This window comes from Pseudomonas sp. TCU-HL1 (assembly GCF_001708505.1).
Taxonomy (GTDB): domain Bacteria; phylum Pseudomonadota; class Gammaproteobacteria; order Pseudomonadales; family Pseudomonadaceae; genus Metapseudomonas.
Window position 1 is genome coordinate 3,950,803 of sequence record NZ_CP015992.1, and the last position, 56,920, is coordinate 4,007,722.

54 protein-coding genes (2 of these 54 running past the window's edge) are annotated in these 56,920 nt (G+C 58.7%); 25 read left to right on the forward strand and 29 right to left on the reverse strand.

The genetic code is table 11. The features are described from left to right. From THL1_RS18355 to THL1_RS18365, 3 genes are all read left to right on the forward strand, one after another. Positions 1-426, forward strand: partial view of a multidrug/biocide efflux PACE transporter gene (locus THL1_RS18355; RefSeq protein WP_069084558.1) — the 3' portion only. Its footprint begins 48 nt before the window's first position; only the last 426 of its 474 coding nucleotides appear in the window; its start codon lies off the left edge, out of view; it ends in the stop codon at positions 424-426. A gap of 87 nt (positions 427-513) precedes the next feature. Then, positions 514-681: a DUF2897 family protein gene (locus tag THL1_RS18360; protein WP_069084559.1), complete on the forward strand. Its 168-nt coding sequence runs from the start codon at positions 514-516 to the stop codon at positions 679-681. Positions 682-733: 52 nt separating this feature from the next. After that, the gene (locus THL1_RS18365) at positions 734-1,489 is read left to right on the forward strand and encodes a CPBP family intramembrane glutamic endopeptidase (RefSeq protein WP_069084560.1); all 756 of its coding nucleotides are present in this window, start codon (positions 734-736) and stop codon (positions 1,487-1,489) included. On the opposite strand, the gene THL1_RS18370 is transcribed toward THL1_RS18365, so the two are convergent. Then, complete coding sequence (locus THL1_RS18370) at positions 1,440-2,261, reverse strand: substrate-binding periplasmic protein (protein ID WP_069084561.1); 822 nt, start codon at positions 2,259-2,261, stop codon at positions 1,440-1,442. The genes THL1_RS18365 and THL1_RS18370 overlap by 50 nt on opposite strands. Positions 2,262-2,363: 102 nt before the next feature. Next, positions 2,364-2,999: a TetR/AcrR family transcriptional regulator gene (locus THL1_RS18375; protein ID WP_193791641.1), complete on the reverse strand. Its 636-nt coding sequence runs from the start codon at positions 2,997-2,999 to the stop codon at positions 2,364-2,366. Positions 3,000-3,192: 193 nt separating this feature from the next. Between THL1_RS18375 and THL1_RS18380 the strand changes: the two genes are divergently transcribed. The 8 genes from THL1_RS18380 to THL1_RS18415 all read left to right on the forward strand — a co-directional run bounded on the left by THL1_RS18380 (position 3,193) and on the right by THL1_RS18415 (position 14,527). Further along, positions 3,193-4,980: an acyclic terpene utilization AtuA family protein gene (locus THL1_RS18380; protein ID WP_069084562.1), complete on the forward strand. Its 1,788-nt coding sequence runs from the start codon at positions 3,193-3,195 to the stop codon at positions 4,978-4,980. 11 nt (positions 4,981-4,991) lie between these two features. After that, positions 4,992-5,867, forward strand: a complete 876-nt coding sequence (locus THL1_RS18385) for an SDR family oxidoreductase (protein ID WP_069084563.1) — start codon at positions 4,992-4,994, stop codon at positions 5,865-5,867. Continuing rightward, a complete protein-coding gene (gene atuC, locus THL1_RS18390) occupies positions 5,867-7,483 on the forward strand; it encodes a geranyl-CoA carboxylase subunit beta (RefSeq protein WP_069084564.1) in 1,617 nt (538 codons plus the stop codon). The genes THL1_RS18385 and atuC overlap by 1 nt, the downstream gene beginning before the upstream one ends. A gap of 61 nt (positions 7,484-7,544) precedes the next feature. Beyond that, positions 7,545-8,705: a citronellyl-CoA dehydrogenase gene (atuD, locus tag THL1_RS18395; protein ID WP_069084565.1), complete on the forward strand. Its 1,161-nt coding sequence runs from the start codon at positions 7,545-7,547 to the stop codon at positions 8,703-8,705. Positions 8,706-8,709: 4 nt separating this feature from the next. Continuing rightward, positions 8,710-9,504, forward strand: a complete 795-nt coding sequence (atuE, locus tag THL1_RS18400; RefSeq protein ID WP_069084566.1) for an isohexenylglutaconyl-CoA hydratase — start codon at positions 8,710-8,712, stop codon at positions 9,502-9,504. Between the two features lie 127 nt (positions 9,505-9,631). Next, positions 9,632-11,617 (forward strand): geranyl-CoA carboxylase subunit apha, encoded by a 1,986-nt coding sequence (atuF, locus tag THL1_RS18405; RefSeq protein ID WP_069084567.1) that lies wholly within the window; start codon positions 9,632-9,634, stop codon positions 11,615-11,617. Between the two features lie 113 nt (positions 11,618-11,730). Then, positions 11,731-12,555: an SDR family oxidoreductase gene (locus THL1_RS18410; RefSeq protein WP_069084568.1), complete on the forward strand. Its 825-nt coding sequence runs from the start codon at positions 11,731-11,733 to the stop codon at positions 12,553-12,555. A gap of 148 nt (positions 12,556-12,703) precedes the next feature. Beyond that, complete coding sequence (locus THL1_RS18415) at positions 12,704-14,527, forward strand: long-chain-acyl-CoA synthetase (RefSeq protein ID WP_069084569.1); 1,824 nt, start codon at positions 12,704-12,706, stop codon at positions 14,525-14,527. Between the two features lie 86 nt (positions 14,528-14,613). On the opposite strand, the gene THL1_RS30775 is transcribed toward THL1_RS18415, so the two are convergent. The 8 genes from THL1_RS30775 to THL1_RS18455 form a co-directional block, all read right to left on the reverse strand. Continuing rightward, positions 14,614-14,871, reverse strand: a complete 258-nt coding sequence (locus tag THL1_RS30775) for a hypothetical protein (RefSeq protein WP_237234732.1) — start codon at positions 14,869-14,871, stop codon at positions 14,614-14,616. 337 nt (positions 14,872-15,208) lie between these two features. Continuing rightward, the gene (locus THL1_RS18425) at positions 15,209-15,877 is read right to left on the reverse strand and encodes a hypothetical protein (protein WP_069084571.1); all 669 of its coding nucleotides are present in this window, start codon (positions 15,875-15,877) and stop codon (positions 15,209-15,211) included. Continuing rightward, a complete protein-coding gene (locus tag THL1_RS18430) occupies positions 15,874-16,464 on the reverse strand; it encodes an RNA polymerase sigma factor (RefSeq protein WP_069084572.1) in 591 nt (196 codons plus the stop codon). Before THL1_RS18430 ends, THL1_RS18425 begins: the two co-directional genes overlap by 4 nt. A 1-nt stretch (position 16,465) precedes the next feature. Further along, positions 16,466-18,190, reverse strand: a complete 1,725-nt coding sequence (locus THL1_RS18435; RefSeq protein ID WP_069084573.1) for a vWA domain-containing protein — start codon at positions 18,188-18,190, stop codon at positions 16,466-16,468. Between the two features lie 96 nt (positions 18,191-18,286). Continuing rightward, complete coding sequence (locus THL1_RS18440; RefSeq protein ID WP_069084574.1) at positions 18,287-19,720, reverse strand: PLP-dependent aminotransferase family protein; 1,434 nt, start codon at positions 19,718-19,720, stop codon at positions 18,287-18,289. A gap of 152 nt (positions 19,721-19,872) precedes the next feature. Next, positions 19,873-20,685: an OmpA family protein gene (locus THL1_RS18445; protein WP_069084575.1), complete on the reverse strand. Its 813-nt coding sequence runs from the start codon at positions 20,683-20,685 to the stop codon at positions 19,873-19,875. Beyond that, on the reverse strand, positions 20,682-21,038 hold the full coding sequence (locus THL1_RS18450) for a DUF4398 domain-containing protein (protein ID WP_069084576.1): 357 nt from the start codon (positions 21,036-21,038) through the stop codon (positions 20,682-20,684). The genes THL1_RS18445 and THL1_RS18450 overlap by 4 nt, the downstream gene beginning before the upstream one ends. Positions 21,039-21,052: 14 nt before the next feature. Further along, positions 21,053-21,871, reverse strand: coding sequence for a substrate-binding periplasmic protein (locus THL1_RS18455; RefSeq protein WP_069084577.1), 819 nt, complete (start codon positions 21,869-21,871; stop codon positions 21,053-21,055). A 115-nt stretch (positions 21,872-21,986) separates the two neighbouring features. Here THL1_RS18455 and THL1_RS18460 point away from each other — a divergent pair, with 115 nt between their 5' ends. Further along, positions 21,987-22,916, forward strand: coding sequence for an alpha/beta fold hydrolase (locus tag THL1_RS18460; RefSeq protein ID WP_069084578.1), 930 nt, complete (start codon positions 21,987-21,989; stop codon positions 22,914-22,916). Positions 22,917-22,976: 60 nt separating this feature from the next. Here the strand turns inward: THL1_RS18460 and THL1_RS18465 are convergent, their stop codons facing one another. Next, complete coding sequence (locus tag THL1_RS18465) at positions 22,977-23,906, reverse strand: electron transfer flavoprotein subunit alpha/FixB family protein (protein WP_069084579.1); 930 nt, start codon at positions 23,904-23,906, stop codon at positions 22,977-22,979. Continuing rightward, positions 23,906-24,655, reverse strand: coding sequence for an electron transfer flavoprotein subunit beta/FixA family protein (locus THL1_RS18470; protein ID WP_028627853.1), 750 nt, complete (start codon positions 24,653-24,655; stop codon positions 23,906-23,908). Before THL1_RS18470 ends, THL1_RS18465 begins: the two co-directional genes overlap by 1 nt. Positions 24,656-24,974: 319 nt before the next feature. Between THL1_RS18470 and THL1_RS18475 the strand changes: the two genes are divergently transcribed. Further along, positions 24,975-26,630, forward strand: coding sequence for an electron transfer flavoprotein-ubiquinone oxidoreductase (locus THL1_RS18475; RefSeq protein ID WP_069084580.1), 1,656 nt, complete (start codon positions 24,975-24,977; stop codon positions 26,628-26,630). A gap of 52 nt (positions 26,631-26,682) precedes the next feature. Here THL1_RS18475 and THL1_RS18480 read toward each other — a convergent pair whose 3' ends face one another. The 4 genes from THL1_RS18480 to THL1_RS18495 form a co-directional block, all read right to left on the reverse strand. Next, positions 26,683-27,252 (reverse strand): DUF1285 domain-containing protein, encoded by a 570-nt coding sequence (locus tag THL1_RS18480; RefSeq protein ID WP_069084581.1) that lies wholly within the window; start codon positions 27,250-27,252, stop codon positions 26,683-26,685. A gap of 10 nt (positions 27,253-27,262) precedes the next feature. Continuing rightward, positions 27,263-27,865 carry a DUF4823 domain-containing protein gene (locus tag THL1_RS18485; protein ID WP_069084582.1) on the reverse strand — a complete coding sequence of 201 codons (603 nt, stop codon included), beginning with the start codon at positions 27,863-27,865 and terminating at the stop codon, positions 27,263-27,265. A 66-nt stretch (positions 27,866-27,931) separates the two neighbouring features. After that, on the reverse strand, positions 27,932-28,900 hold the full coding sequence (locus THL1_RS18490; protein ID WP_069084583.1) for a GTP 3',8-cyclase MoaA: 969 nt from the start codon (positions 28,898-28,900) through the stop codon (positions 27,932-27,934). An 89-nt stretch (positions 28,901-28,989) separates the two neighbouring features. Beyond that, positions 28,990-29,628 carry a TetR/AcrR family transcriptional regulator gene (locus tag THL1_RS18495; protein ID WP_069084584.1) on the reverse strand — a complete coding sequence of 213 codons (639 nt, stop codon included), beginning with the start codon at positions 29,626-29,628 and terminating at the stop codon, positions 28,990-28,992. Between the two features lie 74 nt (positions 29,629-29,702). Between THL1_RS18495 and THL1_RS18500 the strand changes: the two genes are divergently transcribed. Then, positions 29,703-30,836, forward strand: a complete 1,134-nt coding sequence (locus THL1_RS18500) for an aminotransferase class V-fold PLP-dependent enzyme (RefSeq protein ID WP_069084585.1) — start codon at positions 29,703-29,705, stop codon at positions 30,834-30,836. A 223-nt stretch (positions 30,837-31,059) separates the two neighbouring features. Here THL1_RS18500 and THL1_RS18505 read toward each other — a convergent pair whose 3' ends face one another. The 4 genes from THL1_RS18505 to THL1_RS18520 all read right to left on the reverse strand — a co-directional run bounded on the left by THL1_RS18505 (position 31,060) and on the right by THL1_RS18520 (position 33,667). Beyond that, positions 31,060-31,842, reverse strand: coding sequence for a TatD family hydrolase (locus tag THL1_RS18505; RefSeq protein WP_069084586.1), 783 nt, complete (start codon positions 31,840-31,842; stop codon positions 31,060-31,062). A 67-nt stretch (positions 31,843-31,909) separates the two neighbouring features. After that, positions 31,910-32,266, reverse strand: a complete 357-nt coding sequence (locus THL1_RS18510; RefSeq protein WP_028627861.1) for a PilZ domain-containing protein — start codon at positions 32,264-32,266, stop codon at positions 31,910-31,912. A 35-nt stretch (positions 32,267-32,301) separates the two neighbouring features. Next, positions 32,302-33,288 (reverse strand): DNA polymerase III subunit delta', encoded by a 987-nt coding sequence (locus THL1_RS18515; protein ID WP_069084587.1) that lies wholly within the window; start codon positions 33,286-33,288, stop codon positions 32,302-32,304. Then, positions 33,281-33,667, reverse strand: a complete 387-nt coding sequence (locus THL1_RS18520) for a dTMP kinase (RefSeq protein WP_083245944.1) — start codon at positions 33,665-33,667, stop codon at positions 33,281-33,283. The genes THL1_RS18515 and THL1_RS18520 overlap by 8 nt, the downstream gene beginning before the upstream one ends. Positions 33,668-33,734: 67 nt before the next feature. Here THL1_RS18520 and THL1_RS18525 point away from each other — a divergent pair, with 67 nt between their 5' ends. The 7 genes from THL1_RS18525 (at position 33,735) to THL1_RS29790 (ending at position 42,726) form a co-directional block, all read left to right on the forward strand. Continuing rightward, on the forward strand, positions 33,735-34,547 hold the full coding sequence (locus tag THL1_RS18525; RefSeq protein WP_237234733.1) for a deoxynucleotide monophosphate kinase: 813 nt from the start codon (positions 33,735-33,737) through the stop codon (positions 34,545-34,547). A gap of 255 nt (positions 34,548-34,802) precedes the next feature. Next, entirely contained in the window at positions 34,803-36,746 is a 1,944-nt protein-coding gene (locus THL1_RS18530; protein ID WP_145928336.1) for a hypothetical protein, read from the forward strand. Beyond that, positions 36,721-38,868, forward strand: coding sequence for a tyrosine-type recombinase/integrase (locus THL1_RS18535; protein ID WP_145928337.1), 2,148 nt, complete (start codon positions 36,721-36,723; stop codon positions 38,866-38,868). The genes THL1_RS18530 and THL1_RS18535 overlap by 26 nt, the downstream gene beginning before the upstream one ends. Next, positions 38,861-39,871 (forward strand): hypothetical protein, encoded by a 1,011-nt coding sequence (locus THL1_RS18540; protein ID WP_069084589.1) that lies wholly within the window; start codon positions 38,861-38,863, stop codon positions 39,869-39,871. Before THL1_RS18535 ends, THL1_RS18540 begins: the two co-directional genes overlap by 8 nt. A 317-nt stretch (positions 39,872-40,188) precedes the next feature. Next, on the forward strand, positions 40,189-41,298 hold the full coding sequence (locus tag THL1_RS29135) for a tyrosine-type recombinase/integrase (RefSeq protein ID WP_177343841.1): 1,110 nt from the start codon (positions 40,189-40,191) through the stop codon (positions 41,296-41,298). Between the two features lie 352 nt (positions 41,299-41,650). Continuing rightward, the gene (locus THL1_RS18550; protein ID WP_069084591.1) at positions 41,651-41,977 is read left to right on the forward strand and encodes a hypothetical protein; all 327 of its coding nucleotides are present in this window, start codon (positions 41,651-41,653) and stop codon (positions 41,975-41,977) included. Beyond that, positions 41,974-42,726 carry a hypothetical protein gene (locus THL1_RS29790; RefSeq protein WP_145928339.1) on the forward strand — a complete coding sequence of 251 codons (753 nt, stop codon included), beginning with the start codon at positions 41,974-41,976 and terminating at the stop codon, positions 42,724-42,726. Before THL1_RS18550 ends, THL1_RS29790 begins: the two co-directional genes overlap by 4 nt. A 217-nt stretch (positions 42,727-42,943) precedes the next feature. On the opposite strand, the gene THL1_RS18555 is transcribed toward THL1_RS29790, so the two are convergent. Both THL1_RS18555 and THL1_RS31440 read right to left on the reverse strand, forming a co-directional pair. Continuing rightward, positions 42,944-43,966, reverse strand: coding sequence for a hypothetical protein (locus THL1_RS18555; protein ID WP_145928340.1), 1,023 nt, complete (start codon positions 43,964-43,966; stop codon positions 42,944-42,946). A 79-nt stretch (positions 43,967-44,045) separates the two neighbouring features. Next, entirely contained in the window at positions 44,046-44,504 is a 459-nt protein-coding gene (locus THL1_RS31440) for a helix-turn-helix domain-containing protein (protein WP_069084593.1), read from the reverse strand. Between the two features lie 302 nt (positions 44,505-44,806). Here THL1_RS31440 and THL1_RS18565 point away from each other — a divergent pair, with 302 nt between their 5' ends. The 4 genes from THL1_RS18565 (at position 44,807) to THL1_RS18575 (ending at position 46,464) form a co-directional block, all read left to right on the forward strand. After that, positions 44,807-45,253, forward strand: coding sequence for a hypothetical protein (locus THL1_RS18565; RefSeq protein ID WP_069084594.1), 447 nt, complete (start codon positions 44,807-44,809; stop codon positions 45,251-45,253). Between the two features lie 3 nt (positions 45,254-45,256). Further along, positions 45,257-45,655 carry a DUF6957 family protein gene (locus THL1_RS18570; protein ID WP_069084595.1) on the forward strand — a complete coding sequence of 133 codons (399 nt, stop codon included), beginning with the start codon at positions 45,257-45,259 and terminating at the stop codon, positions 45,653-45,655. After that, positions 45,655-46,011 (forward strand): hypothetical protein, encoded by a 357-nt coding sequence (locus THL1_RS29795; protein ID WP_145928341.1) that lies wholly within the window; start codon positions 45,655-45,657, stop codon positions 46,009-46,011. Before THL1_RS18570 ends, THL1_RS29795 begins: the two co-directional genes overlap by 1 nt. A gap of 147 nt (positions 46,012-46,158) precedes the next feature. Further along, positions 46,159-46,464, forward strand: a complete 306-nt coding sequence (locus THL1_RS18575; protein ID WP_069084596.1) for a hypothetical protein — start codon at positions 46,159-46,161, stop codon at positions 46,462-46,464. Positions 46,465-46,656: 192 nt separating this feature from the next. On the opposite strand, the gene THL1_RS18580 is transcribed toward THL1_RS18575, so the two are convergent. The 7 genes from THL1_RS18580 to THL1_RS30175 all read right to left on the reverse strand — a co-directional run. Then, a complete protein-coding gene (locus THL1_RS18580) occupies positions 46,657-47,373 on the reverse strand; it encodes a M48 family metallopeptidase (RefSeq protein WP_069084597.1) in 717 nt (238 codons plus the stop codon). Next, entirely contained in the window at positions 47,363-50,470 is a 3,108-nt protein-coding gene (locus THL1_RS18585) for a type I restriction endonuclease subunit R (RefSeq protein ID WP_069084598.1), read from the reverse strand. The genes THL1_RS18580 and THL1_RS18585 overlap by 11 nt, the downstream gene beginning before the upstream one ends. A 32-nt stretch (positions 50,471-50,502) precedes the next feature. After that, the gene (locus THL1_RS18590) at positions 50,503-51,294 is read right to left on the reverse strand and encodes a hypothetical protein (protein WP_069084599.1); all 792 of its coding nucleotides are present in this window, start codon (positions 51,292-51,294) and stop codon (positions 50,503-50,505) included. Then, positions 51,291-52,532, reverse strand: coding sequence for a restriction endonuclease subunit S (locus THL1_RS18595; RefSeq protein WP_083245946.1), 1,242 nt, complete (start codon positions 52,530-52,532; stop codon positions 51,291-51,293). The genes THL1_RS18590 and THL1_RS18595 overlap by 4 nt, the downstream gene beginning before the upstream one ends. After that, positions 52,529-54,928, reverse strand: a complete 2,400-nt coding sequence (locus THL1_RS18600) for a type I restriction-modification system subunit M (RefSeq protein WP_069084601.1) — start codon at positions 54,926-54,928, stop codon at positions 52,529-52,531. The genes THL1_RS18595 and THL1_RS18600 overlap by 4 nt, the downstream gene beginning before the upstream one ends. A 108-nt stretch (positions 54,929-55,036) precedes the next feature. Continuing rightward, entirely contained in the window at positions 55,037-55,255 is a 219-nt protein-coding gene (locus tag THL1_RS29140) for a M48 family metallopeptidase (protein ID WP_083245947.1), read from the reverse strand. A 37-nt stretch (positions 55,256-55,292) separates the two neighbouring features. Continuing rightward, positions 55,293-56,920, reverse strand: partial view of an AAA family ATPase gene (locus tag THL1_RS30175; protein ID WP_069084603.1) — the 3' portion only. It continues 1,528 nt past the right edge of the window; 1,628 of the gene's 3,156 nt are visible here — the last part of the coding sequence; the start codon falls outside the window, past its right edge; its stop codon occupies positions 55,293-55,295.

Below are 56,920 nucleotides of genomic sequence, written 5' to 3' on the forward strand. Positions count from 1 at the left end.
GTCTTCCATGCCTTGGCCTTCGAGGGCCTGGCTGTGCTGCTGACCGCACCGGTACTGTCCCTGGTACTGGGCAAGTCGCTGGCGCACATGGGTGCGCTGACCCTGATGTTCTCCACTGTGGCGATGCTCTGGAACATGCTTTTCAACAGCCTCTTCGACCGCGCCCAGCATCGCCTGGGATTCCAGCGCACGCTGCCGGTACGCGTCGCCCACGCGCTGCTGTTCGAGCTCGGGCTTATCCTGGTGCTGGTGCCGCTGGCGGCCTGGTGGCTGTCGATCGGGCTGATCGAGGCCTTCGTGCTGGATATCGGCCTGCTGCTGTTCTTCCTGCCCTACACGCTGGCTTTCAACTGGACGTACGACGCACTTCGCGCTCGCCTGGTGGAAGGCCGGCCGGAGAAGACCGCCGGGTGCAGCGCCCGCTGAGGCCGGCATCGAAATGAACAATTCTCGGGAACGTGGAAAGGCGCGCACAATCGAATAGAGTAATGACCCTTTCCGCAGGAGATCATCATGCCTTGGTATGCCTGGCTGATACTGGTTCTGGCCATCGGTTCCATCGTCGGCAGCCTGATGCTGTTGCGCGACACGGCGAAGAAACTGCCGCTGACCGAAGAGCAACTCAAGCGCGTCCGCGAGCGCAATGCCGAGATGGATGCCAAGGAAGCCAAGGACCGCTGACCTCGTGCAGTTTCCCGATCACCGGACTGCGGCATCGCCACAGGGAGGCGGCATGCCGCTCCATCTGCAACGGCTGTTCCCGCTGATCGTCCTCGCACTTGGCCAGGGGCTGGGCGGCGTGCAGGTGAGCGCCCTGTTGGCGGGCGTCGCCTATGCCGGCTGGGTCTTCTCCGAACGCCAGCTGCCGGTCCATATCTGGCTGCCGGTCGCCCTGCTCGCTTCCGTAGCGCTCGCCGCACATCTGGTGCCAGGTTTCAGCCCCCTGCCCCTGGAAGAACCACGCCGCATCAGTCCGGATGCGCCGCCCTATGTGTTGCGCCTGTCCTGGGACAAGCTCCTGGTGGGTATGACCTTGCTGGCCTGGTGGCTGGGCCGCCCACCACAGCCCGCACCGTCGCCACAGCGGGCCTGGCCCGTGGTGCTGGCAACCTTGCTGGTGGTTCCGTTGCTGGCGCTGGCGTCAGGGCTGGTGGCCTGGCAACCAAAGTGGCCGGACATGCTCTGGCAATGGCTCGCCGTCAACCTGCTGGCCACGGTGCTGGCGGAAGAACTGGTATTTCGCGGGCTGCTGCAACCGGCGCTGACTGCCCGGCTGGGCGCGCGCCATGGCGTGCTGCTCACGGCGATACTGTTCGGCGCCGCGCACATTCCCTTCAGCCCGCTGTTCGCGCTATTGGCAGGCGTTGCGGGGCTGGGCTACGGCCTGGCCTTCCACTACAGCGGTCGGCTTTCAGTGGCTGTGGCCCTGCACCTGGGAGTCAATCTCTGCCATCTGTTACTGCTGAGCTACCCGTTGCGGCTGGCCTGACGACCACGCCGTAGCGCCCGAAAATCCGCTGCAGGCGACCCTCGGCGCGCAGTTTCTCCAGCAGCGCGGAAAATTGCTCGGCACTGATGGGGGCCGCCGGCCGCAACAAGGCATGGTGGTGATAGCGCTGGTCCAGTCGGCTACTGGTGAGGAAGCTACCGGCCTGCTCCGGGTGCTGCTCCAGGTACGCGCTCAAATAGGAACGGGTCATCAGGGCGATGTCCGCCCGCTCCCTCAGCAGCATCCGCAGGTTGCTGTCGTGGGAATAGGAAAGCTTTGCGTCGAACTCGCGCTGCAGGAACTCGGGGTCGGCATTGAATCCGGCAAAACCGTAGTGGTAGCCGTTGTAGAGCGCCAGACGCTTGCCGGCCAGCTTGCTGAAGTAGTGTTCACCACGCCCGGGTCGAGCCTTGGCGACGAAGATTTCCGCGTCTTCCAGTCCCATGTCGATACGAGCGCCAGGAATGCCTTGCCATCCCCAGTCCGGATTCTCGAACACGACCAGATCAACCCGCCCTTCCTGGAAGTCGCGGAAGCGCCGGGGGATGGCGGTGGGGCGCAGCACGAAACGGTAATCCGTCTGCAGCCCGTTGAGCACTTCCAGCAATTCCGCAAGCAAGCCACCCGGCTCGCCCGACTCTGCCTTGAAGACGTAGGGAGGAAACGGCGCGCCGGCAACCTTCACGGTCTGCGACGCCATTGTGGGCGCGGAAATCAGCAGGACCACGGAAAACCACAACATCTTCAGCGAAGCGCGCCTGCAACCATCCATTTCTACAACTGCTCCCTGCAGCTAACGGCCGTGCGCAGCAGCCTACGTGATTAATGCTTCAGCTTTTCAGCCACCCCGGGCGTACTGTGACGGAGTTCACACTCACCCCTGGACGTCCTTGATCACCAGGGACAAGGCTTGTTCGGCCAACTGGTCGAGGCTCATCGGCCCTTCGGGCCGGAACCAGGTCGTTGACCAGCTCAGTGCCCCGGTGAGAAACCGGCGCAGGATGAACGGGTCGGCGGTGAAGTAGCCTTCTGCCCTCGCCTCGCCAAGCACCTCCAACCACAGCTGCTCGTAGCTTTCCCGCAGCTGGAGGATATGGGCCTGGCCCTCCCCCGACAGCGAGCGCCATTCATACACCAGCACCGCCATGGCTTCCCCGGTGCCCCCCATGATGGATTGGAGCTCGCAGCGAATCAGCGCCAGCACACGACCACGCAGGTCATCAGCCTCCGCGAGGGACGCGCGCATCAGCGCGGTGTTGTAGAGGACGGTTTCCTCCATCACCGAACGCAGGATCTCATCCTTGCTCTTGAAGTGGTGGAAGATGCTGCCGGACTGGATACCTACCGCGCTGGCCAGGTCGCGCACCGTGGTGCGCTCGTAGCCTTTGCTACGGAACAGGTGGGCGGCGGTCTGCAGCAGCTTGCCGCGGGCACTTTCAGGGTCGGTGATCTGGCCACTGGCAACCAGTTCCTGCATCACCGCCTGGGCTTTTTCGTCGTCAAGGCTCATTGGTTTCCCCGCTGCGGTCAGCCATTCCAACTTAAGAATGGTTCGCAAGTCTCTGTCTTGATTAATGAAATCTATGCTGGCCAATGCGCCCAAGCAAGCGCTCGGGTAAAAAAGAGCTTGTCGGGCACTTTTCAACCAAGCGCTTGCTTGGTAGTGTTCAATCCATCACCCAACAGTGCTGCGGAATACTCCAATGACAAGAACCGTACGCATCGGCTGCGCCTCCGCCTTCTGGGGCGACACCTCCACCGCCGCCGCCCAACTGGTGCAGGGCGCCAAGCTGGACTACCTCGTCTTCGATTACCTGGCCGAGATCACTATGTCGATCATGGCCGGCGCGCGCCTGAAGGACCCGGACGCTGGCTTCGCCACCGACTTCGTCGAGGTGCTGGCGCCACTGCTTCCTGAAATCGCCGGGAAGAAAATCCGCGTGATCAGCAATGCCGGCGGGGTCAATCCCGTTGCCTGCGCCAGCGCCCTGGCAGCCGCCTGCGAGAAGGCCGGCGTAACGCTGAAGATCGCCGTCCTGCATGGCGACAACCTGCAACCCAGGCTCGGCGAACTGGCCAAGGCCGGCATCCGTGAAATGTTCAGTGACGCCCCGCTCCCGCCCCTGTGCGTGTCGGTCAACGCCTACCTGGGCGCGCCGGGCATCGTGGCCGCGCTGGAACAGGACGCCGACATCGTCATCACCGGCCGGGTAGTGGACAGCGCCGTGGTCAGCGCCGCCCTGGTCCATGAGTTCAACTGGTCCTGGGAGGATCACGACAAGCTCGCCCAAGCCGCCCTCGCCGGCCACCTGATCGAGTGCGGCGCCCAGTGCACCGGCGGCAACTTCACTGATTGGGAGTCGGTGCCGGATTACGAACACATCGGTTTCCCCATCATCGAGGTGGAAGCCGACGGCAGTTTCTGCGTGACCAAGCCAGACGGTTCCGGCGGCCTGGTCACGCCTTTCTCGGTCGGCGAGCAGATGCTCTACGAGATAGGCGACCCGCGCGCCTATCTGCTCCCCGACGTGGTCTGCGACTTCACTCGCGTCACCCTCGAGCAGGCCGGCCCGGACCGTGTGCGCGTGCTGGGCGCCCGTGGGCTGGCTCCGACACCGCAATACAAGGTCAGCGCCACCTACCCCGATGGCTTCCGCTGCACCGCCAGTTGCCTGCTGGCGGGCATCGATGCAGTCAGGAAAGCCGGGCGGGTCAGCCGCGCGATCATTGCCAAGACCGAAGAGATTTTCGCCGGGCGCGGCTGGGGTCCCTACCGCGACGTGAACATCGAACTGCTGGGCAGCGAGGCCACCTACGGCCCCCACGGTCAAAGGACGGACAGCCGCGAAGTCGTGGTCAAGATCGCCGTCAGTCATAGCCGCAAGGATGCCCTGGTCCTGTTTTCCCGCGAGATCGCCCAGGCCGCCACCGGCATGGCGCCGGGCCTGACCGGCATCGTGGGCGGCCGCCCCACTGTCTACCCGGTGATCCGCCTGTTCTCCTTCCTGGTGGACAAGTCCGCTTGCCATCTCGAAGTGGAACTGGATGGCCAGCGCAGCACCTGCGACCTGCCGCAGTTGCACGGTTTCGACGTTGCGGCCCTGGCCGACGCCCTTCCGCCCCCCGCCGCCGAAGGCCAGGCCAGCGCCAGTGTTCCGCTGGTGAAGCTGGCGGTGGCGCGCTCCGGCGATAAAGGCAACCACAGCAATATCGGCGTCATGGCGCGCAAGGCGGAGTACCTGCCCTGGATCGCCGAAGCCCTGACGCCGGAAGCCGTGGTCGACTGGATGGGGCACGTGCTCGATCCGCAACTGGGTCGCGTGGCCCGCTGGTACCTGCCGGGCAGTCATAGCCTCAATTTCCTGCTGGAGAACGCCCTCGGCGGCGGCGGGGTCGCCAGCCTCCGCATCGACCCGCAAGGCAAAGCCTTCGCCCAGCAACTCCTGGAATTCCCGGTGCCGGTGCCCAAGGCCCTGGCCGACAGCCTCTGAGGACGCAATCCATGGCATACGACTCGGTATTCAAGCCCGGCCTGTTCAGCGGCCAGACCATCATGGTCACCGGCGGCGGCAGCGGCATCGGCCGCTGCACTGCCCACGAACTGGCGGCCCTGGGCGCCCACGTGGTGCTGGTCGGCCGCAAGCCGGAGAAGCTGGAAAAGACCGCAGGCGAGATCATCGAAGACGGCGGCGTCGCCAGCTGGCAGGCCTGTGACGTCCGCGACGAAGACGCGGTGAAGGCCATGGTGTCCACGGTCCTGGCCGAGCGTGGCGCCATCCACCACCTGGTCAACAACGCCGGCGGCCAATACCCCGCCCCGCTCGCCTCGATCAACCAGAAAGGTTTCGAGACCGTGATCCGCACCAACCTGGTCGGCGGCTTCCTGGTGGCGCGCGAAGTATTCAATCAGGCCATGAGCAAGACCGGCGGCAGCATCGTCAACATGCTCGCCGACATGTGGGGCGGCATGCCCGGCATGGGCCATTCCGGCGCCGCCCGCGCCGGGATGGAGAACTTCACCAAGACCGCCGCTGTCGAGTGGGGTTACGCAGGCGTGCGGGTCAACGCCGTGGCGCCCGGCTGGATCGCTTCCAGCGGCATGGACACCTACGAAGGCGCCTTCAAGGCCATCATCCCGACCCTGCGCGAACACGTGCCGCTCAAGCGCATCGGCAGCGAGTCGGAAGTGGCTGCCGCCATCGTCTTCCTGCTCTCCCCCGGCGGCGCCTTCATCAGTGGCAACACCATCCGCATCGACGGCGCGGCCAGCCAAGGCAGCCGCGCCTTTCCCCTGGCCAAGGCCAGGCCGGGCCAGAGCAAGGCCTACAACGGCTTCCACCGGGCCTACCTGCCCGACGTGCTGAAGGATCAAGAATAATGGCCGTGATCCAATCCGAACTCGACGCCCAGGGCGAAGACTTCGCGAAGAACCGCGAGGCCATGCTCGCCGCCATCGCCAGCTTCCGCGAGATCGAACAGAAGGTGCTGGACAAGGCTGCCGAGTCCAGGCCGAAGTTCGAGAAACGCGGCCAACTGCTGCCCCGCGAACGCCTGAACCTGCTGCTGGACCCGGGCAGCCCCTTCCTTGAACTCTGCTCCCTGGCCGGCTTCAAGCTGCATGACGACAAGGACGGCACCCAGGCCGGCGGCGGCATCATCGCCGGCATCGGCTACATCTCCGGCATTCGTTGCCTGATCAGTGCCAGCAACAGTGCCATCAAGGGTGGAACCATATCCCCCACCGGGCTGAAGAAGACCCTGCGCCTGCAGCAGATCGCCATGGAGAACAAACTGCCGCTGGTGGCCCTCACCGAAAGCGGTGGCGCCAACCTCAACTACGCGGCGGAAATCTTCGTCGAGGGCGCGCGCGGCTTCGCCAACCAGGCACGGATTTCCGCCATGGGCATCCCCCAGCTGACCGTGGTGCACGGTTCCAGTACTGCTGGCGGCGCCTATCAGCCTGGGCTGTCGGACTACGTGATCGTGGTACGCGGCAAGGCCAAGATGTTCCTCGCCGGCCCGCCCCTGCTGAAGGCCGCCACCGGTGAAGTGGCCACCGACGAACAGCTGGGCGGCGCCGAAATGCACGCCCAGGTGGCCGGTACCGCCGAGTATCTGGCCGAGAACGACGCAGACGGCCTGCGCCTGGCCCGCGACATCCTCGCCATGCTGCCCTGGAATGCCCAACTGCCGGCCCGCGCCAAACCCGAGTGGCGCGAACCGCTGTACAGCGCCGAAGAGTTGCTCGGCGTGGTCCCGGCGGACCCGAAGAAGCCTTACGACGTGCGCGAGATCATCGCCCGCATCGCCGATGGCTCGGAGTTCCTCGACTTCAAGAACGAGTTCGACAACCAGACCGTCTGTGGCCACCTGCGCATCGAAGGCCGGCCCTGCGGCCTGATCGGCAACAACGGCCCCATCACCCCCCAGGGGGCGGCCAAGGCGGCGCAGTTCATCCAGCTCTGCGAGCAGGCCAATGTACCGCTGCTGTTCCTGCACAACACCACCGGTTTCATGGTCGGCACCGAATCCGAACAACTCGGCGTGATCAAGCACGGCTCGAAGATGATCCAGGCCGTGGCCAACGCCCGCGTGCCCAAGCTCACCCTCGTGGTGGGCGGATCCTACGGCGCCGGCAACTACGCCATGTGCGGTCGCGGCCTGGACCCGCGCTTCATCTTCGCCTGGCCCAACAGCCGCACCGCCGTGATGGGAGGCGCCCAGGCCGGCAAGGTGCTGCGCATCGTCACCGAGGAAAAGCACGCCAAGGAGGGCAAGGAGCCCGACCCGAAGATGCTCGACATGCTCGAACAGGTGACCGCGCAGAAGCTCGACAGCCAGTCCACCGCCCTCTACGGCACCGCCAGCCTCTGGGATGACGGTCTCATCGACCCCCGTGACAGCCGCAGGCTGCTGGGCTATCTGCTGGATATCTGCGCGGAGGCCGACGCCCGCCCGCTCAAGGCCAACAGCTTCGGCGTGGCCCGGTTCTGACCGCGACGCACCCTTCCGGATCTCGGTGCGCACGGCGCACCCTACAAGGAGAACAAGAAAGATGATCTTCACCCAGGAACACGAAGAACTTCTCCGCACGGTGCGCAATTTCGTCGACAGGGAGATCAATCCCCATGTCGACCAGTGGGAAAAGGAAGGCCGTTTCCCGATCCACGACATCTTCAAGAAGGCCGGCGAGCTGGGGCTGCTGGGCATCTCCAAGCCGGAGAAGTTCGGCGGCATGGGCCTGGACTACAGCTACTCGATCGTCGCCACCGAAGAGTTCGGCACCATCCACTGCGGCGGCATCCCGATGGCCATCGGCGTGCAGACCGACATGTGTACCCCGGCCCTGGCGCGCTTCGGCTCCGATGAGCTGCGCGACGAATTCCTGCGCCCGGCCATCACCGGCGAAATGGTCGGCTGCATCGGCGTTTCGGAAGTGGGCGCCGGCTCGGACGTCGCCGGGATGAAGACCACCGCCCGCAAGGATGGCAGTGACTACGTGATCAACGGCAGCAAGATGTGGATCACCAACTCCCCCAGCGCCGACTTCATCTGCCTGCTGGCCAACACCTCGGACGACAAGCCCCACGTCAACAAGTCACTGATCATGGTGCCGATGAACACCCCCGGCATCACCCTCAGCGCCCACCTCGACAAGCTCGGCATGCGTAGCTCGGAAACCGCCCAGGTGTTCTTCGACAACGTCCGCGTGCCGCAGCGCTACCGCATCGGCCACGAGGGCGCGGGCTTCATGATGCAGATGCTGCAGTTCCAGGAAGAACGCATGTTCGGCGCTGCCAACATGATCAAGGGCCTGGAGCACTGCGTGGACGTCACCATTGACTACTGCAAGGAGCGCAAGACCTTCGGCAATCCGCTGATCGACAACCAGGTGATCCACTTCCGCCTGGCCGAGCTGATGACCGAGATCGAAGCCTTGCGCGCCCTGGTCTACCAGGCCGTGGAGCTCTACGTCAGCGGCAAGGATGTCACCCGCCTCGCCTCCATGGCCAAGCTCAAGGCCGGCCGCCTCGGCCGCGAAGTCACCGACGCCTGCCTGCAGTACTGGGGCGGCATGGGCTTCATGTGGGACAACCACGTCTCCCGCGCCTACCGCGACACCCGCCTGGTGTCCATCGGCGGCGGTGCCGACGAAATCATGCTGGGCATCATCTGCAAGCTGATGGGCATCCTGCCGGGCAAGAAGAAGGGCTGATGCCATGACCCTGCCGAACTGCAAAACCCTGCTGCTGGAACAGGCTGGTGGCGTACTCCACATCACCCTGAACCGGCCGGACAGCCGCAACGCCATGAGTCTGGCCATGGTGGAAGAACTGCGTGCGGTGCTGGCCGCCGTACGTGGTGACGCCGGCGTGCGCGCCCTGGTGCTGCGCGGTACCGGTGGGCACTTCTGCGCCGGTGGCGACATCAAGGACATGGCCAGCGCCCGCGCCGCTGGCAGCGATGCCTACCGCAACCTGAACCGTGCCTTCGGCAGCCTGCTGGAGGAAGCCCAGACGCAGCCGCAGGCACTGGTCGCTGTGCTGGAAGGCGCGGTACTGGGCGGCGGCTTCGGCCTGGCCTGCGTTTCGGACATCGCCATCGCCCTTGCCGACGCCCAGTTCGGTCTGCCGGAAACCAGCCTCGGCATCCTGCCGGCGCAAATCGCGCCTTTCGTGGTCAAGCGCATCGGCCTCACCCAGGCACGCCGCCTGGCCCTGACCGCCGCGCGCTTCGACGGCAGCGAAGCCCTGCGCCTGGGGCTGATCCACTTCGCCGAAGCCGACACCGCGGCCGTGGAGCAGCGCCTGGCCGAGAGCCTGGAGCAGGTCCGCCGCTGCGCTCCAGGCGCCAACGCCCGAACCAAGGCATTGCTGCTGGCCACGGAAAACGAACCCCTCGGCGCCCTGCTGGACAGCGCCGCCGAGCAGTTCGCCGCTGCCGTGACGGGCGCGGAAGGCACCGAGGGCACCCTGGCGTTCGTACAGAAACGCAAGCCCACCTGGGCGCAGTGAGCCTTTACTCCCTCTCCCTCCGGGAGAGGGTCGGGGTGAGGGGAATCCCGCCGCGCGCAGGTGGTTCCCTCACCCTTGGCCCCTCTCCCACGGGGAGAGGGGAATAGCATCCGAGGAGCCAGATAATATGCCCAGTTTCAACAAGATCCTGATCGCCAACCGGGGCGAGATCGCCTGCCGGGTGATGCGCACCGCCCAGGCCCTCGGCTATCGCACCGTCGCCGTCTACAGCGAGGCCGATGCCGACGCCCGCCACGTTAATCTCGCCGACGAAGCGGTGTGCATCGGTCCGGCGCCGGTGGGCCAGTCCTACCTGTCGATCCTGGCGATCATCGGCGCCGCGCAAAAAACCGGTGCCGACGCCGTTCACCCCGGCTACGGCTTCCTGTCCGAGAACGCCGACTTCGCGCGCGCCTGCGAGGCGGCCGGCATCACCTTCATCGGCCCGACCGTGGACGCCATCCACCTGATGGGCAGCAAGCGCCTGTCCAAGCTGGCCATGCTGGAAGCCGGCGTGCCCTGCATCCCCGGCTACGAAGGCGCCGAACAGGACGATGCCACCCTGAGCCGCGAAGCCGGACGCATCGGCTATCCGCTGATGATCAAGGCCAGTGCTGGCGGTGGCGGCCGAGGCATGCGCCTGGTCAACGGGCCGGACGAGCTGGCGGCGCAATTGCGCACTGCCCGCTCGGAAGCGCTGAACGCCTTCGGCAGCGCCGAACTGATTCTGGAAAAAGCCGTGCTGCAGCCACGTCACGTGGAAATCCAGGTGTTCGGCGACCAGCACGGCAACCTCGTCTACCTGGGTGAACGCGATTGCTCAGTGCAGCGCCGCCACCAGAAAGTCATCGAGGAAGCACCCTGCCCGGTCATGACCGCCGAGCTGCGCCAGGCCATGGGTGAGGCGGCGATACAGGCCGCACGCACGGTGAACTACGTCGGCGCCGGCACGGTGGAGTTCCTGCTGGAGGCCAGCGGCGCCTTCTACTTCCTGGAGATGAATACGCGCTTGCAGGTGGAACACCCGGTGACCGAACTGATCACCGGCCAGGACCTGGTGGCCTGGCAGATTCGCGTCGCAGAAGGTCAGCCTCTACCGCTCGCACAGGACGAAATCCAGCTCACCGGCCACGCCATGGAAGTGCGCCTGTACGCCGAAGACCCGACGGCCGGCTTCCTGCCCCAGACCGGCCATGTGCTGCGCTGGGAACCGGCGGAGCTGGAGGATATCCGCATCGACCACGGTCTAGTGGAAGGCCAGGCCGTGCCCCCGTTCTACGACCCCATGCTAGCCAAGGTGATCGCCTGGGGCGCGACCCGCGATGAAGCTCGGCGCAAGCTGGCCCGCGCCGTAGAGGACTGCGTGCTGCTGGGGGTCAAGGGCAACCAGCGCTTCCTTGCCAACCTGCTCCGCCATCCGCATTTCGCCGCAGGCGCCGCCACGACCGCCTTCATCGGCGAACAGTTCGGCGCCGACTCCAGTTTGAGCCCACAAGCAATCTCGCCGGCCGAGCTGGCCATCGCCGCCACCCTGCTCTACCAGGCCTCAGCCAATGCCCGCGCCCATCAGGTCGGACTGGCCGGCTGGCGCAGTGCGGGCAGCGCACCCTGGCGCCTGGTGCTGCGCCAGGGCGAACAGAAGCATGCGGTGGAACTGGCGGTGCAGGATGCCGGGCAGAAACCGCGCCTGCTGGCCAAGGTGGCTGAGGTAGAGATCGCCATTCGCCTGCTGAGCGCCGACGGCCGCTGGGCAGTGGTGGAGCTGGACGGTATCCGTCGCCGGGTCGCCTACCACCAACAGGACGCGCAACTCTGGCTGTTCGGCCAGAACGGCAACCTGGAACTGCAGGACGCCACCCACGAACCCGCGGGCGGCCAGAATGGCGCTGCATCCGGCACGGTGAAGGCACCCATGGACGGCGCCATAGTCGAGGTGCTGGTGGCCGAAGGCGACCGAGTCGACAAAGGCCAACTGCTGGTGGTGCTGGAAGCCATGAAGATGGAGCACCCGCTGAAGGCTGGTGTGGACGGCGTGATCCGCCGCGTCCAGGTCAGCCGAGGCGACCAGGTGAAGAGCCGCCAGTTGCTGGTAGAGGTAGAGGAAAGCCTCTGACGAGGTACGTTTCGTAGGAGCGAGCTCTGCTCGCGAATCGTGCCGCAATCTTTCGCGAGCAGAGCTCGCTCCTACACCCCTGACGAAAACCGAATCGCAACAGGAGCAACGCAATGTCCCTTTCCGGCAAAACCCTGTTCATCACCGGCGCCAGTCGTGGCATTGGCCGCGAGATCGCCCTGCGTGCCGCCGCCGATGGCGCCAATATCGTCATCGCCGCCAAGAGCGCCGAACCCCATCCGAAGCTTCCGGGGACCATTTTCAGCGTGGCCGAGGAAGTGGAGGCCGCTGGCGGAAAGGCCCTGCCCCTGCAACTGGACGTGCGCGACGAGAATGCCGTGCGTGAGGCCATGGCCAAGGCTGCCGAACACTTCGGCGGCATCGATGCCCTGGTCAACAATGCCGGCGCCATCAAGCTGGTGGGCGTGGAGCGTCTGGAAGCAAAGCGCTTCGACTTGATGTATCAGATCAACACCCGCGCGGTGATGGTCTGCAGCCAGGCTGCCCTGCCCTACCTGAAACAGAGCGGCAACGGCCACATCCTCAACCTCTCGCCACCGCTCAACCTCGCTCCGAAATGGTTCGCCCAGCATGGCCCCTACACCGTCACCAAGTACGGCATGAGCATGCTCACCCTGGGCATGAGCGAGGAGTTCAAGAAGTACGACATCAGCGTCAACTCGCTGTGGCCGCAAACCATGATCGCCACGGCCGCCATCGAGTTCGAGCTGGGCAGCCGCGACGCCTTCAAGCGCGCCCGTACCCCGGCCATCATGGCCGACGCCGCCCACGCCATCCTGGTAAGCCAAGGCCGCAGCATCACCGGCCGCCTGCTGATCGACGAAGGAATCCTGCGCGAACAGGGCCAGACCGAGTTCGAGCGCTACCGCTACGACCCGGACGGTGGCGCCCTGGTGCCGGATCTGTTCCTGGATTAAGGCCAGCTGCATCCCACAAAAAAGCTACAGCGCCCCTGTATTTGCCCATCTGCCTTCATCCCGCCGCGCCAGGGTCATGGTGGGGTTCGGCCGCCCGTTCTAGAGTCAGGAAAACAACTGCGTACAACAACGACAACACGCGAACATCATGAGCCAAGCCGAACTGATCTCCCCGCTGCGCTTCATTGGCCGCCTGCCCGCCAACCTGCCACGCCTGCCGCGCATGCTGCTGGGCCTCTACTACACCGGCATCCGCAACCGAGAGAAAGCGCTGTCCCTGGGATGGGCCCTGGAGCGCGCCGCGCGCCTGTATCCCGAACGCCCGGCGGTCATCGACGAGCATCGCCACCTCGACTACGCCGGATTCAACGCCTGGAGTAACCGCCTGGCCCGTGCCCTGAAAGCCGAAGGAGTGCTCCACGGCAGCGTGGTGGCCGTGATGCTGGAGAACCGCATCGAAGTGCTGGCGGCTCTGGGCGCGCTGGCCAAGCTGGGCGCCATTGCTGCCCTGGTGAACACCACGCAACGTGGCAAGGTGCTGAGCCACAGCCTGAACCTGGTCAAGGCCCGTCACTTTGTGGTGGGGGAAGAACTGCGCGGAGCCTTCGAGGAAGTCCGCAACGAGCTGGAAGACGGTCGCCGCTGCTATTGGATAGCCGACGGCGACAGCCTGGCCGAACCCGGCGACGCCCCGGCTGGCTGGCAGAACCTGATGCGCCTGGCGCTGGGCCAGTCCGGCGAGAACCCGGCGGACACCGGACAGGTACGCCTCAAGGATGCCTGTTTCTACATCTACACCTCGGGCACCACCGGCCTGCCCAAGGCCTCCATCCTCAGTCACGGCAAGTGGATCAAGGCCTTCGGCGGTTTCGGGCACTCGGGGCTGGGCCTGACCGATCGCGACGTTTTCTACCTGACCCTGCCCTGCTACCACAACAATGCGGTCACCGTGAGCTGGGCATCGGTGCTGGCCGGGGGCGCGGCCATCGCCCTGCGTCGCAAGTTCTCCGCCAGCAACTTCTGGAAAGACGTGGCGCGTTACCAGGCCACCTGCTTCGGCTACATCGGCGAACTCTGCCGCTACCTGCTAAACCAGCCACCCAGCCCGGAAGAACAGGGCAACAGCCTGACCTGCATGATCGGCAACGGCCTGCGCCCGTCGATCTGGGCCGAGTTCAAGGCGCGCTTCGGCATCGAGCGGGTCATGGAATTCTACGCCTCCAGCGAAGGCAACATCGGCTTCACCAACGTGTTCAATTTCGACAATACGGTGGGTTTCTCTCCGGCCACCTTCGCCATCGTCCGCTATGACCTGGAAAACGACCGGCCCCTGCGCGATCACCGGGGCTTCCTGCAGGAAGTGGCCAAGGGCGAATCGGGCCTGCTGATCAGCGAGATCAGCCCTAAATGGCCCTTCGACGGTTACACCGACCCGGCCAAGAGCGAAGCGGTGATCCTGCGCGACGCGTTCAAGCAAGGTGATGCGTGGTTCAACACCGGCGACCTGATGCGCAGCATCGGCTGCAAGCACGCGCAGTTCGTCGACCGCCTCGGTGACACCTTCCGCTGGAAAGGGGAAAACGTCTCCACCACCGAAGTCGAGAACGCCCTGGGCGCGTTTCCCGGCGTGGAGGATGCCGTGGTCTACGGCGTGGAAATCCCGGGCACCAACGGCCGCTGCGGCATGGCCGCCCTGCGCCTGAGCACGGGCGCGCAACTGGACCAGCAGGCCCTGGCCGACCACCTGGACCGCGAGCTGCCGGCCTACGCCTCGCCGTTGTTCGTGCGGCTATTGGAAGAGGTCGAGACGACGGGCACCTTCAAGTACAAGAAAAACGACCTGAAGAAGCAGGCATACGACCCGCAGTCAGTGAACGAGCCGCTCTTCGCCCGCCTCCCCGGTGACACCGGCTTCCGTCCGCTGGACGGCAGCCTGTACCGGGCGATCCAGCGCGGGGAATACCGCTTCTGAGGCTTGCTTCTTGAAATTGTGGGAGCGAATTCATTCGCGAATGAATTCGCTCCCACAGGATGGCGCCGACCTAGGATGGCGCCGGATCAGCGCTTGAACTCGAACTGCAACTCGGCGCCTTCCACCGAGCGCCAGTAGTCATCTTCACGCTCGTTGGTGATCAGCTTGCCATTGAGCTGGAACGGACTTTCCGGTACTGGCTTCTCCACGAACATCTTCGGCAGCATTGGCTGGTCAGGCATATCGGCCATTGCATCTCCCGATTCCAATTGATTGACCAGATCCTTGGGCAGGGTCAGGTCCAGCTTGGCCTTGGGCAGCGGCGCCTTGGTGCTGACCTCCACTGGCGGCTCCTTGGGCTTGACCGGCGCCGGTGGCGGCGTATCTGGTTTGGGCGTAGGTGCGGGCGGCGGGGCAACCGGTTCAGGCCTGGAAGCTGATGGCGGCAACTCAGGCGCAACGGGGGCAGGCTCCACCGATGGCGGACTGGACGAAATGGGAGGTGGCGCGGGCGGTGCCTTGGGCTTCGGTGGCACGTCCTTGTCGCAGGCAGCCAGTAGAACAAGGGTTGCCAGGCAGGCGCCAATCAGTCGAATCAAACGCATGGATGCTCGGAAATAATCAGTGATGGCGCCATGCTCCACCTTCCCCCGTACCCTGGCAAGCCTGGCGCGACCGGTTTCAGCGGTCACGCTCCAGCTCACGCAATTCGGCGGCGATATCCCGTTGCGGATAGCGGGCCTGCAGCTCATCCAGCAGCTTGTGCGCCTCCTCACGCTTGCCTGCCGCCTCAAGCTCCAGCACACGGCGCAGGCTGGCTTCCGGTTCGGCAAGCGGTGCGGCTGTCGCTAGTTCTTCTTTGGGTGCGGCTTCTTCCAGGCGCAAAGGTCCTGTCTGGCGCGCCTCAACCTCGGCGCTGCTGTCAGCCATGACAGAGGCTTTCTTCTCCACCTGGACCGGTGGGCTGGCCAGGGTGGCTGGTGCCGCCCGGGACATCGGCGCTGCCGCCGGAGCCGGTGCGGAATACGGCTCAGCACCGGCAGGGGGGGCATCGAAGCGTTGCTCGGCCTCCTGCTGGGTACGCAGCGTCAAGCTCAGGCCAATGCCTAGCATGGCGAAGCCGGCCACGGCCACGGCCCAGCGCTGCCGGCCACCGGCACCGAACAACCAGGCATGCAGGCGCTCACCGAAGGACAGTCGGGATTCTGCCCGGTGCTGCGCGGCCTGGGCCGCTGCAGCCGCCAGGATGCGCTGGTCGAGGGCCGAGGACGGTTCGTCGTGGCTGTGGCACCTAAAGTGTTCGAGCAGTTCGCGTTCCATCTCGTCCGGCTTGTGCGGGTCTCGGTTCATGCGGATACCTCCTCGGCCGCGGCCGGGTCGGCCAGGAGCCGACGCAACTTCTGCAACGCATAGCGCAGCCGGCTCTTGACCGTCTCCGCAGGTGTGCGGGTGAGTTCAGCGATCTCGTTGAGCTCCAGGTCGCCGTGGGCGCGTAGCAGGAACACCTCGCGCTGCTCACCCGGCAGCTCATCCAGGGCGGCACGCAGGCGCTGCTGATCCCGGCTGAGGGACAGTTCGCGCTCGGGGTCGGGACTGCTGCCGGGCAGCGCGTCGCCGTGCAGGGTTTCATCGAAGGCTTCTTCGCAGCCCTGCAGGCGGCCGTGCTTGCGCCAGTGGTCGATCAGGCGGTTGCGGGCAATCTGGTAGAGCCAGGTCTTGAAGCTGGCCTGGCCACGCTGCTCGGAGTCGCTGCGAATCAGGTTCAGCCAGGTTTCCTGGAAGATTTCCTCGGCCAGGGCGGCGTCGCTGCACAGGCCGCAGAGGAAACGGTATAGGCCAAGGCGATGACGCGCATAAAGCACGCCAAATGCCTCGGCATCACCGCTGCGATAACGCCGCAACAAGGCGGCGTCGTCGTCCGTGAGAGTCGCGTTCACGTCATTCCTTCCGCGCTTGGTATAGAGCGGGAGTTTGCAGGCTTTGCGCCAGTTCCACCAGTTGCACAAACTCGCCGCGCAGGCCGAAGCGGTCGTCACCGCGGGCGGCACGGGCCAGGCTGGCGCTGTCGGCCAGGCCGAACTCGCCGGTGTACTGGCCGCCCTTGAGCTGCTGGGCGAAGGCCGCTACCGCTGCGGCGAAACGCAGGTCCTCGCTGGCCTCACTCAGAGTAGCCACCTTGCCGGCGGCGATGGGACGCTCCAGCAACCTGCTCTGCTCCGCGGCCGGCGCCTTGTAGCGCACCCGCAGCCAGGCCAGTTCACCCGCCCTGCCCTCGCCTTTGGCCGCCGCCTGGTAGCGCAGTGGTTCCAGCCATCCCCTGGCGCCGGTGGGGACGATCTCGTACAGCGCCGTGATGGTGTGGCCGGCGCCGATCTCACCGGCATCCACCTTGTCGTTGCTGAAGTCTTCACGCTTGAGGGCACGATTTTCATAGCCCAGCAGGCGGTACTCGCTGACCTCGGCCGGGTTGAACTCCAGTTGCAGCTTCACATCACGGGCGACCACGGAGAGGGTCGAGCCCAACTGATCCACCAGCACCTTGCGTGCTTCGCGCAGGTTGTCGATGTAGGCGTAGTTGCCATCGCCGGCATCGGCCAGTTGCTCCATCAGCCGCTCGTTGTAGTTGTCGACGCCAAAGCCCAGGGTGGTGAGCGACACGCCGCTTTTGCGCTTCTGCGCGGCCATTTGCTTAAGGCTTTCGAAATCACTGATGCCGACGTTGAAGTCGCCGTCGGTGGCCAACAGGATGCGGTTGATGCCATTCGGGATCAGCCCCTTCTGCGCTTCGGCATAGGCCAGCTGGATGCCCGATTCGCCCGCCGTTGAACCGCCTGCGCTGAGTTGTTCGATGGCGGCGTGGATCTTCACCTTTTCGCTACCCGGCGTGGAGCCCAGTACGACCCGTGCTTCGCCAGCGTAGGTGACCAGCGATACGCGATCCTGCGGACGCAACTGGTCCACCAGCAATTTGAGGGTGCCCTGCACCATAGGCAGACCTTCGCGCCGGTCCATGGAGCCGGAAACGTCGACCAGGAACACCAGGTTGGCCGGCGGCAGTTGCTCGACGCTGCTGTCGGACGCCTTGATCGCCACCCGCAGCAGGCGGGTTTGCGAGTTCCAGGGCGTCTGCGCCAACTCGACGCCGATGCCGAAAGGCACATCGCCTTCAGGCAGCGGATAGCTGTAGGGGAAGTAGTTGACCATCTCTTCCAGCCGCACCGCATCAGCCGGCGGCAGCTGGCCGCCGGTGAGGAAGCGCCGCACGTTGGCGTAGCTGCCGGTGTCGACGTCGATGCTGAATGTAGAGACCGGCGCACTGGCGACGGCATGGATCGGGTTGTCGATCAGATGCTGGTACTGCTCGCGGGGCACATCGCGATAGCCGGGCTGCATGGCATCTGCCACGGGCGCCGGCATGCTCATGGGCATCTGCCGCACCTCGGCGGCGTAGTCGGCGCGCTTGGCCAGGGCAGCGGGCGCACTGGCCCTGGCCTCCTCACGCAGCTCCGGTTCGGGCTGACTCAGGACAGGCGGCGACACCTCGGTCTTGCCAGAAGGTGGCGCCGAAGCATCCTGGGCGCTACAAGCGGCCAGGGCCAGCAGCAAGCCGGCAGTGAAGCCGGCGGCCAGGGGTTGGTGCTGAAGGAAGTGATGGCTGGACATGGACGCCTCCTGGGAACGAATGAGCCATTCGTACCAGTAGACGGAGGCGTCTCGCGGGAGGGGTTAAGCCTGCGGAAAAAAAATTCGGGAGGCCGGTTACAGACCGGCCTCCTGGCAGAGCTGCTTGGCCAGCATGCCGAGGGTCATGATGGCGCGCTCGGCCTCCCGGTTCCACGGAATGCCGCAGTTCAGGCGCACGCAGTGGTTGAACTGCTCGGTGTTACTGAAGATCAGCCCCGGCGCGATGCTGATGCCCTGCTGCAGCGCGCGCACGTGCAGGTCCTTGGTGTTCACCTTGGCCGGCAGGCTGATCCAGAGGATGAAGCCGCCATTGGGACGGGTGATCTGGGTGCCTTCGGGGAAGTACTGCTGCACGCCGAGCTGGAAGGCCGTGAGGTTCTTCCGGTACTCCTGGCGAATGTAGCGCAGGTGCCGGTCGTAGCCGCCGTTCTCCAGGTACGCCGCCACGCCCATCTGGGTGACGCTGCACGCCGAGTGGGTGCTGAAGGTTTGCAGACGCTGGATTTCCGCCTGGTACTTGCCGGCGACCATCCAGCCAATGCGCACACCGGGCGACAGAGTCTTGGAGAAGCTGGAGCAGTAGATCACCCGGTCGTCAAGGTCATAGGCCTTGAGCGCCTTGGACGGCCCCTGGTCGAACATCAGCTCGCCGTAGATGTCGTCTTCGATGATCTGGATGTCGAAGTCCGACGACAGGCGCAGCAACTGCTTCTGCCGCTCCTCGGGAATGGTGCCACCCAGCGGGTTACTCAACCGGGCGGTCAGCACCAGCGCCTTGATCGGCCACTGGTTGGCGGCCAGTTGCAGGGCTTCCAGACTGATGCCGGTGGTGGGGTCGCTGGGAATCTCGATCACTTTCAGGCCGAGCAGATCAGCCAGTTGCAGCAGCCCGTAGTAGGTGGGCGACTCGGTGGCGATCAGGTCACCCGGTCGCGTCAGCACTCGCAGGCTCATCTGCAACGCATCCACGCAGCCGTGGGTGATCACCACTTCGCTGGGGTCCACCACCACGCCAGCGTCACGCATGCGAATCGCCACCTGGCGACGCAGCGGCTCGAAGCCTGGGCTGAACATGTAGCTGAAGGCGCGCGGGCTCTGGAACCGCGTGACCTTGGCCAATTGCTGATGCAGGGTGCGCACCGGCAGGTAATCGACATGGGGCACCGCGGCGCCCAGGGGGAAAACGCCTTCGCGACGGGACTCGGCCAGTACCTGCTGAATGATGCTGGCACGGGTGACCAGGCCGGGACGCTCGACACGGGCGATGTCCGGGGTGGATGCGGTCAGCGCGGGCGTCTGGTGAACGTAGAAGCCGGACTGTGGGCGAGCGCGAATCAGTCCCTGGTCCTCCAGGCTGGCATAGGCCTGCAACACCGTGGCGTGGCTGACGCTGAGCTGGGAGCTGAGCTTGCGAACCGATGGCACACGCTCGCCCGGCTGGTAGACACCACGGCGAATATCATCGGCCAATTGCTGGGCGATGCGTTGGTAGAGCAACAGATTGGTCATGACGGCGGTACCTGTATCACTGGACCGAAACACTATCCGAAGCATGCACAACTGCACCGGTACAGATCAGAAAAGTGTGGGCGATACAGTGGAATTGTCCAGACACTAAAAAGCCCCGGCGCTGAATGGCAGCCAGGGCTTTTGCGTCACCCTCAACGTGCCGGGCCGAGTTCACCCTTGTCGTTGGAGAACACGATCTCAACTCGACGGTTCTGCGCCCGCCCCCGGTTGGAAGCATTCTCCGCCACCGGGAAGGCCTCGCCGTAGCCCTGAACCTGGATGCGCTTGGCATCGATTCCGAGGTCGACCAGGGCATCCGCTACCGCCTGGGCTCGCTCGGTGGACAGCTTCAGATTATCCGGCTTGCTCCCGCTGCTATCGGTATATCCCTCGATCCGCACTATGCGTCGCGGGTTGAGCTGGAGGAACTGCACCAGCTTGAGCACGGTGCGGTTGGCCGAGGCCTTGAGGTCAGCATGACCGGTGTCGAACAGCACATCGCCCAGGGTCATGACCAGGCCACGGTCCGTTTCGGTCGCAGCCAGCGCAATCATCTGTTCTTCAAGCCATTTGCCCTGCTGCTGAACACTCAGCAACTTGGCCTCGCGCAGCGCCAGTTGCAGGCGCTCACGCTCCAGTTGCAGCTTCGCCGCGCGGCTCTGGTTCAGGCTCTGTTCGCTATGCTGGCTGGCGATTTCGCTGTAGCGCTGGCTCAGGTAGGCATAGTGGGTAACGTCGGCATCGTTGCCCCAGTAGCTGGACAGCCGCTCGGCACGTGCCAGCGACTCCCCGGCGCGGATCACGTCCTTGGGGGCGCTGCTGAGGACGCTCTGGTCCTCCTTGACCTTCTGGAACATCTGCCGGGCCTGTTCCAGGCTCTGCTCGGTCTGCTGCTGGCTGGCGCATCCACCCAGCACGCCAAGGCTGAGGAGCAGGCCGACGCTCAATGCATGACTGCGCTTCACTGCACATCTCCCAACTGCTTGCGCAGGCGATTGATCCGCGCGGTGAGCTCTGCCAACTGGTCCTGGCTCTTCTTCGTCAGGACCTTGGCTTCGGCCAGGCGCGCATCCAGCTCGGCCTCCTCGGCCAGGATGCGAGCACGCTTGTAGTCCTCTTCGCCCATGTTCTTCTCGGCCAAGGCGAGCTTGTCCTGCGCCAGCTTCATCTCTTCGATCTGTTCGGTGGCGCCAACAGCCTTGGCTTGCTCCACGGCCTTCTGGGTCAGGCGGATCTGCTCGATGGGCGCAGGGGCGTTGGCGCAACCGGCCAGGGCCAGCACGGCCAGGCCGGCAGCAAACAGGGGTGTCTTGCTCACTAGAGGGTTCCTAATCATTCAGGCGTGGCGGCGGGCTGCATCTGCAACGCCTTCCACCGTTCCAGGTTGCGCTGCAGCAGGGTTTCCGGCACCCCGGCGGCGACCAATTCTGTCATCTTTTTCGCGAGCTGTCCGCGCAGCCAGGGGTCGTTGCACGCCGAGTTGTGGGACAGGGTCAGGTACAGACCTTCGCTGGAAATAGGAGGTTCCAGGGCGACCAGATCGTCGGCCATTCCCAGGGTGTCGGCCAGCACCAGGCCGGGGTAGCGCTCGTAGAGCACGTAGTCCGTACGCTCCAGCAGCAGCTTCTGGTAGGCCTGGGTCAGGCTGGGGAGCTCCTCGAGCTTGAGGTTCTCCCTGGCGAAACGGTCGAAGGCTTCGCCGAAACTGTTCTGCACCAGGGTCCCGCCGGTGTGGCTGCGCAGGTCATCCCAGCCACTGTAAGGAAACGCCTTGTCGCGCTTCACCCAGGCGACGCCCTGGGTTTCGAGGAAGGCCGGGTGGACGTAGTCCATGGACTCCAGGCGCGGCAAGGTGAGGAAGGCCCCCGCGATCAGGTCGACCCGACCGGTACGGACTTCGTCCTGAGCCCGGGACCAGGGGCCGGTGTACAGGATTTCAATCTTCAGCCCCAACTCCTTGGCGATCTGCTTGAGCAGGTCGGCGTTGGCACCTATCAACTGCTTGGGATTCTCCGGATCGCGCCAGAGATAAGGGGGGTACTCGGGATTGCCAGTGGCCACCAGGCGCTCGCACTTCCCGGCCGCCTGCCCGAGTCCGGGCAACAGGCAGAGCGCAAAAAGCACGGAAGAAAGGTGGAATCGACTTGGCATCTGAGGTTTCCCGAGCTGGACATTCGATTGGCCGCGACGTGGGCGGCATCGCCGGGCGCAAGCTTCATGCTAGCGTACAAGCGGCTACAAGAACTAATCGCGATAAGGACAGGCCATGAAGAAGTTTCTCATCGCAGCCGTCATACTCCTGGCGGCTGCTGCGGCAACCCTCTACTTTTCCCCCGCTGCGCTGACGGCAAGCGTACGCCTGGTGGAGAGGCAGCTCGCCGGCCTGTCGGAGCGGCAGGTTGCGCTGGGCGATCTTAGCATCCATTACTACGAGGGCGGCCCGGCCAAGGGCGAAACCATCGTGATGGTTCACGGTTTCGCTGCCAACAAGGACAACTGGCTGCGCTTCGCTCGCCACTTCACCCAGCGCTACCACGTCATCGCCCTGGACCTGCCCGGCTTCGGCGATAGCGACAGGCCTGCCGGCAGCTACGACGTAGGTACTCAGGCTGAACGGCTGGAGTCCTTCATCAAGACCCTGGAACTGGGCAAGGTGCACCTGGTGGGCAACTCCATGGGCGGACATATCGCCGGTATCTTCGCCGCTCGCTACCCGCAACAGGTTCGCAGCCTGGCGCTGATCGACAATGGTGGTATCACGGCTCCGAACAAAAGCGAGCTGTTCCGCTTGATCGAAAGCGGCCAGCCCAACCCGCTGGTGGTTCGCAGCGCCGAGGACTTCCAACGCATGCTGGAGTTCGTGTTCGTCGAGCCACCACCCCTCCCCCACTCGGTAAAGGCTTACCTCGCCGAACAGTCCATCGCCAACGAGGCGCACTACGACGAAGTCTTCCGCCAGCTCCGGGAGCGCTATATCCCACTGGAGCCTGAGCTGCCGCGAATCGAGGCCCCTACCCTGCTGCTCTGGGGAGATCGCGACCGGGTGCTGGACGTATCCAGCATCGAGGTAATGAAGCCTCTGTTGAAGAAGCCCAGCGTGGTGATCATGCAGAACTGTGGCCACGCCCCCATGCTCGAACGCCCCGAGGAAACGGCCCGGCACTACCAGGCATTCCTCGACGCGAGCCATGACTGAGGCGCATAAAAAACCCGCTCCGAGGAGCGGGTTTTCTGTATGGCAGGCCGGGAAGTGCTGTTACAGCAGCTTTTCCAGCTCCGGTACGGCTTCGAACAGGTCAGCCACCAGGCCGTAGTCAGCCACCTGGAAAATCGGGGCTTCTTCGTCCTTGTTGATCGCGACGATGACTTTGGAGTCCTTCATGCCCGCCAGGTGCTGGATGGCACCGGAGATGCCGACAGCGATATACAGCTGCGGGGCAACGATCTTGCCGGTCTGGCCGACCTGCATGTCGTTCGGTACGAAACCGGCGTCGACGGCGGCACGGGAAGCACCGACAGCGGCGCCCAGCTTGTCGGCCAGGGCGTACAGGTGCTTGAAGTTGTCGCCGTTCTGCATGCCACGGCCGCCGGAAACGACGATCTTGGCAGCGGTCAGTTCCGGACGATCGGACTTGGCCAGTTCTTCACCGACGAAGGCGGACTTGCCGGCGTCGGTAGCAGTGCCCAGCGCCTCAACGGCAGCGGAACCACCTTCGGCGGCAGCGGCGTCGAAACCGGTGGTGCGCACGGTGATCACCTTCACGGCAGCCGAAGACTGCACGGTGGCGATGGCGTTACCGGCGTAGATCGGACGCTTGAAGGTATCGGCGCTTTCGACGGCGATGATCTCGGAGATCTGGTCGACGTCCAGCAGAGCCGCCACGCGCGGCAGGAAGTTCTTGCCGTTGGTGGTGGCCGGCGCCAGCACGTGGCTGTAGCCCTTGCCCAGCTCAGCAATCAGCGGCGCGACGTTTTCCGGCAGTTGGTGGGCGTAGGCGGCATTGTCGGCTACCAGCACCTTAGACACGCCAGCGACCTTGGCGGCGGCTTCGGCGGCAGCGCCTACACCAGCGCCTGCGACCAGAACGTGGATGTCGCCACCGATCTTCTGAGCGGCAGTCACAGTGTTGAGGGTGGCGGCTGCCAGCGCGGCGTTCGTGTGTTCAGCAACAACCAGGATAGCCATCAGATTACCTTCGCCTCGTTCTTCAGTTTGTCTACCAGTTCAGCCACGGACTTGACCTTGATACCAGCCTGGCGGGCGGCCGGTGCTTCAACTTTCAGGGTCTTCACGGTGGAGGCGGTGGAAACACCCAGGGCGTCCGGGGTAACCACGTCCAACGGCTTCTTCTTGGCTTTCATGATGTTCGGCAGCGACGCGTAGCGCGGCTCGTTCAGGCGCAGGTCGGTGGTAACGATCGCCGGCAGGTTCAGCGCAACGGTCTGCAGACCGCCGTCGATTTCACGGGTGACGTTGACCTTGTCGCCAGCCACCTCAACCTTGGAGGCGAAGGTGCCTTGGGCGTAGCCGGTCAGGGCGCCCAGCATCTGGCCGGTCTGGTTGTTGTCGCTGTCGATGGCTTGTTTGCCGAGGATGACCAGCTGCGGCTGCTCCTTGTCGACCACAGCCTTCAGCAGCTTGGCCACGGCCAGGGAGTTCAGCTCGTCGGCGGACTCGACCAGGATGGCGCGATCGGCGCCCAGGGCCAGGGCAGTACGCAGCTGCTCTTGAGCGGTGTTCGGGCCGATGGTGACGACGACGATTTCACTCGCTACGCCTTTTTCTTTCAGACGGACGGCTTCTTCCACGGCGATTTCGCAGAAGGGGTTCATCGACATCTTCACGTTGGCAAGGTCGACGCCGGAGTTGTCCGCCTTGACGCGGACCTTGACGTTGTAGTCGACCACTCGTTTGACAGCTACAAGAACCTTCATGGATTCCTCGTTACTCTCCGGTTAATAAGAATGTCGCCAAGACGAGCCTGGCCAGTGATGCAGGTCGGCCGGAACCGACTCTCAGCCCAGACAGCGAGCGCAAAACCGCCCGTATCTTGACCGGATCGCCCATTCGGGTCAATACAGCAAAATGCCCCGCCATAAGCCGCAGAGCCTTATCCTATCAGGGTTTCACAAAATTCAAACAAACGTTTGTATTGGACCAGCCAAAGGGTCTGGATATAATGCGCCGGCTCAGGTCAGGGATCGAGCCTAGCCCTCCAACATAAAATATCGAAGAGCCTTGAGGAGATTGACTGTGGAACGCGAATACATGGAATTCGACGTCGTCATCGTCGGCGCCGGCCCCGCTGGCCTGTCTGCCGCGTGCCGACTGAAGCAGAAGGCCGCGGAAGCTGGTCAAGAGATCAGCGTGTGCGTGGTCGAGAAGGGTTCCGAAGTCGGCGCCCACATCCTCTCCGGCGCCGTATTCGAAACGCGAGCCCTGAACGAGCTCTTCCCTGACTGGAAAGACCTGGGCGCCCCGCTGAACACCCCGGTGACCGGCGACGACATCTATATGCTCAAGGATGCCGATTCCGCCATCAAGGTGCCCGGCCTCTTCGTGCCCAAGACCATGCACAACGAGGGCAACTATATCATTTCCCTGGGCAATCTCTGCCGCTGGCTGGCCCAGCAGGCCGAAGGCCTGGGCGTTGAGATCTACCCGGGCTTCGCCGCCCAGGAAGCGCTGATCGACGAGAACGGCGTCGTTCGCGGCATCATCACCGGTGATCTCGGCGTAGACCGCGAAGGCCACCCGAAAGAAGGCTACTACACCCCCGGCATGGAACTGCGTGCCAAGTACACCCTGTTCGCCGAAGGCTGCCGTGGTCACATCGGCAAGCAGCTGATCAAGAAGTACAACCTGGACTCCGAAGCCGACGCCCAGCACTACGGCATCGGCATCAAGGAAATCTGGGACATCGATCCGGCCAAGCATCAGCCAGGCCTGGTGGTCCACACCGCCGGCTGGCCGCTGAACGACGAGAATCCGGGTGGCTCCTTCCTCTATCACCTGGAGAACAACCAGGTGGTCGTCGGCCTGATCATCGACCTGTCCTACAGCAACCCCTTCCTGTCGCCCTTCGACGAGTTCCAGCGCTACAAGCACCACCCGGTGGTCAAGCAGTACCTCGAAGGTGGCAAACGCGTAGCCTACGGCGCCCGCGCCATCTGCAAGGGCGGCCTGAACTCGCTGCCGAAGATGGTCTTCCCGGGCGGCGCCCTGATCGGCTGTGACCTCGGCACCCTGAACTTCGCCAAGATCAAGGGCAGCCACACCGCCATGAAGTCCGGCATGCTAGCTGCCGAAGCCGTGGCCGCCGCGCTGGCCGCGGGCAAGGAAGGTGGCGACGAGCTCAACGGTTATGTCGACGCCTTCAAGTCCAGCTGGCTGTACGACGAGCTGTTCCGCAGCCGTAACTTCGGCGCCGCCATCCACAAGTTCGGCGCCTTGGTAGGCGGTGCGTTCAACTACATCGACCAGAACTGGTTCGGCGGCAAGATCCCAGTCACCCTGCACGACAACAAGCCGGACTACGCCTGCCTGAAGCCAGCTGCCGAGTCCAAGCGCATCGAGTACCCAAAGCCGGACGGCAAGCTCAGCTTCGACAAACTCAGCTCGGTATTCCTCTCCAACACCAATCATGAAGAGGAACAGCCCTGCCACCTGAAGCTGGCTGACGCAAACATCCCGATCGCCAAGAACCTGCCACTGTACGATGAACCGGCGCAGCGCTACTGCCCAGCCGGCGTGTACGAGGTGGTGACCCAGGAAGACGGCGTCAAGCGCTTCCAGATCAACGCCCAGAACTGCGTCCACTGCAAGACCTGCGACATCAAGGACCCGGCCCAGAACATTACCTGGGTGGCCCCGGAAGGCACCGGCGGCCCGAACTACCCCAACATGTAAGCAGGTACGAAAAAGGCTCCCTCGGGAGCCTTTTTTGTTACCCCTGTCCCGGTCACTCCGGCAGCGGACCGATGGGGAAAAACGCCCCGCCACTCCAGACACCCAACCAGACGACGCCATCGATCTCGCGCGGCTCGGCCAGTTCGACCAACTGGTAAAACACATTGCGGTGGATCAGCGCTTCCAGGTTGGTACGCACCAGCACGTAAGGCGACGGTTCCTGCGTCTCCGGGTCCAGCTCGACTCGAAGCGGATGCACCGCGCCGGCAACCACCTCGTCCTCGACATTGGTAATGAAGCGCAGCTGCTGCGACTCCCCCGCCCCCTCGACGCGCAGCTCCACGGCAACGAAAGGCGCATCTTCAACCCGGATGCCCACTTTCTCTACGGGGGTAACCAGGAAATAGTCCTCGCCATCCTTGCGGATCACACTGGAGAACAGTTTGACCATAGGCTTGCGGCCGATTGGCGTCCCCAGATAGAACCAGGTGCCATCCCGCGCGATGCGCATGTCGATATCGCCGCAAAACTGTGGGTTCCACAAATGGACAGGCGCGCCCCCCGGCTTATCGCCCTTGGGTATCTGCGCCAGCAAGTCACCGGCTTTGCCGGGATCGCTCATTTCAATCTCCTCAACGACTCAAGCCGATCAGGCTGCGAGCATACTCCTCCAGCGGAGGACCGATCAGGTCTTCAGGCTTGGTATCGTAAAACGTCAGAAAACCGCCGCGATTGCGAACACGGGCCGTATCCACCAGATAGCGGGTATTGGTTTCGATCAGCATCAACTGAATAACGCCGCGGTCACGCCCGAGGCGATCCAGGGCTTCCTGATCCTCCCATTCCTCCGCCGTGCCGATGCGGTCGTCAGCACTGGCGAATCGCGCGTACAGCAGGTAATGCGCACCCACCGCGCGAGCCTGGCCCATGGCCTCTTCCAGGCCAGCAGGGCTCTGGGCGCGACGCACCATGGGGAAGTATTCGACGAAACCGTTGAAAGCCTCTTCAGCCACCACATTGGGACGTGGATAAGCCGAACCGGGCGGCACGAAATAGCCTTGGGCGATGTAGATGAACGAGTCCGCTTGCAGGCGCCACGGGCTGGCACGACGGGTTTCGCTGTGGTCCAGGAATCCGGCATCGCTCAGCTGTTCGCGAGTGCCTTCCGCCATGTCACTGACGTTCATGCAGCCCCCCAGGCCAAGCATCGCCAGCAACAGAATCATACTACGCATTGTGTGTCCTCCAGACGCCGGCGACGAAAAACCGGCGGATAGAAGACCAATGCAGCTTCCGCGCCATCAACCGCCGATGATCTTCATGACCGTGACACCGCCGGAAAACGCAACATCCTGCTTGTCGGCCAGCGCCTTTACCAGCAACCGCTGCAGCGCCGGGAGTGCTTCATGCCGGGGCTTTTCGAGCAGGTCGCCGACGTAGTGGCGATTGCTCGAGGAGAGGCAGCCATGCAACCAGCCAGTGGAGGAAAGCCGCAGCCGCGAGCAGGTACGGCAGAAGGGTACGCTCTCGTTGGCGATCACCCCGAAGTGCCCCTCGCCCGGGACCTGGTATCGCAAGGCGGTGGCATCCAGTGGCGCATCGGCCTGGACGAATTCATGGACAGTACCGATCAGCGCCAATAGCTCTTCCAGCCCAACGAATTGCTGATGGAACGCATTGGGATCTCGGGCCAGATGCCCCATCCGCATCAATTCGATGAAGCGCAACTCGAAGCCACGCTCCAGGCAGTAATCCAGCAGAGGCAGCACCTGGTCGAGGTTCTTGCCACGTAGCGGAACCATGTTGATCTTGATCTTCAGGCCCGCCGCCCTCGCCTCTTCCACGCCGTTGAGCACGGTCGCCAGATCGCCACCCCTAGCGATGTTGCGAAACTCAGCGGCATCGAGGGTATCGAGGGAGATGTTGAGGCGGCGAATACCGCACTCCAGCAACAACGGCAATTTTCGGGACAGCAACTGGCCGTTGGTGGTCAAGCTGATGTCGTCCAGCCCGAGCTTGCTGACTTCGCGGAGAAAGGGATCTAGCCTCGAGCTCACGAGTGGCTCGCCGCCGGTGATACGCAAGCGCTCGATACCGGCTGCTTCGATGAGGTAGGCCACGCCACGCACCATGGCTTCAGCCGAGAGTTCGTCCTGGGCCGCCACCAGACGTTTGCCGTCAGGCACACAGTAAGTGCATGCGTAGTTGCAGGCGGCGGTCAGGCTGATGCGCAGGTTGCGAAAACGCCTGCCTTGGCGGTCGACGATCATGGAACGCTCCGGCATGTGATAAGCCGGAGTATATCCCCGCGGCCGGCACCACACATGCCTCGGACCGAGATATAGGCGTACTGAATACGTCAGCCGGCGGGCGACTCGCTTTCGCGCTTGCGCTTGTTGCCCATGCGCACGCCGATGTCCATGAGGAACTGGAAGAAGCCTTCCTGATCCTCCAGAACGTTGCTCCAGAACGGCGAGTGATAGAGCGCCACGGCGCCATGCACCAGAGCCCATGCAGCGCAGTAGTGGAAGTAAGGCGGCACATCTTCCAGCTTGCCTTCCGCAATCCGGCCCTTGATCAGCTGGGTCAGGCGCTCGAAGTTGGAAGCCCGGATCTTGTGCAGCTGTTCGACCATCTCCGGCACCTGGCTGTTCTTCACCACCTTCTCTTCCAGGCGGTCGAACAGGCGGTAGCGCTGCGGATCGCGCATGCGGAACTCGAAGTAGGCCCGCGACAGCGCCTCCTTGTCACGATCCACATCCGCGGAATGGAACAGCGCGTTCAGGTCGCGCTCATAATCGAGCATCAGGCGCAGGTAGATCTCCGCCTTCGACTTGAAATGCTTGTAGATGGTGCCTTTGCCGATACCCACTGCGTCAGCGATCATCTCGACGGTAACGCTGTCTTCGCCCTCTTCTAGAAAGAGCTTGAGGGCGGTGTCGAGAATTTCCTGCTCGCGGCGGCGGAACTCACGGACTTTACGGGGTTCTTTCTGCATAAAAGGACTGTGGGGTCAAAAATCAAGCCGAGTATTATGCCTATCTGGCGCAAAAATGCACGGATCATCCGACTATGAGCTTATTGCAAGATGAGTTTGCCCAGGCCGATGGGCTCCGCTATCTCAACCATGCGGCGGTGGCGCCCTGGCCGAAACGCGCGACCCGCGCGGTCCAGAGCTTCGCCGAAGAGAACCTGCGCCTTGGCGCGAGGGACTATCCGGACTGGTTGATAGTAGAACGTCGTCTCCGAGAACACCTGACCAAACTCCTGAACGCACCGACCACCGCCGACCTGGCATTGGTCAAGAATACATCGGAAGCCCTGTCGTTCGTTGCCTTTGGTCTGGACTGGACGGCAGGTGATCAGGTGGTCATCAGCGACCAGGAGTTCCCCTCCAACCGGGTGGTCTGGGAAGCCTTGAAGCGCTTTGGCGTGGAGACTTTCCAAGTGTCGCTGGGCGGCCCCGACCCAGAAGCTGCGTTGCTGGCGGCTTGCGGGCCACGAACCCGGCTGATGTCCATCAGCGCCGTGCAATACGCAAGCGGGTTGCGCCTGGACCTGCAGCGCCTGGGTCATGGCTGCCGCCAGAGGGGTGTGTTGTTCTGCGTCGACGCGATCCAGCAGTTGGGGGCCCTGCCCTTCGACGTCCAGTCGATCGACTGCGCCTTCGCCATGGCCGACGGCCACAAGTGGATGCTGGGCCCGGAAGGCCTGGGCGTCTTCTACTGCCGCAGCGACCTGCGCCAGCAATTGAAGCTCCACGAGTACGGCTGGCACATGCTGGAGCACCCTGGCGACTATGAGCGCGCCGACTGGGAGCCTTCGCCCACCGCACGCCGGTTCGAGTGCGGAAGCCCGAACATGCTCGGCGCCATAGCGCTGGAAGCGAGCCTCTCGCTGCTAAGTGAAGTGGGCATGGAGCAGGTCGCGCGGGACCTGGGGGAGCGGGTGCAATGGCTGCAGGACGGACTGGCGCGGATTCCTGGCACGCAACTGCTTAGCCCGCAAGACCCGGCCCGCCGCGCAGGCATCCTCAGTTTCCGCTTGGACGGTTGGGACAATCAGACCCTGTTCGAGCGGCTGCGGGCCGAGCAAGTGGTCTGCGCCCAGCGCGGTGGCGGCATCCGCTTCTCACCGCATTTCTACACCGAGCCGCGAGTAATCGAAGAGACCCTGGCGCTGCTACGCCAGATGGCAGACGGATGAGGACTCAGCCGCCTCCTGTGTATTCCAAATACGTTTAAGAAACGCCACAAAGCGATGTGGACGCATGGGGATATTGGCTAATACTTCTTCTTACTGGCGCGCGGCATCTCCCCCCAAGTGCCCAGCCAGTCGAGGAACCGTGGATCGCGTTCCTTTGTTTTACTCCTAATGGTCTTGACCCGGATTCATCCCCCAGAACCCGGGTTTTTTTTGCGCGCGTTTTTTATCCGCGCCGTGCCAGAGGGAACAGGCGCAGGTAGTTCTCACTGGTTTGCCGCGCGAATTCCTCGTAAGCCACACCACGGAGCTCCGCGAGAAACTCGGCGACTTCGCGCACGTACTGCGGCAGGTTCGACTTGCCACGGTAGGGAACGGGGGCAAGATAGGGCGAGTCGGTCTCCACCAGCAGACGATCGGCCGGCACTTGGCGCGCCACCTCACGCAGTGCGTCGGCATTGCGGAACGTGACGATGCCGGACAGGGAGATATAGAAGCCAAGGTCCAGCGCCGCGCGAGCCATGTCCCAATCCTCGGTGAAGCAGTGCAGCACGCCAGCCTGGGGTAGCGCCGCGTCGCGCAGCAGCGCCAGCGTGTCCTCGCGCGCTTCTCGGGTATGCACGATCACCGGCTTGCCAGTCACCCTGGCGGCGTCCAGGTGCAGGCGGAACGCTTGTTGCTGGAGCTCCGCGGCCTCCGGCTCGTAGTGATAATCCAGTCCGGTTTCACCGATGGCGACCACACGGGGATGTTCCAGCTCCCCCAGCAACCAGTCCAGCGCCAAGGCTTCGCCCGGCTGCAGATCCAGCGGGTGAACGCCGACAGAGCAATGAACGTCTTCGTATCGCTCGGCCAGGGACTTCACCGCAGCGGCGTTATCGGCACTCACGCCGATGCAAAGGAACTGACTGACGCCGCGGGCTCGGGCAGCCTCCAGGGCAGCGTCAAGGGAACCACCGTGGGCGGCCAGGTCGAGGCGGTCCAGGTGGCAATGGGAGTCGATCAACATGCTTCAGGCTCCAGGCGCCGGCATCAAGCTTCGAGCCTGCCGCTTGCAGCCCGCGCCTGACGGCCGGTTACATCGTATGGGTGGGACGGTCGGACTTCAGGGCGCCGGCGAGGTAAGTCTCGATCTTGTTGCGGGCGCCGCTGTCGCCGTCGTTGAACTGGACGCCGATGCCCGCAGCGCGGTTGCCCTGGGCGCCCTTGGGGGTAATCCAGACGACCTTGCCGGCGACCGGGATCTTCTCCTGCTCGTCCATCAGGTTGAGCAGCATGAACACTTCATCACCCAGCTTGTAGGTCTTGTTGGTCGGAATGAACAGGCCGCCGTTCTTGATGAACGGCATGTAGGCGGCATACAGCACGGACTTGTCCTTGATGGTCAAAGACAGGATTCCGTTACGCGGGCCCAGGTTTGGCGGCAAGCTCATGCGTTTTTCCTGACAAGCGGGTTCAGCCAACGATTCTAGCCCGGCCCGGGCAGGCTTGCCCACTGCACCAACAGCGCTTCGAGAAGCAAGACACGGTTGAGGTTGGCCTTGTTAAGGACTTTCTGCCGCTGTTGCAGCAACCAATCCTGAATAGCCATGACCTTGCGCTGCGACGATTTGTCGGCCAGGTATTGGACGACCTTGCGCATGTCGGCAAGCCCCAGCCCCGACTCGTCACGAGTGAGCTGGAAGCGGAGCATCAGTTGCGCCCAATCGCAGAACCAGTCGAACAGCAACGGCAGCGGGACAGCGTTCCAGCCCTCGGCCAGCTGGCTCGCCCCGACCTGCTGCTTGAGCAGCTTCTTGACGCCTTCGACCACCTCGGCGCGCTGGGCACGCACACCCTGCCCCTCCAGCCTTAGCGCCGAAAGCGGCGAGCCACCGGCGAGGACGAGCAACTCGTGCAGTTCATCCGTTGAAGCCGAGGGCAGCGCCGCCGCGAGCCACGCCAGGCTCTGGGCCTCGCTGGGCAGCGGACAGGCCTGTTGAACACACCGGCTCTTGATGGTGGGCAACAGCCGGCTGGGCTGGTGGCTGATCAGCAGCAACACCGTATCGCCAGAGGGCTCTTCCAGGCTTTTCAGCAAGGCGTTGGAAGCGTTGAGGTTCATGGCCTCGGCCGGCTCCAGCAGCACCACTTTGCGCCCACCGAGCTGCGCGGTCTGGACCACGAACCCCACCAGCTCACGTACCTGGTCGACGCGAATGGCCTTGTCAGCCTCCTCGGGCTCCAGCACGAAAGCATCGGGGTGAGTGTTGGCAGCCAGCAACAGGCAGGCCTTGCACTGACCACAGGCATCCAAACCTGCGGGGTTCTGGCACAGCAGTCGCGCCATCAGGCGCTCGGCCAGGGCTCGCTTGCCGATGCCGGACGGACCGTGGAGCAGATACGCGTGGGCATGGCGCGGGCGTCCGGCCAACTGCTGCCAGAGCCCGTCCTGCCAGGGATAGGCATCAGCCATGGCAACGCTCCAGCAGGACGGGAAGAAGCTGATCCAGACTCTGCTGGACCTCAGCCAGGGTGACCGAGGCGTCGATCACCGTGTAACGCTCCGGTGCCGCTTGGGCGCGCTCGAGGTAAGTCCGGCGCACCGCCTCGAAGAAGCTGCGATGCTCCTGCTCAAATCGATCAAGCCGACCACGCGCGGCCGCGCGACTCAGGCCGATCTCCACCGGCAAGTCAAATACCAGCGTCAGGTCGGGACGCAGTTCGCCCTGGACGAAATTCTCCAACACGGCGATACGCGCCTCGGAGAGGCCGCGACCGCCACCTTGATACGCGTAGGTAGCATCTTGTTTCCTGTTTGTTGCCAACGTAAACATAGAAGAATTAGAATCCATTTTGTAAAATGTAAACGCAACAGAGCCCAGGAACCATAAGGGCTTGAGCGAAAATCAGGAGCCCTACGTGAGAGCGATCATCGGCCTTGCCGCCCTAGCAAGATCTGGAAAAGACACCGTAGCGTCAATGCTTTTGACCTACCCCGGTGTAGCCGCCTATGCGTTGGCAGATCCACTCAAGGTGGGTTGTCAGGCGCTTTTCGGCTTAACCGATGAAGAGGCCTGGCATGACGACATCAAAGAAAAAACTATCCAGCTCTGGGGTTACTCACCGCGAGAATTCTTTCAGACCGTTGGGACTGAATGGATGCGCCATCATAACGCAGACCATTGGTTGATGAGAGCGGACAGGGAGATCAACCCCCCCGCGCTCCCCCCAAGCCCCACCTTCCCGATCAACCTCGACCTGCCCGAAGCCCCCTTCGCACTCGCATCCCAGGCGATCTTCGGCTTCACTGATGACCAAGCCTGGAATCCTGACAGCGTCCACATAAAGGATGGGTACTGGGGATTGAGCCCCGCCGAGGCTCAGGATCTCCTGCGTGGCTTTGCTCAAGCGATGTTCCCCGACTATGCCGCCCGAAGATCGGCTCGCCCAGTCGACATCGCCAAGCGCCGTGAGCAAATACCTCAAGACGCCACCACGATCATCATCAAAGACGTTCGCTTCGAAAATGAGGCAGCGTTCCTGCGTACTCACCACGGAAAAATCTGGCACATCGTCCGTCCGGATGTCCTCAAGGTCAAAGCACACTCATCAGAATTCGGGATCAACAAGTCTCCAGAGGACATAGTCATTGTTAACGATGGATCGCTGAGTGACTTGAAGATGCTTGTGGATAAGGCGTGGGTTGCGCATAACAAAAATAATAATAAGTAACATAAAGCGAGCACCTGCATGACAGCCAACGCTCACACGATCACAAGCATCACCACGTCAAATGATGTGAGAGTAAAGTGCTGCTACTTAGATAACTCTAACTTTACGGCATCTTCCAATATTTGCCAGATGCTACATTGGCTATTTGTGCTTTACTGCCCCAACAGAACCCACGGTCATGCTTACTTATTGAGACAGGCAATAGAACACTTCTTGGACTACAGGGCACTACATAACCAAAGAAACCCTCAGTCCTTGCAAATCTCCAAGTACACCGACATAAACTCAGAAGTTTTTTTGGGATATGTCGACTATCTACGTGGAAAGGATGTTCCTCTTACATGCGCACAAGGACTCAGGCAAGCAATTGCGTCAGCAGCAAAGGAAAATGAGAGCTTCCCCCCCATTACTCTACCTCAGGTGGAGGTCGCCAGAAACCGAGGCACCCCCCCTTTGGAGCCTGACGGTTTCGAAACCCTGCAAAACGCACTAATCACACATACTGGCTTAATGCGACAGAAGCTTACATTTCGGCTTCAGGTAGATTCGGCAAGACCATATACCGCCGAAGAGGTGATGGATGCAGTTCGTCCTAAAGCAACAAAGGAGAATCTGATCAAATGGGCTTCATACTGTATTGCATCGAAAAGCAGGCCAAGAGACTCTGTTTACTACAATCGCTTCTTGATTAGCACCGATCCTGAAATCAAGGCACTCCCTCGAAACAAAAATGGCATAAATCAATTTCATGGAATTTATGATCGTGACGCGCACCTATTCCCGTGCAGCAGCGTTGAAAACCCCTTTGACACTGGCGGCTTCGCAAACTGGCCCATTGACTACGCTCGGGCAGTAAAAACATTCATCGCCCACGGATTTCCTTTTAGTTTTGACCTCAACAAGTTAAATAAAGCTTACACCAGTACATCGCTTACGGTAATACCAGACGATTGCGACGACATTGTAAAAATCCTACTTCACCGCATCACAACGGCTAATCGCGGCATCAGCAAAAATAAAGTTCTGAGGATCGACGAGCTTCTCTCGCTTTACTACCCAAACATTGTGGACATGACATCCACAGTCCTGTTTCTGATGCTTCAGTCAAACTGGAACAAAGAAACAGTGCTTGCGCTCGACAAGGACAATTTCGAGCACGCACTGACTAGCACGCTAGAATCCAATGTAAGAGTAATTTTCTCGGAAAAAAATAAGTCACAAGAGCCTGGCATTCCCTTTGACGTACCCAAGCGAATGATCAGTGCATCCAGAGACGATGAACCCTATAGCACGTTCAACCTGATCGTTCTTGCCCAAGATCTTTCCACTGCGCTTGAAAATTACCCGTTCGACTATCTCCCCGCACTTATCAAAGCAGAGCGGCTAAATCCATTGTTCTTGTGCATAAGGCCATGGGCGGAGTGGGGGAAAGCAGGACGCCATACCTCGATAGCCCACCCTAAAACCTTTCGAGTAGGGGTGCAGCAGTTCCTTAAGCAGTATGAAGTCATTGATGGAGGTAAGCGACTAACAACGGCGAAAGAATTGACCCGTCGGTTACGCCCAACTTGGCTTCAGTACAAGAAGAAGTACAACCCAATTGCGCTTTTGTCATCGTCGCTCGGACATGCTGACCGAGAGACCACAGACATCTTCTATGACAACTCGGCGGCAGCAAAATACGAGCGCCTTAGGCGGCTGCGCTCCGAACTGGAAAACATTGTAGCCCTCCTAAGGAGTCGCCAGTTCAAGGGGCTTATCGGAAAGAGGGCGCAAGCTGATGCCTCTGCCAATATTAAAGTCTTCCATATCCCTGGAAAAGAACGTGCCCTGTGGGGCTGCGCAGATCAGAAGAATCCAGACTGGCCAGGATCGGAACACTACATCGGCAAAGGACGTAAATGCTCCGCAATCAAAGAATGCATATTTTGCAGCCAGGTACGGATCTTCGAAGATTCGTTGCCCTACTTGATGGAGCGCCTTTCACACATAGAAGAGTTTCTCGGGGAGCAATCGGATGTTGGCTTCCTCTCTCGTCTCGAAAATGAACTTGAAACAATCAAATACATTCTAGACGAATGGGGCGATGAAGATGAAATCGCAATGGCTGCTCGGTATCGTCGCCACAACTCACCTCTTCTTCCTCGCGACCTAGCGGCCCTAGAAATCATTTTTGAAAGCGAAGACCACGATGTCTAATAAAAAATCAGAAGACATATCAAATCTTAGTTTACAGCACGAGCTAGAACTCCCTGCAAGCCAAGAATCCCCTGAATCCGCACAACCGGAACTGGAGAACGACGACGCCGATTCTCTTGGGCTCGAAGATGACGACGCTATGCTCAACGAGATAGACGAAGACAATGACGAGTCCGTCCTAGAGGAGTTGGAAGCGCTCGCTGAGGAGCTCGATATGAGCTTTTCCACCCCATCGCTATCACTTGCTGCAAAGCTCAAGGAAACAGGGGGAGACTTCCATGTGAGCGAATCATCTATGTATCGGGACAGGATGTGGAAGCTCAGCCATGGAACGCACGCGTTCCCGAACAACATTCGCTTCGACCGAGAGCTACCTGGCTCAAACGATCTGAAGCGCGCTTTGATTTACTACGTTATCCCTCAGTTCTCCCCATTTAGCTACATACGCGCGTGCAGCACTACAAAAGCCTATGGCACTAATTACAAGCTGCTAGAGCAGTACATATTTTGGCCAAATAAGCTCTCAGCCGAACCGAAGTGCATCAAGATGATCTCGGTTCCTATGTTAGCTAACGCCTTTGAGGACGCCCGTAGCAAGGGCGCCAAGAGTGATGCCTTCAACCTTTTCAAACTAGTAAAGCACTGGATCAATCTTTCTACGCACAAATTAATTCCAGAGGAGCTTCGACTGGAAGTAGACCTTCGGAAGATCGATACCCCCGAAAGGCGGAAAGAAATCGTCGCATCTCGCTTCAAAGGAACGCTGGATGGGTGGACTTCGTATTCAGAAGAAGACCTAGAGGTATTGATCAATTACGCGCTTTTCTGGGTCGAAGGTGTAATGCCTAAACTGGAAGAGCTGAGAAACTTCCTGATCAGCGAAGACCTTATCTCTCTTTCTGACCAAACGGTAACCAGAAAAAAACCGTTTGTAGAACTTGAACGGGCCATGACGATCACCATAGAGGGTGAAAGCGTTATGACACCAGCTAAAAATTTACGCTACCACGGGGATACCCCGTACTTTACTTATTCGTGGATTACAGCATACGCAGAAGCTCTAGATCGGGTTCGTAATGCGGTTTTCATCTTGATGGCCCTTGTGACTGGAGCCAGAAAGGCTGAGCTTGCAGTTATGCACTTCGACGACCTAATCATAGAAGGTGGCGAGTACTGGCTCCGAATAACACGGTGGAAGACTGCAAAAGACCCCATCAAGGGCGAAACTGACAAGTTGCCTCTTCCGAAATTCATCGGCGAAATGCTACTGAAGTACAAAAAACTGCGGAGCTTTGCTCCATTCACCAAGCAAGGCTGGCTCTTCCAGACTCAAAAATCTAACAAGACAGTTAACAAAGCCACTCCGGCACTGATTAATTACGTAATCATTCAACTCAAATCAGAATTGCCAATTGATCGTCTGCACTGCCACCGCTTCCGCAAAACAATTGCCGAGATTCTCATTAATCGGGATGAACGAAATGTAGACATCATCAGGGCTTTGTTTGGCCACAAGAGCTATGCAATGACCCTTCGCTACATTGCGCGCAACCCTCTCATGGTTCGAAGCGTTGCCATTGCGATTGAGCAAAACTACACCGAAGACTTTCACGAGATCGTTGCAGGGATCCGCCTTGGCATCTATTCCGGTGATGCGGCGGATCGAATTTTCCAGAAGATTAGCCTTCGTCCGGATGAGTTCAGCGGCAAGAATATCAGACTGTCTTTACTTAGCTTCATTACTCACCTGCTCGAAGCTGGCGAACCGCTGTTCATTCGTCGCACAGCGGTAGGGACATACTGCCTAACAGGCGAGCGTTTCAGCGAGGACAACCTTCCTCCCTGCTTAGTTGGAAAGCATGTCGCTGGGGAACTGATATTGCCTGCCCCGGAAAACTGCCAACCTGAATGCAAGAAAGTTGTGATCCTTGGATCGGCCAAGCAGGCGCTATCCGATAACATCAAGTTCTACTCAAGCATACTCGACGCGGCAAATGGAAAGCTCTCGATAAAAGCCGAGCACGATCTGCAACGCCGCATTGCGGCAACGAGAGTTCATTTAGATAACCTGGAATCGACTGGCCACTCAGCAAGCCCACTTATAGAGGCCAAGCATGTCTAACTCATCCGAAAGCAATGCATACCCTAATCAGAGCCCGGATGGAGAGGCGATCTCTGAAAGACGCGCGATCCTTATAAAAATTATCACCGACTACTATCTATCAGGAAGCACCGCAAAGCTTAAGCTTGTAGATGTTGCAGAGCGCGCCGGCATTAGCAGACAAGCATTAGATCGCTATTACAAGGATCTCAAGCCTTTTATAGCTGGCAAGAGAGATATCGCTGAGCTGGTTAATGGCAATGAGACCAAGTCCCTGATACGCACTCAGTCAGCAGTTAATGAGACTGAGAGAAAGTGGAAACAACGAATTCGCGAAATCGAAGTTCGACACGAGCGTCAGTTAGAGGCTGCATTGAACAGCCATATAACCTCACTCATGAATACGGACATTTCTTTGTTTGAGAGCACTACGCTTCGCAGCACGCTCGAAAAGCATGCTCTTCACAATGCAGAACTGAAAAAGCAGATTCAAGATTTAGAGTTGCGGGCGGGACTCGCGATATCTCAAAGATCCGCAGCCACTGCACCTAACAAAAAACTTGCACTAAATGTCGACATTGAAAGATTTTGCGCTTCATATCAACTCGACAAGGATCTGTCGAGCTTTGAGGATAGAAAGCTAGACGCCATCGTAAAGATCCGAGAGAAGATAAAAACTTTTAAGGGCTCACCCGAAGTTCACGTGGTGATTTTTGCCGAGCGCTATATATCCGATTTTCAATCCTTTACTGATGAATTTCTCGGAGCCCCTGGGGAGTTTACCATACTAGTACGGCTCCCCCTGTTCTCACGAAGCGAAGTGACAGGCTTTCTCAAGCATGTACCAAGCGAATTCAAAAGAAGCATTCACATCCCATTTCAAAGTTCTGATGCCACAAAAAAGGCCCATCGATCATTCTTCTACAAGAATCCATTACCCGACATGGAAATAAAGAGTGCAGACACAGCAGATAACCCTGTGATGTCTTGGGGCTTTGATAGCATACTGTCGTTCAAAGTTTAACTACTTTTCACATTCCAAGCCCAATAATTAAAATGCTTAAAATTTCCATCAAACAGATTCAATACAAAAGCATCGAAACATCCCTGGATGTTAAGCATTGCATTCTTGTTGCGCACCATAACAACAAAAACATCCTAATCTCTCACCCCAATGTATTTCTTTACAGCGCGACACGCTCCTCAATCAAAACTTCAATTAGATATGCTAGTATAATTTCAATGTTCTACCGTTTTCTATCCACTCAAAAGAAGATGAAAGGCAGAGACCTAAGCGACTACCATGTGCTAGCCGATAATCGTGACATAAGAAGATGGCAAGTGAGTCGTCAGATCGAGCGCGTACGAAAGCAATCTTTGCGCCCTAGCTCTCTCACCATTTTTGAAGATGCGAAGATACTATTAACGTTTTTCAGATGGCTGAACGAAAATAACCATCCAACCAACGTTAAGGTGACGCTAAAAACCTGGCATGCAAGATTCCACAAAACAAGCATGCTCAACTATGTCCGCAGCCAAGCCAAGACCGTAATAGACTCGGATAACATCTGGGTACTTGACAAAAAGAACCGTCAAAGAACCTCAAATTTCTTAATAACAGACCACGAGATTAAGCTGTTATTGCAGAGCTACTCAGACCCGGTTTATCAAAGCCTGTTCGCCCTCGCCCTCGGAACAGCAATGCGACCGATGGATCTGGTTAAGTTTCCATTTATTGGAAATGGCCCTAACAAACACATCCTTCCATACTCAGAGATGGATCATAGAAATTCTACTGTTCTCTACACCGTCGAGATGAGTAAAGGAAATAAAGATCGAACCATCGTTATCAACATGGATGATCTTCGAGCGCTGGAAGCCAACTACATCACTCCCTATTACAGCGAAAGAAAGAAATTATACAAACAGAAGTATGGCAAGGCTTGCCCACCAGGGATCCTGTTCCTGAACAAAAAAGGAGATCCCGTTACGGAAAAAATGATTGCAGCGCGGACATTTGACGCCAAACTGGCCGCCACCAAAGCCGACCCTACCTTCAGGCAGCACCTCAGTTTCTACCAATCACGGCACTGGTGGCCCACGCAGTACATCATTCGAACGTTTGGCGATAGGCTACTGAGCGAAAACATTGAGGTACTTTACCTGGCGACTGCACAGGTGCTCATCAATCAGATGGGCCATGAGAATCTTGAGACAACCTTCAAGTATTACGTTGATATGGCTCGCATCGTGTTGCAGCTGCACAAGGGCAAGTCATTAGACCTGATCTCTGGCCCGCACAGTAGCGTAACCGCCTTCATTCGAGACCTTGAGCTGCCTTCCGATGTGCTTTCCCACGAAGCCGCACAATCAGAGCAAAGTGAACCCAATGACATGGGGAGCGATGACGAGGGCGCTGCCCACCGCACCCCTGCATGTCCTCCAAGCTGATCGCTACATCGTGCTCGGATACGACCTAGTCTACAAAGCCTCTGAAAGCGACTTCCCCTTCCTCTCTGAGGCAGATGGGAGCTCGCTGATCGTTACTCCATGCTTTGCCCAGCCTCACGCTGGGCGTTTTTGCGCTGATCGTTGGCTAGCCCCTTTTTGACAGGTCGCTGTCGGCAGGAGCAATCGGTCGGCGAAGTCGGCATTTGATCCAACCCTGCCTCTGGTAATCGGTGAGCTCCGGACGCAGGCATCGGGCACTCCTGCCATCGTTGCGCGCAGCCCCTTATTACATTTAGAGTCCGAGGCAACAGCGACCAGATCAACAAGATTTAGCCACTACCTTGAGGTATGAATGGAAATTACAGTTTCTCTCAAAAAAGATGAAGAGCCCATTAAAAAAAGTCCCCTATTAAAAAACAGTGAATACTCAGGGTACTTTAAGACCAAAGAGCACGAACTTGCTTTTTATTTCAAAATCAACAACTCGGCCTTCGATAAATTCCTAGGGATTAAGCGAATACATATGGTCGACGTAAAGAAGGCTAAGGAGCTGAAAAATTCCTACCTGAGTCTATTCCATCCTGACCGAAAGAAAAACACCAACACCGGCTTGGATTACAATGAAATTTGCGCGGACATCAATACAACATTCCATCGCGTTTCAGGTGGAAAACTATGAGAGGGAACTTTCCGTCAACTAGTTTTTTTACCTTATCCGATCTTGATATCAACTTGCAGCAGCAAGCAATTGAATATAATGCAGCTCTACTCAGCCGCTTACACAGAAGAACTTTAACAGCGATAGAGAACGCATTTAGCCGGGCTATCCTGGTTCGGATTAACGGACTATGCTTCGTCAAGACTTCCGAGCTAAATAACCTACTAAGAACGGGCAGTTCTGGCGCGGCAAATTATCACTGGCAGCAAGGAATTAACGGTTATTCCTCACCTGCGACTCCCCACACGCTTGATGGTGAATTATACATATCAGGCCCCGACTTCTGCGGGCTGCTCGACGCCAGAATTCAATCTACAATTGGCAAGAACAATCTTTATCTTAAGTATGTAAGGGCCATTTACATGGCGCTTACTTCTCATTCAATATTAAATGATCTTAGAACATCCTTCGCAAGCGATATCAATGAGCAGCGTAATCAACTGAAGAGGCAACGCATCCGTCGATACGGAATCACTCGATGCGAGTTTACTGACGTCGCATTCTCTGACACCTCCGAAGTACAGTTTGCGCACGTGGATAGTGTTGCTACAGCACCTCTACATGCATTAGACATTAACAATGGAGTCATAATTTTAAAGGAAATTCATGCCGAACTGACAAGACGTGGCATCCACGACTTTGCAGGCATGTATGACTTCTGCATTGAAAGAGGTCACTCCACGATTTGGGCGGAGAATTTCGATCTTTAGCGAGGAAAGTGCGACGATTCATGAGCGGTTAGTAGGCCTAAAAGCCCACTACCGCCCGGCCATCGTCACTACAACCCGGCTCTCAGCACCCGCCTGAATGCTTTCGGCTGAGCTATAGGGTTCAGAATGAACCCACGGCTCCATCCAGCAGTTCGCGCACCTCAGCATTGCCCGTCGCGCGCGCTAGCATCTGCACTGATCCGCTCCGGGTGAGTTCTTATGCACCAGGCTTCGCAACGAAGTGAGGCAACGATGCTGGATACCTTGCAAGCTTCCATCCTGCGCGACAGAGTTGCTCCATTTCAGTACTGAGTTGGGACAACTCAATCAGAGGATCAGGGTCTTGATTGGCCAGTGGCCTTCTGCTCAACGGCTCCGCCAGCCTAATCACTGTGATCGCCCCCATACTCGTGGCAAGCTCTTGAAGTGTCAGTCCGGAGACGCGCGTGTTGGCGCCCATTGGAAGGGTATGCAGCATTTCGTTGCGCATTACGCCAAGCCTACGAAGCCAACCTGGATTCTCCTTGGAGCCTGAGGCCGTGAGCATAAGAGCCACGATGGGCCGGCTCGCGTGGCTACAATTGATCTCTTTACTGAGCCAGTCCTCTAAGCGCGCTAGGCTGTCAATCCTATCTGGAGCCCCGGCGTGGATCGCAGCCAATCTAGCAAAGTGATCGCGAGCCGAAGAAAGCTCGGAGGCTAGCGAATGACAATCTGCATAGAGTTCTAGTAGCGCTGCATTTGAGAACCAAGCACCAGGCCTCTTTCGAGCACGAAGCGCCCACCTCAACTGATCGTGATACTTTCTCGAAATGTCCCGCAGTCGCAGGCCTGCGAGCTTCAGGCTAACGCTCAGAGATTTCGCGTAAGTAGCGTATTTGCTATCGCCTGCTTTTTCCGCTTGGTGCCCGACAGCGCTCCAAGAGTCCGCTGCGTTCAGATTGTTGCTTGGATCTCTTCCGCCAGACTCCCAGACATCCATTGTGGGCGCATCGGCATCAAGCTCATAGCGTACGCATGTGCCGATGAACCGCATGCCGCATTCTTGGGTTGCAAAGTGCAGGTGCGCTTGCGGGCTCTCAAACACTAGTGCGTCGAAATTCGGATCGTCCGAGATTGGATAAAGCGCCCATCCACGATTCGTGGGGAACCCACGTAGTCCGCCACTAAAATAGACCTCTTCAGTGACATAGGACGTACCAACTTCTAGGTCAGTGACTTCAGTGACTTCAGTGGTCAATTGATGCTCCTGCATATCGCTTGAGGTGGCGGCGGAAGTTGACCACTACAAGCGCATCGTTGCGGTCAAGTTACCTGCGCTACTCAGCTTTAGACCAATACCGCTGAACAGTGCGAAGCCCCAGATCCAAATTCCTAGCCACCTCTTCCTTGCTCAGCCCTTCGGTCTGTAACCGCGAGACGGCTGCACGTGTGCTATCCGCTTTCTGCCCTCGGATCCCACGAGCAGCATCATCTTGGCTAACAGGCTCAAACCGCCCTGCTTCAAACAACGCCCTGAGCCTTTTGTTGCTCCTATGTATCTGATCTTCGACGGCAAGACCAGATTGGCGCGCTTCGACAATCAAAAGCAAATCCGCAAGAGCTACACCCATCAGCTCACAGAGTGCAGCAAGCGTATCGAGACGGGGGAGAGTCTGACCGTTCTCAATTTTGCTTAGGTTTGCTTTGTGGATTCGCTCTGCACACTCAGTGCGCGAGAGTCCTGCTTGGAGCCTGATGTCTCTGAGCACCTGTCCCAGTACTTTTTCGAACCTCATATTCTTTGCGCTCAAAGACAAGGATCAAACCAGCTTTGACGCGCCGCATCGTTAGCTATTATGCTAACCATGTGGCGAGCATCATAGCAGCAAGCCTGTCAATACATGCCAATTGAAATTTTTGGCGCCAGGCAATCAGGCAGCCAGCCAGCCAGCCAGCCAGCCAGCGGAACGCCTACGGCGAGGCCAAGCCAACCGAGTCCGAAAAAGCAATGCCCAACTTGTGCTCCTAGCACCAAAGGTTACGACTTGCCCGTGGGACGACGTAGCAACTGAACAAATATTTGAAGCGGAGAAACACGATGGCTGCCCAAGCAGGACATATAGACTTTGAGTTCAGGTCGGAAAGCGCAGGCCTCTGGTGCCTCAACAAAATAGGCAGCGAGCGATGGATGAGCATCACGCTTGCGAGCATGGAAACTAATGGCGTTGTAAACACCATCGCTACAAATGATCCAGAGATCATCAAACGAACCCTTAATGCCCCTGGCGAAGGGCTTTACATCCGCAGTTTCCAGACGGTCGTTAGCTGCAACTTTCCCGACAACAAAGGAATTGCCGTCGCGGATGTCCTGAAATTCATCGAAGAGCGAACTAAACGTGGCGAGTTACTTCACCTCGTCCACACCAAGTTTGGTTGCTATCAATTCGGCGGCCCTTCCAAGGTCATGTCCAGTCAAGTTCAGATGGGGTCTGATGTAGTGCTCTACACCGCCGAGTCTCCGGCGCGCCGCTATTACGGGGGCTGAGCGATGAAAGAATTGCATGAGATAACCGATCTGCTCTACGGCGATGGAAAACCAATGTCTGGATCCAAGGTCGGTCAGGATGAGGCTGTGCGGATTGTCCGTGAGCGCCACCCCTATGCAGAATACTGCCTAGTTTCCAATTGGAGATGGCTCGATTTAGATGTAACTCAAGAGCAACGAGACGAACTAGTTAGAACCAACCGGCAGCCAGTCGTCATCTACGCACACACCGTGATTTACGACAGTCAGCGTAAGTGGGATGTTGGCGACTTTGTACGCACAAGTTATCTCCATAAATTCGAAGACGACTTCATCTTCCAGACACTAAATACGATTTACATCCTGATCGGCGATGGCATCAGAACAAAAACTTCCCTTGAGAACCTTGGGCGTATTTTTTGATGCCAATGGACGAACTGTCGAGACGCACCAAGCTAAGCCTTATCAAAGCACAAAACGCCAATTTTTCTTGGCGCGTCACAGGATATTTGACTGATGTCCATATTTTCGCAAGATCTGGCGTGGGTCGGGTTTTCAGCCATCGCAGCTCACGGAAAGTATTCAAAGAAGGGACAACAATTCGCACGTCTGATGTAATTCACCTTCATCAAGATAACGGTTTTTGGGTACTACATACCACGAGCGGCAGCTTCTATGTCATCGCGACTTTTGAACGCAAAATCGGCTGGTATTCGCTGATGCAGTTCAGGGCTTCTGGGGAAGCTAAGTTGCGCTTGCCTTGGCTCCTATTGAATTAACTTCTGCTGCTTGTGAAAAGCAGATTTACCTGCCAAGACCTTGGTAAAGCCTGACTGATATCAGATTATGTTCATTCATGCTTATGTACGCACCGCAAAGAGTCGTCTAAGATTCCTCTGTGTGTTCACTACCAGGGCGATGCATCAATGCCGACGATAGCCGAACAGTATCAGATCCTCGCGAAGATGATTGAGAACTTATGCGAACTCAAGAAGGAGTACTATTACCTTTGGCATTACACATGTGGGAAGTCAGTACCGGATGATTATCGAAAAGCAGTGGATGGCTTGATGGAAAAGGCCAAAAGCGAGTGCGAACGTTGGGCTCACCCTGCTCCGGAAGTTTTATATTGGGAGGTTTGGCAGGCCTTCTATCGTGTTGATACGCCATTGGATACGGAAGCGATAAGACGTGTTTTACGCAAGAAATTAGAGATCGAGCTTGAAGTGTGAAATCTTGTATCTACATGGGGTGGATTCTTCCCGCTTGCTATTTTGCTGGCACTTGGATAATACGCAGCTGGCCACGTCCTTCTCGCTAATTAATCTGGTCAACAACTGCCATCAACCGCTTAGCGCCATGCCTTGCTTTGGGCACCAAAAGATCTGGCGTCCACTCACCACACTGGGTTGTTGTGTCAGGCCTTAAAACTCTGTAAGCACTGAACCATTCAGCTCCTCACGCAACGGTCGCCATTGCGGCAAATGCAGATCGAGGAGGGCTGTGAAACGGTCGTTGTGATGCCGCTCATGCAGGTGAGCCAGTTCATGCACCAGGATGTACTCCAGGCATTGCACGGGCTTCTTGGCCAGTTCAAGGTTGAGCCAGATGCGGCGCGCTTCGATGTTGCAGGTGCCCCACTTGGTCTTCATCCGCTTGATGCCCCAGGCGCGCGCTTCAACCCCTAACTTAGGCTGCCATTTTTCCAGCAGCTCCGGCACCAGGCGCTTCAACTCGGCCCGGTAGAAGTCGTGCAGCACCTGTTCGCGGCGTTCGACTGTTGTGTCAGGGCGCACAAACAGATCCATAGTGGCTGTTCCACGCAGGGCGATGCGTAATGCCCCCGTGGTTTCGTGAACGCGCAGGCGGTAGCGTCGGCCTAGAAAGTAATGGCTTTCACCACTGACCATGCGCCGCTGTGATTGTCGGGGCTGGGCCTGGAACTTCGCGCGTTGGCGTTTGATCCAGCCGAGCTTGCCCACGACAGCCAAGCGCACCGCTTCATCGTCGACTGCCAGTGGAGCTGCCACACGCACACGGCCCTGCGGCGGATAAACGCCAAGGTGCAGGTTTTTGATCGGCTTGCGCACGACCTCCACGGTCAAACCGCTGACCGTGATGTTGCGGGACTCAATACTCATGCTGATGCTTGACCAGTTCCAGCAAGGTTTCCAGCCGCTCGTTGTCCGAGCCGGCTTGGTAGTCGCCCTGGATTTCGGCAACATCCTTGCCCCATTGATCCAATACCTGCTTGATCGCCAGGCGCACGCGTTTGATCTTCATGGCATTGGCGCGCCAGTCGTCCTGCCGGCTATCCAGCACGGCGGCATCTACAGCCAATGCCAGGCCAGCGTTCTGGCCAAGGTTGTCATACAGCGCCTTGCGAGCGTTGCTGTTGATCGAGCCAGGGTAGCTGTTGGCGCTGGTGGGGTTCTTCGCCTGTTTGGTCAGTTCCACCACCTCGGCCAGATATTCCTGGTAGCTGATGGCGTCCTCTTTGCGTTTGGCGATCAGGGCATCGAGCAGCGAGGACATAGTTTCGTAGTACTTCGGGTTGATCGGAGACTCGTCGATAATCAACTTGCGCACGTTGTTCTCGATGGTTTCGGCGACCGCTTCCTGGCTTTCGCGGATGCCCTTGGGCAGTGCGTCGATGGCACCCACGCCGCGCTCGACGATCAGCTCAATCAGCGACATATCGTCGAAGGCGGAGATCTTCTCGCTATCTTCGGCGCGGATGTAGGTGTCGATCAAAAAGCGCATGTCCGGCTCGTAAGCCTTGAGGTCGATGTAGTCGCCGCTGGCGAGCTTCACCTCATCACGCACTTTGGAGAAGTGATCGACCTCGGCCTGGATCTCGGCGATTTCTTTAGGGCTGTAACCCGCCTCTTCAAGCTCGTTGGCGATATTGCCGAAGCAACGGATCAGCGCCGAGGTCATTTTGTATAGGTTCAGGCGCTTGGGCTCATTAGCCTTGAGCTGCTCGGCGTTGCCAGAGTCGGTGCCGCAGAAGAAGCGCAGATAAGCCGGCGTATCCTTCGGTTGCTCTACCGGCTCGCAAAGCGCCTTTATCGCCTCGCGAGCATCTTCCAGGTCGTCTTGAGCCTTGCTCAGCCGGTCTCCCAAAAGACCAGCCACATCGGCCTCGTCGTAACCGTCCAGCGCGCCGCTGGTGTAGTCGCCAATGGCACCTTCCAGCTGCTTGAACAGGTCTTTGTAGTCGATGATGTAGCCGTACTGCTTGTCCTCACCATCCAGGCGGTTGACCCGGCAGATGGCCTGGAACAGGCCGTGGTCGCGCATCTGTTTGTCGATATACAGGTAGGTCGCTGAAGGCGCGTCGAAGCCGGTCAGCAGCTTGTCCACCACGATAAGCAGGCGCATCTGCCCCGGCTCTTTGATGAAGCGCTGTTTCACTTCCTTCTCGAAGGTCTCCGGGTCTTTGTCGCCCAGCATCTGGTTGTAGATGGCGTACTGACGCAGCTTCTCGGTCAGCCCTTCACCGGTGGCCTCGCCCTTGATGTCAGCAGGCGATGGCTTGTAGCTAGTGACGATGGCGCACTTGTCACCCATGCCCGCTTTGCTGAATAGCTCGTAGCACTTACAGGCTTCGAAGATGCTGCTGGTTACCAACATGGCATTGCCTCGGCCATCGGCCAGGCGCTGCTTTGTGGCTATATCCAGCAGGATGTCGGCGACGATCTTCTCCAGTCGCGACTGGCTCGACAGTACCTTCTGCAAGGTGCCCCAGCGCTGCTTAAGCTGCGCCTTGGCCAGGTCATTTAGACCCTTGGTTTTGGCCTCAAACCACTGATCGATCTTCTTCTGCGACGTGATGTTCTGATCAATATCTCGGGCTTCGTAACGCAGGTCGAGCACCACGCCATCGGCCACGGCCTCATTAAATTTGTAGGTGTGGATGTAGCGGCCAAACACCTCAATGCTCTTCTGCTTATCGGCCTTGAGCAGCGGCGTGCCGGTAAAGCCGATAAACACCGCATTGGGCAGGATGAGCTTCATGGCTTTGTGCAGCTCGCCGGACTGGGTGCGGTGGCACTCATCGACGAACACATAGAGATCGCCCTTGGCGCGAAAGTCCGGCGGCAGGCTCTTGCGTAGCTCTTCTACAAAACCTTCCACGTCGGCATCTTCGCGGGCACCGAACTTATGGATCAGCGAGCACAGCAACCAGGGCGAAGGCTGGTTGAGCTTGTCGATCAGATCAGCACCGCTGGTGGTACGCACGATCTGTTCATTGACGCCGGTAAACACCTTCTCAATCTGCTCATCCAGCTCGGTGCGGTCGGTGATAATCAGCACCCGCGAGTCTTGAATGTTTTCCCGAATCCACTTGGTCAGCCAGACCATGGTCAAGGATTTACCCGAGCCCTGGGTGTGCCAGATGATCCCGCCCTCGCGCCGACGTAGGTAGCGCTGCGCCTCGCGGATGCCGAAGTACTGGTTATGCCGGCAGAGCTTTTTCACCCCGCTGTCGAACACGATGTAGTCGTGGATCAGCTCCAGAAAGCGCGTCTTGTTGCACAGCTGAAGCAGATGCCGATCCAGCAGATTGTCGGCAGCGGCGCTGTCCGCGTGTTCCTCTTTCCAGGTCAGGTAGTACTTCTCGCCGGTCTGGATGGTTCCATAACGCAGGCCCTGGGTATCGTTGCCGGCCATCACGTACTGCATGGTGGAGAAGAACGGCTGGATAAATTCGGCTTTCTGGTTATCCAGGTTCTGCCGGATGCCCTCGTTCACCGCGACCTTGGAGCGCTTCAGCTCCAACACACCTAGGGCAATGCCATTCACATAAAGCACGATATCAGGGCGCTTGGTATTGGCCTTGGCATCAGCACCTTTGATGGTGACTTCTTCGGCAATCGCGAAGTGGTTGTGATCAGGCTGCTTCCAGTCGATCAGCCACACCGTCTGGGTGTTCTCACCCACCTCCGGCTTGATCTTCACCCCATAGCGCAGCAGCTCGTACACCGCTTTGTTGCGGTCATACAGGCCCTTGCTGGAGTCATTGGCGGCCTTGTTCAGCTCGAAGATGGCCCGGCTAGCCAGATTCGCCTCGACGCTCCGCTCTGCCAGCCAGCCGCGCAAAAGGTCTGGCTCAATATTGGCGTTGTTTGGGCGTTCGACCCAATCGCCGAGGTGTTCATAGCCAAGCGCCTGCTGAAACAGCTTGGCGACGCGTTGCTGGGTCTTTTTTTCGATCTGGCCGACAGTGCTCATGCGTCCAATTTGCTCCGAGTATTTTCTGGCGATCACGAACTGATTTTACAGGCCCAATCGTAAAGTTCTGGGCCGAATATCGTTTTAATAAATGAGTCCGTTGCAAGGTATTTTTGTGCAATCCTGCCCTTCGGCTCTGGTTCTGTTAAATATTTTTCGGTGGCGTTCTTTAAGAACCTGAATGCTTTGATTTCATTGGGAAAGTCGGGCTGATCCCACTCTAGATAAGGTGCGTCAATTTCGCCCATTAAGTCGTACATGTGCCAGCCACGGATTTTTATGAACGGATTTAGCAAAAGTACTTGGTCAGCTTCGCGCATGAGCCATGCTTTCTCACTTTGAAACGCGGAGATGGCTCCTGGATTTTGTTCTTCAAATGGCTGCCATGCGGATGGAAGTATGGTTATTCCAATCCAGTTCTCTGCTTGCTCGGCTTCATGTGCCTCTACCAAAGCAGTACCAAAGTAGACCTGATGTTTGTCAGATTTGTCATTGTGAACCTCAAATGAACCAAAGCTAATTGCGCCTCTTGCGGGTATTCCTTCTGCTAGAAGAGTAGTCAGAATGAAAGAGCCGATTGCGTAAGAATCCAAAAATGCCCAATCGCCATACCCCTGCGGCTCTTGATAGAAAAGAAAAGTGTCGGAGAAGTAGATTGTTTTGAAGGCGCCGTTTAATTTTTCCCAACGATTGAATGCATCAAGCGCTTTATTTATAACGTTTAATATCTCATCGCTACCTTTAGTGCGCACAAGTCGGCTAAACCCTAGAATATCTATGAGTAGCAAGTACCGTCCTAGACTCGTTGGCTCCTGCCGGCTCATGCAAGCCTCACTCTTCCGGTCAGCAGTTCCTGCATCATTCCCTGCTTGAGCTGGCTGGCCTTGTCGCGGCGAGCTTCAAGGGCGGCGAGTTCGGTGTCCATATCGGAGAGGATGGTGGCGATGGCGGTTTGCTCGGAGTTGTCAGATGGCACGTTTACTAATAAGCCAAGGGTGCTCGTAGGGCTAATGCGCTGATGGCTACCAGTTGTTCCTGTTGCAGAAAGTTCCATCTGTGCGCAAAAGCTCGATGACTTGCAAGTAACGTACAGAAACTCCCGTACCACGCCATCTCTGGGCGTTAGCACCAAGAACTCTGTTGAAGCAACGGCGTTAGTCGGTATGTTTTTTGGTAGCCATACACGAGGAATTCTGGGATTCAGCTTCGAAACCAGAATTGCGTCAATAGGGACTGAAAATTTGTTACTGCCGATTGTAGCTCCTGACTCTTTGACAGGCCTCTTGCCTTCATCAAAAGCGGGCAAGCTGAAATGCGTGAATGTTTTATCTGGCGTTGCAGATGGGATTACGTTGATACGACTTAATGAAGCAACATCTCCGAGTCGCTTCACCTCCCACTCTCCACTAAACCCCGGCAGGCGGCGTTGGCCGGTGAGGAGTTGTTGCATAGCGGCTTGCTGGATGTCACGCTTTTTGGCGATCAGTTGATCTAGACTGGTGATCACTGACTCAACTCCAGAAAGAGCAGAAGCTATTGCTTTCTGTTCTGCAAATGGAGGTGTCGGGTAGACGAAATTAACAGCATCACTGATGTTGAACTGCTTTTGTGCGGTGCCGTACTGTACGTTCTCGACTTGTTTTCGGCCAATATCCGAGTTCATGACATAGCAAAGCCAGGTAGAGTCAAATGCTCGGCCTTGCCTTATGATCATCATAGAAGCGCAATTACATCCATCAAGCTCAGGAGGGACTACAGCTGTAACTCCAGGCTCGCCAACACGAACCATGACTAAATCGTTGGCATACAGTCGTGAAGCGGAAACTTGATTGTTACTCTTCTCGGTAATTTTATTCGCGGTTTGCCATGAAATTGAGTTTTCACTGACATGCGAACCGACAAGCATTGGTATTGTTCCGGCCTCATCGAAATATGAACTTGGATTTATGACAAGGCCTACTGTTTGTGATGGTGAGATGTCTCGTAGTCGTTTGACTTCCCAGTCTTGAGGTATAACTCCGACCTCGGTCTGCTTATACCCCGGCCTCACTTCTGCATTCATACCGCAAACCCCATCTTCGCCAGGTGCGCATTGACCTTGGCCGCCAGCGCTTCCACCTCGGCATTTAGCGCCGGTAATGGAGTGGCATAACGCTCGGCCAGTTGGCGAATACGGCCACTGAGGGCCTGGGACACCCGACCCAGCTCGGTCTGCACATCGGCTTGCAGGGTTGCTAGCCATTTGTCGTCCACCACCAGGGTTTTCAGCTCAACTTCACTGAGCTGGGCATAGTGGGCCTGCACCTTGGCATCCAGCGCTTTCTGTGCGGCTTTGACCTTCTTGCTGGCCTCGCCCTCGCGCTCGATCAGCGTCTGGCACTGCTCCAGCGCCAGACGTTCTTCATCGGCATCCCGGTCGTGCTTGATGGCTTTCAGCCGAGTCTTGACGCTGGCGGCGGTGAGTTTGCCCTTGTCGGTCTTGCCTTCTGCCAGCGGGCCATCTTCGCCGCCCTGTTCCTCGTCCAGCTCTTCTAGCTCGCGGCTTATGGCGTCGCGCTTGGCCTCCAGCTCAGTGATGGCGGCAGCCTCGGCGGCGTAATAGCGGCGCACGATCAGTTCAGGCGGCAGCAGGTCGGTGTTCGGCTCGCCTTTACTCAGGCCACTGGCAATCAACGGCTGCCAGCCGTCGATTACCAGTTGGTAAACGTCATCCTGCAAGGTGGCGTACCAATAGTCCTGAAGGTGCTGGTATACGTCGTAGGCATTCAGCAGCGGCGCAGCTTCGAAGCGATGCAGCAGGTCTTCGGCCAAGGTATTGAGCAGCGCCTTGGGCCGGTCGCCGATTGTGATGCCTTGCAGGCGTGGGCGATGCTCGTTGCGCCAGGCATCGAACAGGCCGCTGATGGTCTGGTTAAAAGCGGTGAACTCGGGGTGGGCAAAGATGCTGGGCTTGATCTCGGCCTGCGGCACTTTGAGTTGCAGGTAGCCGGGCCGCTGCGGGGCGAACAGTGCGCTGCGCAGGTTAGGCATCACCTCCCAGTAGGCTTGCAGGGCATCCACATCGCGCTCGGGGATACCGCCATGAAGGTGGGCGTCGATGTCTTGCAGGTCTTCCGCTTCGCTGGTGTCGATATAGCGCGGGATATTCAGGTTGAAGTCATTGGCCTCGATCTCAGCCAGTGGCACCAGGCGCGAGAACTTGGGCAGCTCGCGTTGCTGGGTGCAGGCATCGACGATCTTGTGAATGTCCTGCTCGCGCAGGCGGTTCTTGTTGCCGTCTTTGATAAAGCCCTTGCTAGCGTCAATCAGGAAGAGGCCCTTGCGACCGGCACTGCCGGCTTTATCGAGAATGATGATGCAGGCGGGAATACCGGTGCCGAAGAACAGGTTGGCGGGCAAACCGATAATGGCCTGGATATAGCCTTGCTGGAGGATGCGCTTGCGGATCACACCTTCGGCACCGCCACGGAACAACACGCCGTGGGGCAGAATCACTGCCGCCTTGCCGGTGCTCTTCAGCGAGGTGAGCATGTGCAGGAGGAAGGCGTAGTCGCCGTTCTTGTCGGGTGGGATGCCGTAGCTGAAGCGGTTGTAGTCGTCCTCGGCTGGATTGAAGCCATTGCTCCAGGCCTTGGTGGAGAACGGCGGGTTGGCGACGATAAAGTCGAACAGCTTGAGGTTACCCATCGGGTCTTTGAAATGTGGCGCGAACAGGGTGTTGTCCTTCCAGATTTCCGCCGTTGGGCAGTCGTGCAGGATCATATTCATCTTGGCCAAGGCGCTGGTGGCGTTGTCCATTTCCTGACCGTAGATGGCCAAGTCGAGGCCGGTAGTGCTTTTGGCTTCGTCGTGGGCTTTGAGCAGCAGCGAGCCCGAGCCGCAGGTCGGGTCGTAAATGCTCTGCTTGCTGTCGGTAGCACCGGCCAGGCCGATAACCTGGGCCATGATCCGCGACACTTCGGCTGGGGTGTAGAACTGCCCCTTGCTCTTGCCGGACTCGGTGGCGAAATGGCGCATCAGGTATTCGTAGGCATCACCGAGGATGTCGTCGCCCTGGGCGCGGTTGCTACGGAAATCCAGACCCGGTGTGTTGAAGATGCTAACCAGGTTGGACAGGCGGTCGACCATCTCCTTGCCCTTGCCGAGCTTCTCCTGATCGTTGAAATCCGCTACGTCGATGACGCCGGTGAGGTTATTGGCCTCGGCCAGGCGGGCGATGATCTGGTTGATCTTGTCGCCGATCTCTTTGTCGCCCTTGAGCGCCACCATGTCGGCGAAGCTACCACCCTCGGGCACCTCGATCAGAGAGTTCGGGTCGCCGGCGTACTTATCCGAAACGTACTTCACGAACAGCAGTACCAGGACGTAGTCCTTGTACTGCGAGGCATCCATCCCGCCGCGCAGTTCGTCGCAGGATTTCCAAAGGGATGAGTAGAGTTCGGATTTCTTGATGGCCATCGGGCGTACTACCTTGCAATGCGGAATGGCAGGTAGCAGAGGGTCAAGGCCTCGTCCGCGTCCCTGCCGAAAGGATGGGGCGAGAGTACCAGAAATGCGGAGCAGGCCTCATCCTTGGCCGGCAGCAGAATAGTGCTCGTGACGTTGGGTTCGCCACGGAGTTGGATGCTGATCAAGTAGAGTAATGAAGCGTCCATTGTGATGCCGCTCGTGTAGGTGAGCCAGTTCATGCATGAGGATATATTCCAAGCACTGCAAGGGCTTCTCAGCCAGCTCTAGGTTGAGCCAGATGCGCTGGGCTTCGATGTTGTGATTTGGTGTTAGCATCACTGAAGTACGTAGCACACCCTAGGGAAGCCCTGAATCACTGTGAAGAAGGACGAGAGGATAGACTTCCGACAGGCACTTCCTTAGCGACAACTCCATAAGACTCTAAAGTTATGAACTTAGAGTCAAATATATCCGATGGAATTTTCTTTTTTAGCAATTCAAAGAAATTCTCATCATGAGTTGAGATGATTATTTGCTTATCAAACTGCACGGAAATATTCCTCAGCATATCAATCATTGAAAGAACATTGATCGAATCCATTGAGTGAATCGGATCATCAATCAAAATCACCCCAAGTGGCTTGCCATCGTGCTTGGCATGAATTGCTCTCGCCAGAAAAACACTCAAGCTCAAAATATTCAACTGCGCAGAGCTGAAATAAAGGTTTGGAGATACCCTGTTGCCTCGATCATCTGATATGACGATATTTAACTGAGGTCGTTCGCCGATGACGAACTTAGGGGAAAACTCAACTTTTTTGAAGGCAGGATGAGGATCTATTTTACGATAGATTCCATTAATCAAGTCCGTATAGAAATAAGACTTTATCTGACTCTCCAAGCAAGAAGCGACGCTCTCTATTTCCACGGCTAACGCAGAGGCAACTTTCGAATGCTTTTCTATTTCAAGCTCTACTTGAGCCAATTCCTTTCTTCTAGAGATATTTTGTACATACGGGACTAATGCCTTGAGCTGGGTCTCCAGTAGTTCGTAGGAAGCCAGAACCAAACCTACATGCTCACGACTGAGAAGAAAAGTGGACAACTTTTGTTCAATGGCAGCCTTAAACTCTGTTTCAGTCTTCAATTTAAAATTGCCAATCAGTTCAACCAGCCCTCTGATATAGGGCAATATTTTGGCATCATACTGTGTTATCTCTGAGGATATTGCAGTCTGTCGGCTTTTCAGAAACGCTAAGTCTAGCCAATTACCCTCAGACTCCATTTCGGCCTTGAGAGAACTACAGCGCTTCACAAGATTTTCTAGATCCGTACTTACCGACTGCATAGCGGCAATAGCACTTGAAATGGCCTGATCAATTGCAGCCGGAAGGCCCATGGCGTCCGTAGCTTTCGAGTTGATAAAATTATCGAATTTTACGAACAATGGGTCATTCTTGATAGAAAGCTCTTGGTTCTGGTAAACAGCCATTTGGCCAACAAGGTCATTTAACTCCGACTTAAGCCTATCGATATCGTTCTGAGCATTAGCCTTATCAGCTACCAACTTATTCAATAATTCGGATGCTGCCTGCTTGTCATGTTCCAAGCGGATCTGAAGAGCGGCAGAATCAAGACCTAGCACTAAAGCGTTACGTGAGGAAACCCTATCGAGAGCCGTTGAGCGCTGCGCCTCCAAATGCAAGCGGTATTGATTATAATTGTTTAGATTTTCATCCAGTTTCTGAATGGTGGTTCTGATAAACTCGGTAACTTGAGCCTTCTTATTCGAAGCCTGCGCCAAGAGCTCTTTAATTCTCCGTTCAACCTCCTCCTTCAACTGAAGAGAAAGCTCAATCATCTGGGAGTTTGTTTGCAGAGCATCGGAAACAAATTTATTACCTGCAATAGCATTCTTTAAAGCCAACTCATCCAAGTGCTCTTGAGTACAAAGCGGGCAGATTTTGGTTGGATGGAGACTGATATGCTCAAGACCCAGCC

Excerpts from the sequence above, each read along its gene's own strand:
- THL1_RS18360 (WP_069084559.1), top strand. The coding sequence starts at position 514 with ATGCCTTGGTATGCCTGGCTGATACTGGTTCTGGCCATCGGTTCCATC.
- THL1_RS18365 (WP_069084560.1), top strand. The coding sequence starts at position 734 with ATGCCGCTCCATCTGCAACGGCTGTTCCCGCTGATCGTCCTCGCACTT.
- THL1_RS18370 (WP_069084561.1), bottom strand. The coding sequence starts at position 2,261 with ATGGATGGTTGCAGGCGCGCTTCGCTGAAGATGTTGTGGTTTTCCGTG.
- THL1_RS18375 (WP_193791641.1), bottom strand. The coding sequence starts at position 2,999 with ATGAGCCTTGACGACGAAAAAGCCCAGGCGGTGATGCAGGAACTGGTT.
- THL1_RS18380 (WP_069084562.1), top strand. The coding sequence starts at position 3,193 with ATGACAAGAACCGTACGCATCGGCTGCGCCTCCGCCTTCTGGGGCGAC.
- THL1_RS18385 (WP_069084563.1), top strand. The coding sequence starts at position 4,992 with ATGGCATACGACTCGGTATTCAAGCCCGGCCTGTTCAGCGGCCAGACC.
- atuC (WP_069084564.1), top strand. The coding sequence starts at position 5,867 with ATGGCCGTGATCCAATCCGAACTCGACGCCCAGGGCGAAGACTTCGCG.
- atuD (WP_069084565.1), top strand. The coding sequence starts at position 7,545 with ATGATCTTCACCCAGGAACACGAAGAACTTCTCCGCACGGTGCGCAAT.
- atuE (WP_069084566.1), top strand. The coding sequence starts at position 8,710 with ATGACCCTGCCGAACTGCAAAACCCTGCTGCTGGAACAGGCTGGTGGC.
- atuF (WP_069084567.1), top strand. The coding sequence starts at position 9,632 with ATGCCCAGTTTCAACAAGATCCTGATCGCCAACCGGGGCGAGATCGCC.
- THL1_RS18410 (WP_069084568.1), top strand. The coding sequence starts at position 11,731 with ATGTCCCTTTCCGGCAAAACCCTGTTCATCACCGGCGCCAGTCGTGGC.
- THL1_RS18415 (WP_069084569.1), top strand. The coding sequence starts at position 12,704 with ATGAGCCAAGCCGAACTGATCTCCCCGCTGCGCTTCATTGGCCGCCTG.
- THL1_RS18425 (WP_069084571.1), bottom strand. The coding sequence starts at position 15,877 with ATGAACCGAGACCCGCACAAGCCGGACGAGATGGAACGCGAACTGCTC.
- THL1_RS18435 (WP_069084573.1), bottom strand. The coding sequence starts at position 18,190 with ATGTCCAGCCATCACTTCCTTCAGCACCAACCCCTGGCCGCCGGCTTC.
- THL1_RS18440 (WP_069084574.1), bottom strand. The coding sequence starts at position 19,720 with ATGACCAATCTGTTGCTCTACCAACGCATCGCCCAGCAATTGGCCGAT.
- THL1_RS18455 (WP_069084577.1), bottom strand. The coding sequence starts at position 21,871 with ATGCCAAGTCGATTCCACCTTTCTTCCGTGCTTTTTGCGCTCTGCCTG.
- THL1_RS18460 (WP_069084578.1), top strand. The coding sequence starts at position 21,987 with ATGAAGAAGTTTCTCATCGCAGCCGTCATACTCCTGGCGGCTGCTGCG.
- THL1_RS18465 (WP_069084579.1), bottom strand. The coding sequence starts at position 23,906 with ATGGCTATCCTGGTTGTTGCTGAACACACGAACGCCGCGCTGGCAGCC.
- THL1_RS18470 (WP_028627853.1), bottom strand. The coding sequence starts at position 24,655 with ATGAAGGTTCTTGTAGCTGTCAAACGAGTGGTCGACTACAACGTCAAG.
- THL1_RS18480 (WP_069084581.1), bottom strand. The coding sequence starts at position 27,252 with ATGAGCGATCCCGGCAAAGCCGGTGACTTGCTGGCGCAGATACCCAAG.
- THL1_RS18485 (WP_069084582.1), bottom strand. The coding sequence starts at position 27,865 with ATGCGTAGTATGATTCTGTTGCTGGCGATGCTTGGCCTGGGGGGCTGC.
- THL1_RS18490 (WP_069084583.1), bottom strand. The coding sequence starts at position 28,900 with ATGATCGTCGACCGCCAAGGCAGGCGTTTTCGCAACCTGCGCATCAGC.
- THL1_RS18495 (WP_069084584.1), bottom strand. The coding sequence starts at position 29,628 with ATGCAGAAAGAACCCCGTAAAGTCCGTGAGTTCCGCCGCCGCGAGCAG.
- THL1_RS18500 (WP_069084585.1), top strand. The coding sequence starts at position 29,703 with ATGAGCTTATTGCAAGATGAGTTTGCCCAGGCCGATGGGCTCCGCTAT.
- THL1_RS18505 (WP_069084586.1), bottom strand. The coding sequence starts at position 31,842 with ATGTTGATCGACTCCCATTGCCACCTGGACCGCCTCGACCTGGCCGCC.
- THL1_RS18510 (WP_028627861.1), bottom strand. The coding sequence starts at position 32,266 with ATGAGCTTGCCGCCAAACCTGGGCCCGCGTAACGGAATCCTGTCTTTG.
- THL1_RS18515 (WP_069084587.1), bottom strand. The coding sequence starts at position 33,288 with ATGGCTGATGCCTATCCCTGGCAGGACGGGCTCTGGCAGCAGTTGGCC.
- THL1_RS18520 (WP_083245944.1), bottom strand. The coding sequence starts at position 33,667 with ATGGATTCTAATTCTTCTATGTTTACGTTGGCAACAAACAGGAAACAA.
- THL1_RS18540 (WP_069084589.1), top strand. The coding sequence starts at position 38,861 with ATGTCTAACTCATCCGAAAGCAATGCATACCCTAATCAGAGCCCGGAT.
- THL1_RS18550 (WP_069084591.1), top strand. The coding sequence starts at position 41,651 with ATGGAAATTACAGTTTCTCTCAAAAAAGATGAAGAGCCCATTAAAAAA.
- THL1_RS29790 (WP_145928339.1), top strand. The coding sequence starts at position 41,974 with ATGAGAGGGAACTTTCCGTCAACTAGTTTTTTTACCTTATCCGATCTT.
- THL1_RS31440 (WP_069084593.1), bottom strand. The coding sequence starts at position 44,504 with ATGAGGTTCGAAAAAGTACTGGGACAGGTGCTCAGAGACATCAGGCTC.
- THL1_RS18565 (WP_069084594.1), top strand. The coding sequence starts at position 44,807 with ATGGCTGCCCAAGCAGGACATATAGACTTTGAGTTCAGGTCGGAAAGC.
- THL1_RS18570 (WP_069084595.1), top strand. The coding sequence starts at position 45,257 with ATGAAAGAATTGCATGAGATAACCGATCTGCTCTACGGCGATGGAAAA.
- THL1_RS29795 (WP_145928341.1), top strand. The coding sequence starts at position 45,655 with ATGCCAATGGACGAACTGTCGAGACGCACCAAGCTAAGCCTTATCAAA.
- THL1_RS18575 (WP_069084596.1), top strand. The coding sequence starts at position 46,159 with ATGCCGACGATAGCCGAACAGTATCAGATCCTCGCGAAGATGATTGAG.
- THL1_RS18580 (WP_069084597.1), bottom strand. The coding sequence starts at position 47,373 with ATGAGTATTGAGTCCCGCAACATCACGGTCAGCGGTTTGACCGTGGAG.
- THL1_RS18585 (WP_069084598.1), bottom strand. The coding sequence starts at position 50,470 with ATGAGCACTGTCGGCCAGATCGAAAAAAAGACCCAGCAACGCGTCGCC.
- THL1_RS18590 (WP_069084599.1), bottom strand. The coding sequence starts at position 51,294 with ATGAGCCGGCAGGAGCCAACGAGTCTAGGACGGTACTTGCTACTCATA.
- THL1_RS18595 (WP_083245946.1), bottom strand. The coding sequence starts at position 52,532 with ATGAATGCAGAAGTGAGGCCGGGGTATAAGCAGACCGAGGTCGGAGTT.
- THL1_RS18600 (WP_069084601.1), bottom strand. The coding sequence starts at position 54,928 with ATGGCCATCAAGAAATCCGAACTCTACTCATCCCTTTGGAAATCCTGC.
- THL1_RS29140 (WP_083245947.1), bottom strand. The coding sequence starts at position 55,255 with ATGCTAACACCAAATCACAACATCGAAGCCCAGCGCATCTGGCTCAAC.